Source organism: Spirosoma flavus, from assembly GCF_054778555.1.
Map to the genome: position 1 here is coordinate 519,045 of NZ_BAAGZL010000001.1, position 57,671 is coordinate 576,715.

At 48.8% G+C, this 57,671-nt stretch carries 34 protein-coding genes (1 of these 34 only partly in view); 14 read left to right on the plus strand and 20 right to left on the minus strand.

Features of this window, described 5'->3' with window-relative positions; translation table 11 throughout:
• The first annotated feature begins 113 nt into the window (after nucleotides 1–113).
• The 7 genes from ACYVF1_RS02025 (at nucleotide 114) to ACYVF1_RS02055 (ending at nucleotide 12,612) form a co-directional block, all read left to right on the plus strand.
• The gene (locus ACYVF1_RS02025) at nucleotides 114–500 is read left to right on the plus strand and encodes a hypothetical protein (RefSeq protein WP_461075096.1); all 387 of its coding nucleotides are present in this window, start codon (nucleotides 114–116) and stop codon (nucleotides 498–500) included.
• A gap of 275 nt (nucleotides 501–775) precedes the next feature.
• Nucleotides 776–1,726 (plus strand): glycoside hydrolase family 43 protein, encoded by a 951-nt coding sequence (locus tag ACYVF1_RS02030; RefSeq protein WP_461075098.1) that lies wholly within the window; start codon nucleotides 776–778, stop codon nucleotides 1,724–1,726.
• 61 nt (nucleotides 1,727–1,787) lie between these two features.
• Nucleotides 1,788–4,577: a glycoside hydrolase family 2 protein gene (locus ACYVF1_RS02035; RefSeq protein WP_461075100.1), complete on the plus strand. Its 2,790-nt coding sequence runs from the start codon at nucleotides 1,788–1,790 to the stop codon at nucleotides 4,575–4,577.
• Between the two features lie 6 nt (nucleotides 4,578–4,583).
• A complete protein-coding gene (locus ACYVF1_RS02040; protein WP_461075102.1) occupies nucleotides 4,584–7,088 on the plus strand; it encodes an L-rhamnose mutarotase in 2,505 nt (834 codons plus the stop codon).
• A gap of 10 nt (nucleotides 7,089–7,098) precedes the next feature.
• Complete coding sequence (locus ACYVF1_RS02045) at nucleotides 7,099–8,160, plus strand: Gfo/Idh/MocA family protein (protein WP_461075104.1); 1,062 nt, start codon at nucleotides 7,099–7,101, stop codon at nucleotides 8,158–8,160.
• A complete protein-coding gene (locus ACYVF1_RS02050) occupies nucleotides 8,157–9,740 on the plus strand; it encodes a sodium:solute symporter family transporter (RefSeq protein ID WP_461075106.1) in 1,584 nt (527 codons plus the stop codon). The genes ACYVF1_RS02045 and ACYVF1_RS02050 overlap by 4 nt, the downstream gene beginning before the upstream one ends.
• A 22-nt stretch (nucleotides 9,741–9,762) precedes the next feature.
• Nucleotides 9,763–12,612, plus strand: coding sequence for a glycoside hydrolase family 95 protein (locus ACYVF1_RS02055; protein WP_461075108.1), 2,850 nt, complete (start codon nucleotides 9,763–9,765; stop codon nucleotides 12,610–12,612).
• Nucleotides 12,613–12,948: 336 nt separating this feature from the next.
• Here the strand turns inward: ACYVF1_RS02055 and ACYVF1_RS02060 are convergent, their stop codons facing one another.
• From ACYVF1_RS02060 to ACYVF1_RS02070, 3 genes are all read right to left on the minus strand, one after another.
• Entirely contained in the window at nucleotides 12,949–14,724 is a 1,776-nt protein-coding gene (locus tag ACYVF1_RS02060) for a RagB/SusD family nutrient uptake outer membrane protein (protein WP_461075110.1), read from the minus strand.
• A 17-nt stretch (nucleotides 14,725–14,741) separates the two neighbouring features.
• Complete coding sequence (locus tag ACYVF1_RS02065; RefSeq protein ID WP_461075112.1) at nucleotides 14,742–17,963, minus strand: SusC/RagA family TonB-linked outer membrane protein; 3,222 nt, start codon at nucleotides 17,961–17,963, stop codon at nucleotides 14,742–14,744.
• 69 nt (nucleotides 17,964–18,032) lie between these two features.
• On the minus strand, nucleotides 18,033–18,686 hold the full coding sequence (locus ACYVF1_RS02070) for a DUF3826 domain-containing protein (protein WP_461075114.1): 654 nt from the start codon (nucleotides 18,684–18,686) through the stop codon (nucleotides 18,033–18,035).
• A gap of 329 nt (nucleotides 18,687–19,015) precedes the next feature.
• On the opposite strand from ACYVF1_RS02070, the gene ACYVF1_RS02075 reads away from it, so the two are divergent.
• Nucleotides 19,016–19,903: an AraC family transcriptional regulator gene (locus ACYVF1_RS02075; protein WP_461075116.1), complete on the plus strand. Its 888-nt coding sequence runs from the start codon at nucleotides 19,016–19,018 to the stop codon at nucleotides 19,901–19,903.
• A gap of 24 nt (nucleotides 19,904–19,927) precedes the next feature.
• Here the strand turns inward: ACYVF1_RS02075 and ACYVF1_RS02080 are convergent, their stop codons facing one another.
• Nucleotides 19,928–21,478: an MGH1-like glycoside hydrolase domain-containing protein gene (locus ACYVF1_RS02080; RefSeq protein ID WP_461075118.1), complete on the minus strand. Its 1,551-nt coding sequence runs from the start codon at nucleotides 21,476–21,478 to the stop codon at nucleotides 19,928–19,930.
• A 136-nt stretch (nucleotides 21,479–21,614) separates the two neighbouring features.
• Between ACYVF1_RS02080 and ACYVF1_RS02085 the strand changes: the two genes are divergently transcribed.
• The 3 genes from ACYVF1_RS02085 (at nucleotide 21,615) to ACYVF1_RS02095 (ending at nucleotide 24,997) form a co-directional block, all read left to right on the plus strand.
• The gene (locus tag ACYVF1_RS02085) at nucleotides 21,615–23,969 is read left to right on the plus strand and encodes a DUF5703 domain-containing protein (protein WP_461075120.1); all 2,355 of its coding nucleotides are present in this window, start codon (nucleotides 21,615–21,617) and stop codon (nucleotides 23,967–23,969) included.
• A gap of 172 nt (nucleotides 23,970–24,141) precedes the next feature.
• Nucleotides 24,142–24,513 carry a hypothetical protein gene (locus ACYVF1_RS02090; protein ID WP_461075122.1) on the plus strand — a complete coding sequence of 124 codons (372 nt, stop codon included), beginning with the start codon at nucleotides 24,142–24,144 and terminating at the stop codon, nucleotides 24,511–24,513.
• A 34-nt stretch (nucleotides 24,514–24,547) separates the two neighbouring features.
• Entirely contained in the window at nucleotides 24,548–24,997 is a 450-nt protein-coding gene (locus ACYVF1_RS02095) for a hypothetical protein (protein WP_461075124.1), read from the plus strand.
• A gap of 70 nt (nucleotides 24,998–25,067) precedes the next feature.
• Here the strand turns inward: ACYVF1_RS02095 and ACYVF1_RS02100 are convergent, their stop codons facing one another.
• From ACYVF1_RS02100 to ACYVF1_RS02155, 12 genes are all read right to left on the minus strand, one after another.
• Nucleotides 25,068–27,113 carry an aceric acid hydrolase gene (locus ACYVF1_RS02100; RefSeq protein WP_461075126.1) on the minus strand — a complete coding sequence of 682 codons (2,046 nt, stop codon included), beginning with the start codon at nucleotides 27,111–27,113 and terminating at the stop codon, nucleotides 25,068–25,070.
• A gap of 143 nt (nucleotides 27,114–27,256) precedes the next feature.
• A complete protein-coding gene (locus tag ACYVF1_RS02105; RefSeq protein WP_461075128.1) occupies nucleotides 27,257–28,153 on the minus strand; it encodes a sugar phosphate isomerase/epimerase family protein in 897 nt (298 codons plus the stop codon).
• A 114-nt stretch (nucleotides 28,154–28,267) separates the two neighbouring features.
• Nucleotides 28,268–29,890 carry a sodium:solute symporter family protein gene (locus ACYVF1_RS02110; protein ID WP_461075130.1) on the minus strand — a complete coding sequence of 541 codons (1,623 nt, stop codon included), beginning with the start codon at nucleotides 29,888–29,890 and terminating at the stop codon, nucleotides 28,268–28,270.
• Between the two features lie 16 nt (nucleotides 29,891–29,906).
• A complete protein-coding gene (locus ACYVF1_RS02115) occupies nucleotides 29,907–31,046 on the minus strand; it encodes a four-carbon acid sugar kinase family protein (RefSeq protein ID WP_461075132.1) in 1,140 nt (379 codons plus the stop codon).
• Nucleotides 31,047–31,087: 41 nt separating this feature from the next.
• Nucleotides 31,088–32,182, minus strand: a complete 1,095-nt coding sequence (gene pdxA / locus ACYVF1_RS02120; protein WP_461075134.1) for a 4-hydroxythreonine-4-phosphate dehydrogenase PdxA — start codon at nucleotides 32,180–32,182, stop codon at nucleotides 31,088–31,090.
• A gap of 90 nt (nucleotides 32,183–32,272) precedes the next feature.
• The gene (locus tag ACYVF1_RS02125; RefSeq protein WP_461075136.1) at nucleotides 32,273–33,202 is read right to left on the minus strand and encodes a dihydrodipicolinate synthase family protein; all 930 of its coding nucleotides are present in this window, start codon (nucleotides 33,200–33,202) and stop codon (nucleotides 32,273–32,275) included.
• A 9-nt stretch (nucleotides 33,203–33,211) separates the two neighbouring features.
• Nucleotides 33,212–34,360: an iron-containing alcohol dehydrogenase gene (locus ACYVF1_RS02130; RefSeq protein WP_461075138.1), complete on the minus strand. Its 1,149-nt coding sequence runs from the start codon at nucleotides 34,358–34,360 to the stop codon at nucleotides 33,212–33,214.
• 134 nt (nucleotides 34,361–34,494) lie between these two features.
• Nucleotides 34,495–35,628, minus strand: coding sequence for a sialidase family protein (locus tag ACYVF1_RS02135; protein WP_461075140.1), 1,134 nt, complete (start codon nucleotides 35,626–35,628; stop codon nucleotides 34,495–34,497).
• Between the two features lie 124 nt (nucleotides 35,629–35,752).
• Nucleotides 35,753–37,672 (minus strand): exo-alpha-sialidase, encoded by a 1,920-nt coding sequence (locus ACYVF1_RS02140; protein ID WP_461075142.1) that lies wholly within the window; start codon nucleotides 37,670–37,672, stop codon nucleotides 35,753–35,755.
• Entirely contained in the window at nucleotides 37,669–40,815 is a 3,147-nt protein-coding gene (locus ACYVF1_RS02145; protein ID WP_461075144.1) for a DUF6298 domain-containing protein, read from the minus strand. Before ACYVF1_RS02145 ends, ACYVF1_RS02140 begins: the two co-directional genes overlap by 4 nt.
• A gap of 109 nt (nucleotides 40,816–40,924) precedes the next feature.
• Nucleotides 40,925–42,568 (minus strand): pectate lyase family protein, encoded by a 1,644-nt coding sequence (locus ACYVF1_RS02150; RefSeq protein WP_461075146.1) that lies wholly within the window; start codon nucleotides 42,566–42,568, stop codon nucleotides 40,925–40,927.
• A gap of 558 nt (nucleotides 42,569–43,126) precedes the next feature.
• The gene (locus ACYVF1_RS02155) at nucleotides 43,127–44,284 is read right to left on the minus strand and encodes an endonuclease/exonuclease/phosphatase family protein (RefSeq protein WP_461075148.1); all 1,158 of its coding nucleotides are present in this window, start codon (nucleotides 44,282–44,284) and stop codon (nucleotides 43,127–43,129) included.
• Nucleotides 44,285–44,594: 310 nt separating this feature from the next.
• On the opposite strand from ACYVF1_RS02155, the gene ACYVF1_RS02160 reads away from it, so the two are divergent.
• The 3 genes from ACYVF1_RS02160 (at nucleotide 44,595) to ACYVF1_RS02170 (ending at nucleotide 52,254) form a co-directional block, all read left to right on the plus strand.
• On the plus strand, nucleotides 44,595–47,660 hold the full coding sequence (locus tag ACYVF1_RS02160; protein WP_461075150.1) for a SusC/RagA family TonB-linked outer membrane protein: 3,066 nt from the start codon (nucleotides 44,595–44,597) through the stop codon (nucleotides 47,658–47,660).
• A gap of 116 nt (nucleotides 47,661–47,776) precedes the next feature.
• Complete coding sequence (locus ACYVF1_RS02165) at nucleotides 47,777–49,417, plus strand: RagB/SusD family nutrient uptake outer membrane protein (protein WP_461075152.1); 1,641 nt, start codon at nucleotides 47,777–47,779, stop codon at nucleotides 49,415–49,417.
• A gap of 104 nt (nucleotides 49,418–49,521) precedes the next feature.
• Nucleotides 49,522–52,254 (plus strand): alpha-d-galacturonidase, encoded by a 2,733-nt coding sequence (locus ACYVF1_RS02170; protein ID WP_461075154.1) that lies wholly within the window; start codon nucleotides 49,522–49,524, stop codon nucleotides 52,252–52,254.
• A 163-nt stretch (nucleotides 52,255–52,417) separates the two neighbouring features.
• Here the strand turns inward: ACYVF1_RS02170 and ACYVF1_RS02175 are convergent, their stop codons facing one another.
• From ACYVF1_RS02175 to uvrA, 4 genes are all read right to left on the minus strand, one after another.
• A complete protein-coding gene (locus tag ACYVF1_RS02175) occupies nucleotides 52,418–53,704 on the minus strand; it encodes a citrate synthase (protein WP_461075156.1) in 1,287 nt (428 codons plus the stop codon).
• A 245-nt stretch (nucleotides 53,705–53,949) separates the two neighbouring features.
• Nucleotides 53,950–55,197, minus strand: coding sequence for a metal-dependent hydrolase family protein (locus tag ACYVF1_RS02180; RefSeq protein ID WP_461075158.1), 1,248 nt, complete (start codon nucleotides 55,195–55,197; stop codon nucleotides 53,950–53,952).
• A 90-nt stretch (nucleotides 55,198–55,287) separates the two neighbouring features.
• Nucleotides 55,288–55,695 carry a hypothetical protein gene (locus ACYVF1_RS02185; RefSeq protein WP_461075160.1) on the minus strand — a complete coding sequence of 136 codons (408 nt, stop codon included), beginning with the start codon at nucleotides 55,693–55,695 and terminating at the stop codon, nucleotides 55,288–55,290.
• A gap of 56 nt (nucleotides 55,696–55,751) precedes the next feature.
• Nucleotides 55,752–57,671 carry the 3' portion of an excinuclease ABC subunit UvrA gene (gene uvrA, locus ACYVF1_RS02190; RefSeq protein WP_461075162.1) on the minus strand. It continues 954 nt past the right edge of the window, so only the last 1,920 of its 2,874 coding nucleotides appear in the window; its start codon lies off the right edge, out of view; it ends in the stop codon at nucleotides 55,752–55,754.

Consider the following 57,671-nt stretch of genomic DNA (forward strand, 5'->3'; position numbering starts at 1 on the left):
CAAAATTCTTATGACCAGAATTCAGTTTTCGACGAGCCGATTTATTAAATACAAATCGTTTTTACGTAGCAAATCGTTACACATACGTAACAACTGATCAGGTTATTTGCTGTATGAACCGACGTATTCGATTTGACGATCTGGAAAGCGCACCTTTTAAAGAACTGATTCAGGGATTAGCTCTGCAATGGGTCCGTGCTGAACTGCCATCTCAGGTACTTTCTTATGAAGATTACCTCACGAATATTCGAATTTTATTACTTACCACGCAGGATACAGAGCGGACTTCCCTGATTGTAAATGCTGTTCTTGATCAGGCTGTTACGCTTCGTAAAACCTCGGAGTGGGTTGAGCAGGAACTTAAATTTGAGGGAATGATCGAAGGGGCAGACCGGGCCGATTTTCTTGCTTTTGATCTTCACCAATCGGTTACGATCGACGATCAGCTGCTAGACCGCTACAATGAACGAATAAATCGTTTTGCTACTAAATCCGAGTAAATTCTTTTTTCATAGGGACTAACGCCTATCTAAGAAGCACATTCTAACCGTGCCTTAGCAGGTAAAAAATTGCCATTTCTACCAACGGTATTTAGAGGCATATTCGAAAGGGTATGATTGATAAAATCATACAAACCGCCGAAAAAATCATACACAGAATCGCAACGAAAATCTACATTCTTTGTGGTGGCTAAACCTACGTATCGGTACGTAGGAAAGTAGCTTGCCCGGCGAGCCTAAAAAGGGGGAGATTGGGTTTCAGTCATTTAAATAAGATGAAGATTCACCTCAATGCGTTGGCCGCGGTCACTACGTTATCGAAGCTCAGATTGTTCTCCTGCATTCTGATTGCTCTGTGCCTCAGCTCCTGCTCGAAAGACGTATTCATGTTCACCTCTTTTCATGAACCCGCCAACGAAGGCCTACGCTTTCTGTATAGTTACGACGGCTATAAATGGACGGACCTGAATCGCACATTTCTAAAGCCTGAAATTGGTAATCAGAAAGTTATGCGCGATCCGTCCATCGCCCAGGGTAAAGACGGTACGTTCCATTTGGTATGGACGAGTAGCTGGAAAGACGATAAAGGATTCGGATACGCCAGTTCCGAAGACCTGATCCACTGGTCGCGAGAGCGATTCATTCCGGTGATGGAGCACGAACCGACGACGGTAAATGTGTGGGCGCCAGAATTGTTCTACGACGACGAAACCGACCAGTTTGTTATCATCTGGGCGTCGACAATTCCAGATCGATTTGAGCGGGGTGTAGAAGAGGAAAAGAATAACCACCGGATGTATTATACCACGACGAAGGATTTCACTACGTTCGCGCCCACCAAACTCTTTCTTGATCCAAAGTTCAGTGTCATCGACGCTGTCATTGTAAAGCGAAAACCGGCTGACTACGTATTAGTGTTGAAGGACAACACTCGCCCCGAACGTAACATCAAAGTAGCGTTCGGGACGAATGTTACAGGTCCGTACAATAACGTATCAGCACCGTTTACCAAGAAATTCACCGAAGGCCCATCCGTAGCGAAAGTCGGCGATGATTGGCTCATCTATTTCGATTCGTATCAGGATAAAAGCTACGATGCCGTCCGCACCCGCGATTTCAAAACGTTCACCGATGTAAAATCAGAAATCTCCGTTCCCGAAGGCCACAAACACGGAACGATTTTCAAGGTGAAGAAGCGGATTCTGAAAGGGTTGTTGAAGCAATAAACAAGTGTTTTTGTCATGCTGACCGGTCAGCATGACAAAAACGTTGAAGTGCAATCGTTAAATGAACTATCAAATTTTAATACTTTTCCTTCTTTCTCTCTGCCGTTTCGCCACTGCCCAGCAGACCGAAAAATATTACCTGTCGGGAGCGGGGAATGATCATGCCGTGAACTGGCAATTTTACTGCACAGCCGGACAGAATTCGGGTAAGTGGACGACCATTCCTGTCCCCTCGAACTGGGAATTGCAGGGCTTTGGTAAATACAATTACGGGTTTGCTAAAGACAGCGCACGGGGTAAGGAACAGGGGCTGTACAAATATGAATTTCAAGTGCCGGCTTCATGGAAAGGCAAGCATATAAACCTTGTTTTTGAGGGCGTTATGACCGATGCTGATGTAAAAATCAACGGCAAGTCAGCCGGGCCGATTCATCAGGGCGCCTACTACGCTTTTCGATACGACGTAACGAATTCACTAAACTATGGTAGCGCTAACCTTCTCGAAGTCAACGTATCGAAACACTCGGCCAATATGTCTGTAAATGAGGCCGAGCGCAAAGGCGATTTCTGGATTTTCGGCGGTATTTTTCGACCTGTTTATCTGGAAATTCTTCCCAGCGAACATATCGCGAACGTAGCAATTGATGCCAAAGCAAACGGTACGTTCACGGCTCAACTTCAACTGGCCACAAAAGGCAAATCCACCGACGTATCGGCGCAGATTTTCACCCTATCCGGCCAAAAAGTAGGTACGCCATTCACGTCCAGAATCAGTTCCGGAAGCAGCGTTACGTTGACAAAAACGATTCAAAATCCATTGCTGTGGACGTCCGAAACACCAAATCGCTATAAAGTTGAATTCCGATTGCTACAGGCAGGTAAGCCAATTCATGTGCTGACGAAAACGTTTGGTTTTCGGACGGTTGAAGTGAAGCAACGCGACGGTATTTACGTCAACGGCACGAAAATCAAACTGAAAGGCGTGAACCGCCATTCGTTCTGGCCAACGTCGGGCCGGACGTTGAGCAAAAAGATTAGCGTTCTTGACGTCAATTTGATGAAAGACATGAACATGAACGCCGTTCGCATGTCGCATTACCCACCCGACGATCATTTCCTGGACGTTTGTGATTCGCTAGGCTTGTTTGTGTTCGATGAACTAGCGGGCTGGCACGGCCATTACGATACGCCAACCGGCACCAAACTCCTGTACGAACTCATCACGCACGATGTCAATCACCCGTCGGTCATCATGTGGATCAATGGAAACGAAGGTGGCCATAACCGCGAGCTTGACGCACTTTTTGCCAAAGAAGATATTCAGAAACGGCACATACTGCATGCTTGGGAGGATTTCAACGGCTTCGATACGCAGCACTACCGCGAATACAACTACGGCATTGGCAATTACAATCTTGGTCATTCCATTACGTTACCCACTGAGTTTCTACATGGTGTGTACGATGGCGGTCACGGCGCCGGCCTCGATGATTATTGGGAAGCCATGTGGCATGAACCATTAGCGTCCGGCGGTTTTCTGTGGGATTTCGCCGATCAGGGCGTAGTACGTACCGACCGAAACAACGGTAAAGGTCCACTCGATACTGACGGTAGCCGTGGTGCAGATGGCATTGTAGGCCCGTATCGCGAGAAGGAGGGAAGCTTTTTCACAATCAAAGAAGTATGGTCGCCCATTAAACTCGAACGCCGGGAAATTACGCCTAGTTTCGACGGTACGTTCCCAATTGAAAATCGCTACCATTTCACCAATTCGTCGCAGTGTTCATTTACCGGAAAATTGGTGAAAGTGAGCGGTCCCTACGACGTAGTGAAACCCATTGAAAAGACGTTTTCCGTTACGTCGCCGAACGTAAAACCGCTGGAGAAAGGCGTACTAAAAGCCGTACTTCCTCCTGATTGGAAGAATTACGATTTTCTATACATCACCGCGAAAGACCCGTTCAAGCGAGAGTTATTTACCTGGAGTTTCGCCATTTCATTACCAGACAACGTAGTGTCGTCATTGGTGAAAATGGAAGGCGCAGGCAACGTAGCACTTAGTGAAACCGATTCGCTATTTAACGTAACGGCCAACGGTATTCAGTTATCGATTAGTAAACGTAACGGTACGCTACGTCAGGTTTCGAATAACAAAGGAAACGTTTTGCTGACCAACGGACCAATCTTGCAGGAAGCCGTTAATAACTTCAAAAACTTCACACAACGTAGCGATGGCAAAAATCTCATCATCGAATCGACCTTCGACCGAAAAACGGGCTACAATACGTTGCAGTGGACAATCTATCCGTCGGGGTGGGTGAAAATGCGGGTGCGCTATTTCCCAAATAACTACTTCACCTTTATGAACGGCGTCAATTTCTCGTTTCCCGAAGCGGATATGAAAGCCGTTACGTGGATGGGAAAAGGTCCGTACCGCGTCTGGAAAAACCGGCTGAAAGGTGGTACGTTTGGTGTATGGCACAAAGACTACAACAACACCGAAACCGGCGAACAGCCGCTAGTTTACCCCGAATTCAAAGGGTATCACGCCAATATGTACTGGTGCAGATTTGAAGCGGCTGGCAATCCATTTACGGTATTGACGGAGAATGAAGACGTCTTTTTCAGGCTTTTCACGCCCGCCTGGAAAACCGATCAATGGCACAACTACGAACCTATTTTTCCGGCGGGTGATATCTCGTTCATGCAGGGAATTAGTAGCATCGGTACCAAAACTCAACGTAACGAAACTACCGGCCCGATGGGCCAGAAATACGCCTTTTACGATTACGAAAAAGAACCCGCCCGCGCTATCGAAATGACCTTGTATTTCGATTTTTCGGGTAGATAGAACCTTATGAAAGGTGTTTTTACTATACTATATCTACTTCCTTCGCTCCTCTTCGCACAGGCCGAAATCTGGGTGGCTCCGGATGGCTTGGATGCGAGTGTGGGAACGAAAGAAAAACCATTGGCAAGCCTGCAACTGGCGTTACGTAAGGTACGTGAACTACGTCGGCTGAACGACCCGAGCGTAGCGCAGGGAGCGCATATTTACCTACGTAATGGCTTGTACGCACTAAGCGAACCGGTTTTTATTCGCCCGGAAGATTCTGGTACGTTTGCCAGCCCAACAATCATTGAAGCAGCGCCGAATGAGCAACCTGTTTTGAGTGGAGGAGTGCCTGTTACGCACTGGCAAAAGCTGAAAGGCAACGTAGCCGGTTTGCCAAGAGAAGTGGCTGGAAAAGTGTGGGTGGCCGACGCGCCAAAAATCGGTGGACGATTGCAGGAGTTTCGGCAATTGTGGGTGAACGGCGAAAAAGCGATACGTGCCAAAGACACGCCTTATCCAATCATGAACCGGATTTTGTCATGGAATAAACAGGAGCAAACCTGCTGGATTCCGGTCCCTAAATTTGGCGATTTGTCGAAAGCAGACGGGCTGGAAATGCTCATTCATCAATGGTGGGCGATTGCCAATCTACGTATCAAACGGATTGACGTACAGGGCGATAGTGCAAAGCTCTGGTTTCATCAGCCCGAAAGCCGGATTCAGTCGGAGCATCCGTGGCCCGCGCCCTGGATTTCCAAAGAAACGGGTAATTCGGCCTTTTATCTGACCAACGCCATTCAATTTCTAAACCAACCCGGCGAGTGGTTTCTGGATACCAGAGCCGAAAAAATTTACTACATCCCGCGGTCAAACGAAGATCTCACAACCGCTCAAGTTATTGCGCCTTCGCTCGAAACGCTGGTACGTATCGCCGGAACGATTGACCAACCCGTAACCAACGTAGCGTTTAAAGGCATTACGTTTCAGCATACGGGCTGGCTACGTCCGTCGCAGCAGGGGCATGTACCGCATCAGGCGGGGCTGTATATGCTCGATGCCTACAAGCTGAAAATCCCCGGTACGCCCGATAAAAAATCGTTGGAAAACCAGGCATGGGTAGGACGCCCGGCATCGGCTGTGGACGTGAATTTCGCACAACATACTACGTTCGAAAACTGCCGGTTCGAGCATCTGGCCGCCACAGGATTAGACTATAACAAAGGCGTCCAGAATAATCTGATACGTGGCAATCTGTTCAAAGACATTGGTGGTACAGGCATTATGGCGGGCGTTTTCGCCGACGAAGCGATAGAAATTCACCGGCCTTACAACCCGACAGACGAACGAGAAGTTTGTAGTAATCTGACCATCAGTAACAATTTAATTACCAACGTAACAAACGAAGATTGGGGTGCGGTAGGGATTGGCGCTGGTTACGTTCGGGGCATTACTATCGAGCACAACGACATCAGCGAAGTTGGCTACAGCGGAATCAGCATGGGCTGGGGCTGGACACGTACCATCAACGCCATGCGCAACAATCGAGTGGTAGCAAACAGAATTCATCGCTACGCCAAACACATGTATGATGCAGCTGCCATCTATACGTTGTCGGCGCAGCCGGGCTCACTAATTGCCGAAAATTACATTGACAGTGTCTACAAAGCTCCGTATGCACATCTTCCGGCACACTGGTTTTATCTCTATACCGATGAAGGTTCGTCGTATTTTACGATCAAGGACAACTGGACGCCGTCGGAAAAATACCTGCAAAACGCCAACGGCCCGAACAACGTCTGGGAACGTAACGGTCCGAACGTAGCAGATAGCATTCGAGCCAAGGCGGGGCTTCAGCCAACGTATCAATATTTGCTTCAGGAGAAATCTCCCGCCGACCCATTGTGGCGTATCAATAAGGAAAATCCGGTTATTGTTGAACTGACGACTAGCGATGACCAACCGCTCGATGAACAGAAACTAAACGCGGTTCTGGCTAGAAATAAGGTTAGCCCAAACTCACTGTATCAGTGGCAAAATCACTACGTCATTTTCGACAAAGTTCAGGACGTTTATGTACTGGGCGAACGCTTAAAATCGGCGTTTCCAAATGCGAAAGTGAAAACGTATTACGACCTGTTTTACGAATTCAACCGCAGCCGATGCGAAACTGGTCCTGTTTCGGGTGAGTGGGAGCACACGATTTTGACGGCTAATCTAGTAGCTGATACGTCGCTCCAGAATCAATATTTAACGCATCACGCTACGCAGTTCGAGAAATGGCCAGAGGTATCGAAAGGGTTTTGCAACGCTCAGTTTCAGCAATTGCTTTTGTATCGAAATGGTCGGCAACTGATGCTGGTTATCAGCGTTCCCAAAGGCGAAAGTTTAGACAAGCTCAACTCGAAAACCACTGAAAATAATCCGCGTGTCGATGAGTGGAACGCGCTTATGAAAAAGTATCAGGAAGGAATTCCGGGTACGAAGCCGGGTGAGGTTTGGGTGGAACTGAAGAGGGAGAGACAATAAAAACAAATCGATGTTACGATTAGGCATTTTAGGATTGGGCGAAGGACGTAGTACGATGTCAGCGGCATTGTCGAGCCCGAATTATGAACTGGTCAAAGTTTGTGATCAAAAACTGGAACTGTGCCAGCAGCGCGAAAAAGAGTTTGATTTTCACAGCTATACGACCAATTATCAGGAATTGCTCGACGATCCGACGATTGATGTCATTGCGATCTACACCCCCGATCACCTCCACGCGGAGCACACCAGACAGGCAATGCTTCACGGCAAGCACGTGGTGTGCACCAAGCCATTTATTGATGATCTGTCGAAGGCGAAAGAGCTAATTGAGGTCAGCGAGAAAACGGGTAAAAAGGTATTTGTAGGCCAAAGCTCCCGCTTTTTCGAGCCGATGAAAAAGCAGCGTAGCGATTTTGAAGCAGGCCTAATTGGTGAATTAATCACGATCGAAGGATATTACCACGCCGATCATCGCTGGTTTCTCGCAAAAGGTTGGTCGCTGGAAAACGCATTCAAATGGCTTTATGGCGGGCTGAGTCATCCGGTCGATTTTATACGCTGGTATCTGCCAAATATCGAAGAAGTGATGGGCTATGGCATGTTAAGCTCAAATGGACGAAAAGGAGGACTGAAAAACGCCGATACGATGCATTTCATTTTCAAAGCTACCGACGGACGTATTGCCCGCGTAAGTGGCGCCTACACGGGGCCCGTGCAGCCGGTTGTGCGCGACTCTGAAATGAGCTGTATTCTACGTGGTACAGAGGGCTGTAGTCAAGCCGATTACATGGATTTGCGCTACTCCATCACGACCAACACAGGCGAAGAAATTGTGCAGACCTGGGAGCACAAACTGAAGCATTATTTCCGGTTCGAAGGCAAAAGCCATCACGCAGGCGAGTACCAGAATTACCTCGATTATTTCGCTACGTGTCTCGAAACCGGTCAAACGGCCTATCCCGACATTCGTGAAGGTATCGGCACCGTAGCGCTGCTTCAGGCAATGGATAAATCGCTGCAAACCGGTCAGCCGGTGAAAGTGCAGGACGTATTGAGCGAGCATGGGCTATGAACAACATCACCGACCGCTTAACTGCTTTAGATTATGACATTGTGCTGGCCTATCTGGTCATTCTGGCTATAATCGGATACCGGGCCAGCCGACCGAAAAAAGGGCAGACCGACGATACGTTGTTTCTGGCGAATAAATCGCTGGGGTGGGCGAGTATTGGGTTTAATATGTGGGGTACCAATGTTGGTCCGTCGATGTTGCTGGCGTTTGCGAGTATCGGTTATAGTACCGGGATTGTTGCTATTAATTTCGACTGGTACGCGTTCGTATTTCTGTTTTTGCTGGCCATTGTTTTTGCGCCAAAATACTTGGCTGCCAACGTAATGACCATGCCTGAGTTCATGGGGAAACGCTACGGTGAATCAACACAAACCATTCTGGCCTGGTATGCGCTGATCAAAATTCTGATTTCCTGGTTGTCGCTGGGGCTGTTTGCGGGCGGGTTTCTGGTACGTCAGATTTTGGGAATTCCAATGTGGCAATCGGTGATTGTGCTGGTGCTGTTTGCCGGATTGTTCGCGTATACGGGCGGACTGAAAGCGATTGCTCGCGTCAATGTGTTTCAGATGCTTTTGCTCATTGGCGTGTCACTGACACTTACGATTATTGGCATTAATAAAGTTGGGGGACTGGAAGCTGTCTTCCAGAAAGCGCCAACTGACTACTGGAGTCTGATTCATTCAGCCAGCGATACCAAATATCCGTGGCCGGCCATTTTACTGGGCTATCCGGTGGCTGCCATTGCATTCTTCTGCACCGATCAGGCGATGGTGCAATCGGTGTTGGGAGCCAGGAATTTAGAGCAGGGACAATTGGGTGTCAACTTTATTGGATGGCTCAAAATCCTGTCGTTGCCGCTGTTTATTCTTCCGGGAATTCTGTGTTTTATTCTGTTTCCGAATCTCAAAAATCCCGACGAAGCGTATATGACGATGGTTACGAACCTGTTTCCGCCGGGTATGAACGGGCTGGTGATTGTGGTGCTGATTGCGGTATTGGTCGGTACAATTGGTTCGTCGTTGAATTCGCTTAGTACCGTATTTACGATGGATGTATACGCGCAGAAAATCAATCCAAAAGCCAGTAATCAGGATTTGATTCGCATCGGGCGAATGACCGTTTTGGCTGGCTGCGTGTTTGCGGTTGGTATGGCGCTGGCAATCGATAGCATTAAAGGGCTGAATCTATTCGATGTATTTCAGTCAGTCTTAGGGTTCATTGCTCCACCTTTGTCCGTCGTTTTTTTGCTAACTGTTTTCTGGAAACGTACCACACGTAGCGCTGTGAACACGGTTCTGTCTTTCGGCTCAGCGTTTAGTCTTGGCGTTGGCATTTTGTATTTGTGGGTCTTCCCCGCCGATCAATACAGTTTCTGGCCGCACTATCTGCTCCTGTCATTTTCTATTTTCGCGGTGTTACTTATCAAGGCCATTCTAATCTCGCTACTCGATAAAAATCCGACCACTTACGTAGTGGATGAAACGGAACGTAGTACGATTGCCAAACCCACCCAAACCGTCTGGATTGCGTGGATTTCGCTGGCTGTTGTGATGGTCGCCTTGTACGTAGCGTTTCACTAACCCACTTTTTAGGTATATTCCTATGACTCGCCTTGCTTTACTTTTACTGACTTTTCTTCCCTGTCTGATACGTAGCGCACAGGGGCAACCACCGGCCAAACAATCCCTTATGCTCTGGTATAAACAGCCAGCAAACCAATGGGTTGAGGCTTTGCCGATTGGCAATGGTCGATTGGGCGGAATGGTGTTTGGTGGTGTCGAAACCGATCATATTCAGTTCAACGAAGAAACCCTTTGGACGGGCGGGCCACGTGATTATCACCGAGAAGGTGCGAGCAAATACCTTCCGCAGATTCGCCAGTTACTGGCCGAAGGGAAACAAGCTGAAGCCGAAAAGCTGGCGCAGGAAAAATTCATGGGTCGGCAGAGTAACGAAGACGGTTACGCACAGAAAAAAACGGCTTGGTTTGAACGTGTTCGGAATGTGAGCAACGGGAAAGGAAATCCGGCTTCTGCTACGTTCGATGACCGTTCCTGGAAAACCATGACCGTTCCGACTGCGGAGGGTTGGGAGAAAGCAGGACTGGAAGGGCTTGACGGAGCGATCTGGTTTCATACTACGTTCGATTTACCCGCAACCTGGGCAGGAAAGGACGTAGTGCTCGACATGGGGCGTATTCGCGATCAGGATTTTACGTACCTGAATGGCGAACTGGTTGGCTCTGATGAAGGTATCGCCAAAAACCGGCGTTATAAGATTCCGGCAGCCAAATTACGCGCGGGCAAAAATCAATTGACGATTCAGGTCATTAATCTGTTCGATAAAGGCGGTTTCATCGGTGTTAAAACCAGCCAGCCGACATTTGTAGTTTATCCCGAAGGCAGTAAACCCACAGAAGGCGTACCGCTGAGTCAGCCATTCAAATACTGGATTCAGGATGACAACCCACCAGCTTCTCCTCGCTATCAGGCCGATTATCAACCGTTTGGCGACCTTTGGCTGAATGTCAAAGGGCAGAGTAACGTAGCAAATTATCGTCGCGAACTGGATATAACGACAGCGACTTCCCGTGTTACGTATTTGGCTAATGGTGTGAATTTCACCCGCGAATATCTGGTTAGTGCGCCTGATCAGGTAATGACCATTCATCTAACTGCCAGTCAGCCGGGAAAAATTAGTTTTGACGCTACGTTCACGAGTCCGCATAGAGGTTTTTCGGTTCGGAAAATTGATGGTCAGACGATTGCGTTGTCTGTACAGGTGCGTAACGGAGCGCTGCGGGGAGAGAGTTTGCTACGTATTCAAACTCAAAAAGGCCAGATCAGTGTTTCGGGAAATAAGCTTATCGTTTCGGGTGCCGACGTAGCAACCTTGTACGTAACGGCAGGAACCAATTTTAAAAACTACAAGAACGTATCGGGCGACCCAGCCATGATGAACCAGCAGCCTATGCAGGCGCTACGTTCTAAAACGTTCGAGGTTGTCAAAGCGGCTCATGTGCGCGATTACCAATCCTATTTCAATACGTTGTCGCTGGATTTAGGCCACTCGCCAAACGAGCAATTGCCGACTGATGAACGACTGAAGCGTTTCGAACAATCATCGGACCCCGCGCTGGCGGCTTTGTATGTTCAATATGGCCGCTATTTATTGATTTCGAGTTCGCGACCGGGGAATCAACCGGCTAATTTGCAGGGTATCTGGAACGATTTGCTGACACCGCCCTGGGGTAGTAAATACACCACGAATATCAATCTGGAAATGAATTACTGGCCAGCCGAAATGCTCAATCTGGCGGCCTGCCACGAGCCATTATTTAAAGCGATTGAGGAAATGGTTGAAACAGGACGTGAAACGGCGAAGGCGCATTACAATGCGCGTGGCTGGGTGCTCCATCATAACACCGATTTATGGCGTGGAACGGCTCCAATCAATGCGTCGAATCACGGTATTTGGGTGACGGGCGGGGCCTGGGTTGCGCATCATTTGTGGGAGCATTATCGCTATTCACAAGACAAGGAATTTCTGCAAAAACGGGCTTATCCAGTCATGAAAGAAGCGGCTCAGTTCTTCGTGGATTTTCTGGTAAAAGATCCAAAAACGGGCTGGCTCATCAGTACGCCATCCAACTCCCCTGAACACGGCGGATTGGTGGCTGGACCAACAATGGACCATCAAATCATCCGTGATTTGTTCAAGAATTGCATGGCCGCCAGCGAAGTCCTGAACACGGATGCTACGTTCCGGGATACGTTGAAAACGATGTATGCTCAGATTGCGCCAAATCAAATTGGTAAGCATGGCCAGTTGCAGGAATGGATTCAGGACGTCGACGACCCTAAGGATCATCACCGGCACGTATCACATCTCTGGGGCGTCCACCCCGGCACCGATATTACGTTTGACGAAACACCTGATTTGATGAAAGCTGCCAAACAATCGCTGCTGGAACGGGGAGACGAAGGAACAGGCTGGAGTCTGGCCTGGAAAATCAATTTCTGGGCGCGGTTTCGCGATGGAAATCATGCGTATAACATGCTCAAACTGCTTTTTCGCCCCGCTATCTTACCTGAAGGCACTGTAGGCGGAGGTTCGTATCCCAACCTGTTCGATGCGCACCCACCGTTCCAGATTGACGGTAATTTTGGTGGCTCTAGCGGTATTGCCGAAATGATTCTACAAAGTCAGGGTAAAACGATTGATTTGCTGCCTGCGCTACCTTCTGAGTTGCCAACTGGCCACATCAACGGCATTTGTGCCCAAGGCGGTTTTGTGATGAATATCCGCTGGCAAAATGGGCAACTAACAGGCGTTGACGTTACGTCGAAAGCGGGGCAACCCTGCGTGCTACGTTATGGCGGTAAGCAAGTGAGTCTGAGGACCGAAAAAGGGAAAACGTATAAGTTGGATGGGGCGTTGAAAGTGTTGTAAATTCTGCGATGCTGTTCTCTTCAATGTTATTCGTGCTAACGAATCGTCGCGTAGCGACCTAATGTTTATAGCAAAAGTGCCCTGCCCCATTAACCTCCGTCGCGTAGCGACCAAACCCATGAGTGCCGTTTTGTTAGGTCACTACGCGACGGAACGTGGCTTTTGATCGTTTTTTCTACAAACATTTGGTCGCTACGCGACGAGTTGTTAACGCAAGCAACTTCTTAACGGGGCAAACAGCAGTTCATAAATTCTACAAAAAATCAACCCTGCCTACCCGGTAGAAACTACACAAGGTAAGCAGGGTGAAAGCAATCGGTTTACTCTTACTCTGTTCTATTTCAAGGGGTCAAATGCACCGCCCCAGGTCGTATTCTGAATCAGTTTGGGGTTGTTGTCGATGGCGCTCTGCGGGATCGGGAAGTAGTAATATTCCGGCTTCCAGTTGATTGCGTATTTCGTGTCTAGTTGCTTGAATACCAGCGTAAAATAATCGGTATAAGCCACATCCAGATTCACATTATCCCGGTTCGTCGCGAAATCAGCGGGAACGCCCGTCGTTTTCAGATTGATTGTTACGCCCGTCCGGCGGGTACCGTTCAGCGTTTTTTCGATCAGTTTCCAGCGACGCAAATCCCAGAAACGCTTGCCTTCGAACGCAAATTCAATTTGCCGCTCGTACAGAATCGCATCGAATAGTTCGGCGCGGGTCATGTTGGCTTTCAGGCCATACAGACCGTCGGTTCCGGCTTCGATACCGGCCCGTTTGCGAACGGCTTTCAATTGCGTGTAGGCTTCGTCTAGTTTGTTGATACCCGTAGCACTTTCGGCCAGATTCAGCAACACTTCGGCAAACCGAATTTCGATCCAGTCGGTACCCGAATATTGCGCATCGCCGATTGATACGGTCGGATTAATCGCTTTGCGCGTATAAAATCCGGTGTTCGAGGCTTTGGCTTCTACGGTTTTACCCCCTACGTAGTACGTCCATACTTTATTAGCCGTGTTGCCATTCAGAGGCCAGTTTACGCCATTGTACGCAATCGTTTTGTCGAAACGGGGATCGCGGTTTTTGTAGAATAGCTGATCTTTGTACGTGTATTTCGTCGATTCGCCGGGTTTCTTGCCGTCCAACATCGGGAAGGCTTTCACCATCTCCCAGGAAGGTTGGTTCGACCCTCCGCCAGTGCCCGCGTACGAAGGCCGCGTTGCGTTATCGTAGCCGTTGTTTTTCCGAGTCTGATCGCCTGTAGCGGTGTTGTAGCCAGTAATCAGCACGGCTTCGGGGTTGTTAACTTCCTGAAACCAAAGTTGGTCGAACGACGCGTGCAGCCCGAAGCCGTTGGTCGTCAGTAAATCGTATGCCTGTTTATTGGCATCGTACGAAGCCTGCCATTTTGCTACGTCATCGCTTGGATTAAACTGCGGGCTGGCAGCAGTTAATAATACTCTGCCTTTGAAAGCAGCAGCAGCCCCTTTTGTGATACGTCCCCAATCGCTCGCCGAAGTCCAGCGGCCCGGTACCGAAGCAATGGTCGAATCAAGGTCTTTTATAATCTGGGCAAAGGTTTCGGCCGTCGTATTTCTGGGTATAAACGCGGCTTCACGCGCTTCGACACCTACAGCCGCCAGCGGAGTCAGCACGAGCGGAACACCACCATAAAGACGTACCAGATCGAAGTAGCGCCACGCCCGGAAAAACTGCGCCTGAGAACGGAGTTTATTCTTCGTAAACTGAGGTAATGTACCATTCTTTACATCGCTCAGGAACATGTTGATTACCCGGATCTTACCATAGTTATTGGTGGGATCGAGCTTGGTACCAAAATCGCCAACTTCATTCACCAGCAACGAGCCTTCCAGCAGTTTACTTTCGCCAAACGATTCATCGGTCAGGGTGGTAATGCTTGGCGTATTGGGGCCAAGCGTCGGAATACCGGCTGGCAGATTCTGATCGTAGATGTAATCGAGATTCATCTGCGTAAGCGTCGAATCTTTGAAAATCAGATCGCCACTCGTTGAATTCAAATCGGTTTTATCGAGCACTTTCATGCAACCGGTCAAAGCAAGCGGTGCGCAAAAGGTGAGGAGAAATTTATGAGTTACTTTCATGAGTATCAGTCGGATTTTCAAAGGCCAAGATTTAAACCGATCGAATAGGAACGTAGTACCGGATACGCATCATAGCTACCTGAATACGCTTTGTAATCGTAAGGATTATACAAATTGAGCGGGTTGGTAGCTACCAGATACACCCGAACAGTGCTCAATCTCAGCTTACTGGCAATCGTGGCGGGCAGACCATACGAAATGTTGAAATTACGTACCGCCACCTGTGTCGAAGAGCGAAACCAGTAATCGGATGTTACCTGATACGTGTCTTTGTAATAGGGGCTCGGATACGTAGCGTTCGGATTCTCCGGCGTCCAGTGATCGGCCCAGAAAATAGGCCGGTTAGCGGTTGACGTCCCCTGATTGCGGGCCGTTGATTCCACTACGTCCTGCCCGCCAAACGAACCACTGATCACAGCTGCCACCGACAGGTTTCTGTAGGAGGTACTGAAATTGAAACCGAACCCGTAGTGATTGCTGGCTTTTCTGGTCAGGAACTGCATGTCGGCGTCGGTGATTTTACCATCGGGCGCGGTATACTGGCCAGATGCATCTTTCGGGCCGCGAACGTCTTCATAGTAAAGCATACCGGGTTTGGGTGCAGCACCGAAAAGCGTGTAGCCCGGATGGGTGGCCAGATACGCTTCTACGTCCTGTTGCGTGCGGAACATGCCCGCATACTTATAGCCTTGCACGCCCATATCCGACGATTTGCCGATTGGGTCTTCGTAAGTGCCGATTTTGCCTTTGTCGACGTCAATTTTGATCTGCTTGTTATCGCTCCAGCTCAGGAATGCATTCACTTTATACGACCAGTCATTGTTGATTTTATCGTTCCAGCCCAGCGAAATTTCCGTTCCGAAACCATCGACAATGGCGTAGTTTTCAGAAGGCAAATTCGCGCCAACGATGAGTGGAACCGACGAGGTCAGGGCGGTTAGCATGTTGTACCGATGGTCGTAAAACCAGTCCATGGTGAACGACAGGCGGTTTTTCAGGAATTGCGCATCCAGACCGATGTTATACTTCGTGTTGTCATCCCAACGAGCCTGACGGTTTGCCATCGCATTGTTCGGCGTGACTACCAGCGGGCGATCTGCATTACCGCCAAACACGGCTCCTTTACCGGTCTGGATGGAATAGCTGGTCAGCCAGTTATAGGCTTTGGTTGCATCACCCCCCAGAAAACCCAGTGAACCACGCAGTTTCAGGAAATCAATACCGCGAACATTGTTGCGGAAAAAAGGCTCTTCGGAAACAACCCAGCCCGCAGAAAATGACGGGAAAAGTCCCCAGCGGTATTCAGGCGCAAATTTGGTCGAGGCATCGTAGCGGATGGCCGTTTCAAACAGGTACTTATTCGCGTAGCTATAATTGATACGTCCGGCATACGACAGGAAACCCACTTCCGTTTCTGTTTCCGAGGTCGTCTGCGTACCGATTGCGTACCGCATGTTATCCAGCCCGCCGATGATAACACCCTCAGCCATAGCCGCTACGTTGTCAGCGTGCGTTTCCGATTGCTCGAAGAAAGCGATGGCCGACAACTGGTGTTTGCCAAACTGGCGATCATAATTCAGATAGCCATTCAACTGATACGTATCGATATAACCGGGGTTGACCCGCACCCGATCACCATTGTTCAGCGTGACCGGTTTCAATACGTCTCCGCCGTAGATGTGTTTGTGATCGCCAAGCATCGAGAAACTGTATACATTGTATTTAGTGCCGTATTGTTTACCGAAGCTATTGTCGAACGTACGGCTATAGAGCACTCTAGCTTTCAGTCCTTTCACGCCAGGAATCTCGTAGTCCAGGTTGGCCGTTACGTTGAGGCCGGTGCTACGTGTCTGCGTATAGTTGTCCGAATTTTGTACCTCAAAGAAGTGGAAAGCATCAACGGTATTTGTGTTGCTGTTATTCGACAAGAGCACTGGCAATCCATTAACGTAAGGCGGGTTAAATTGGGGCGTGTAGAGCAGACTTTTCATGTCATTGTCCGCGTTTTCACCGCCCTGTTTCAGGTAATACATGCGCTTGTTACCGATGTAGCTGCTCACCGAGAGAGCCGCTTTCAGCCCTCGGGTCACCTGCATGTCGGCGCTGGCACGGAATGTCCATTTATCGAAATTGATGTTATCGAAGTTGGCATTCTGCCCGTTATAGGAAACACCAGCGAAATACGTAGCCTTTTCGTTGCCACCGCTTACGTTCAGCGCATGACGCTGCACCGTCGATGGTTTCCAGGCTGTCCGTAGCCAGTCGGTGTTGTTGTTCTGAAAATAGGCCAGTTCGTCGGGCGTGTAGATAAGTGGGTCGGTAGCTGTTTTTCCCGATGCGTAGTTCAGATCGTTCATATATGTCGCCTGCTGAACCCCGTTCATCATTTTGGGTAACGTAGCACTGGAGATCCCCGTTGAACCGCTATAACTAAACTTAGGCGCACCAACTTTCCCACGTTTGGTCGTAATAACCACTACACCTTGGTTGGAACGAGCCCCATAAATAGCAGCCGCGGCATCTTTCAGTACCGAAATAGCTTCGACTTCCGATACGTCGAGCGTATTGAAATCATCTTCCGAACGTATCACATTATCAATGACATACAACGGACGTAACGTTCCCCCATCCTTCGATAAGATGATTGGGTTACGTACCGTAATCTGCGCATTATCGCCCGGACGGCTGGTTCCTCCCGAAACGCCAACGCCGGGCAATTGACCCGTCAGTACCGCCGACAAATTGTTCACGGGCAAATCCTGAACCGACTTCATATCAACGGTGGCAACGGCCCCGGTGAGACTTACTTTCTTCTGCGTACCATAACCCACAACCACCACTTCGCCAAGGGCGGCCGCGTCTTCTTCCAACTGAATCGTCAGCGAGGTTTTGCCAGCTACCGGAACTTCCTGTGTTTTAAAGCCGATGTAGCTGAAAATCAGGGTTTCGTTGCCGGTTGGGAGATTCAGTCGGAACATACCTTTTATGTCCGAAACCGTTCCGGTTTTGGTCCCTTTTATTAGTACGTTCACCCCTGGCAGCGGCTCGCCTTTGGCATCTTTTACCGTTCCGGTAATATTCTCCAATGGTGCCCCTTTCGCCGACGACTTAATGGTGACCAGGCTCCCTGTTTCAGCGAAACACATATCTTCCGTGAGTCCGGCCAAAATCAGCGCGCAAACCAGCTTTACCGTACTGGTTAAAAGTTTTTGTTTCTGCGTGTGCAAAGCCAACGTCATGGCGTGTCCAATTAAAAGTTAAGACAAAGAGAAATCGTTATTGAACAATGGATAATGAGGTAGTTAAAATTACTTTTTCGCTTCTCGGGCAATACGTTCTTCCCATTCTTTGCTGGCCTTTTTCATATCGATGCCAGCCGCCGACAGGTAGTTATTTATACGTCCTTTATACTTGCCAAACATGGCGTGCTTTTCTTTCGACGTACCTTCGTCCATAGCCCGTTCGCGCGCTTCGGTCAGCCAGGTTAAAATCTGCGTTTTTTGCGCATCGGTAAGGTCGGGTAACATAGCCTGATAGCCTTTATACGTGATGGGCACTACGCCGTAGGTCATCCCGTCTTTTACCTGCTCAATTTGCTGCGGACTTAAGACACGCTCCATATCCGCAAGGTAATTGCTGTGCAAAGCCGTCAACTTCGCCTGAGCTTCTGTTTCGACAGCCTCTTTTCCGGTTTTGTCGGTCAGATTAGCCAGAGCAGATTTCCGGCTCTCGTGAATGTTATTCAGGTTCCGGTATTGTTGCGCGATTAGCTCCTGAACCTTATCGGCCTTTGCGGCATCGGTTATTCCGAGCGTCGTTACAATCTTACTTGCCCGCTCGTTGACGACCCGCGTATAGGTCGCGTCTTTATCTTCTTTGGGCTGCTCCTGCCCGAACGAAAACCCCATTCCGAAAAGGATCAGAAGGAGGCTAAACAGGTAACTTTTCAGGGTACGATTCATCGATACGATAAGGTTAAAACCACGTTTTTAACTAGAGCGTAAATGGGCGGTGGGGTGTGGGCTGGTTATGTCAAGAAGCTTCAGTCAATACCGGTTAAAAGCAGACAAAACCGAGATTAAACAATACTTTTCTATAACACCATACAAAAATATGGTACATTTTGGGGCAACAACTGCATTTTTTTGTCAATTTATTATAGGAAATTAGCATGGCCTAAATAGGAGTAATCAATGATATTTCGTTTAGATTTGTAGATTGAAGAGTATTTTGAGTTTCAGTTGGGCTAGTGGCCCGTCTGGAACGTGAGACTTTGAATCTGAAACCCGTTATGAAGCCCTTATTCCGAAGAGTAACTGCTAACCTGGAAACCTCCTACACAGCACGACACGACATCCTGCCGCATTTTAAGAATATCTGGCATTACCATCCAGAGCTTGAATTGCACTATATTATCAAGGGGGAAGGCGTTCGGTTTATTGGCGATAAGATCAGCAATTTTTCCCCCGGCGAGATTGTACTGGTGGGCGAGAATTTACCGCATACCTGGCGTAGTGCGGACGAATATTTTAAGAATGATCCCGATCTAAACATCGAAATCATTGTCCTTCATTTTCTGCCCGGTTGTTTAGGCGATCATTTGCTGAAACTGCCCGATGCGTATCTGTTACCGAGGCTTTTTGAAAAGGCCAAAAGCGGCATGGTGATTAACGGTGAAGCGAATCAAAAATTAGCCGAACTGATGCGTCGGGCCATTGAGGCAACCAACCTGGATAAAATTCTTATTCTGCTTTCGATTCTGAAAACGCTGGCCGAAACCGACGAATACGAATCCATTGTGAATGGACAGGCGGCTTTTTACCAGTCGAATGAGTCGGACACGCTACGTTTAAATAAGGTTTGTAACTACACGCTGACGAATTATAAACAGGATATTACGTTAGAAGACATTTCGGCAATCAGTAACCTGAGTGTTACGTCGTTTTGTCGCTATTTTAAATTAATGACCAATAAGACGTATTACGATTTCCTGATTGAGATACGTATTAGTCACGCCTGCCGCGCGCTGATTGAAGATAAGATACCAACCGAGGTAATTTGTTTCGATTGCGGTTTTAACAACGTATCGAATTTCTACCGCCATTTCAAAAAAGTGACGGGCCTCACGCCGTTGGAATACAAGCGGCAGTATTTGAAGAAAGGGCGAGTGTTGGCGTAATGGATTGCGCTCTACGTAACAGCCCTATAACTGCGCTATTACAGGTTCTAGCTTACTACGTTTAACAACCTGCTTACCATTGGCCAGGACGATAAATCCTTTTCCTTTTCTGTACTTTTTTCCGGTTTTGTCGTACAAAATGGTCAGGGTTTTTCCGTGATACAGTACGTTGTCCAGACAAAACCAATCCCACTGATCTACAGGAATGAGCGGATGGATTTCCAGTACGTTATCGGCACGGGGTTTTAGACCGACGAGGTCGTTGATGATCAAATCCGCGAAACCGGAGTGGTTGTAGAATTTGCTTCTCGGGTTATCGCCTTTCAGCCATTCGCCTGTTTTTTCATCCTGATACTCACCCAAATAAATCGTTCCATTCATGGTATGCGACCGGGCGTATTTCAGTAGTTCGTTGTAAAAAACCGTTTTGGTCATCCGGCCCTGGTTTTTGTAATCAGTCAGCAAATTGGAAAGACCTTTCAACGTTTGGGTGGTGGCAAATGGCCAGACAGCGCCGTCCCATTCGCAGCTGTGCCCGGACCCATGGGTGCGGAACTGCGGGTGCCGACGTTCTGCGGTAGTAATGCCCCAAGGGGCGTCGAAACCGGTGGTATCGGTTAACTGATTCCATTGTTGTGCGTACTCTGGCGTGTCGTTGGGCAGGTTGAAATACCAGGGAATAAATCCAATAGCTTCGCGGACGTTGGCGAAGGCGCCATTTGGGTGTTTGACTTCAAAAAATTGGTTCTCTTTGTTCCACAAACTATCCAGCGTTAGCTTTTTCAGTTCGGTCGCCTGCTGCTGGTATCGGCGCTGGAGGGTATCGTTTCCGACCAAAGCCGCCATGGCCGCTAACGCTTTTGCATTACCGTACATATAGCTGTTGATGGTGGGGCGTCGGTTTTTCTCTTTCCGCGAGCCACTGATCGATTCTTCCATCGCATCCTTCACGTCAAACTGCCAGAACAAACCAGAGGGCAACTGTTTTTCCTGCTGCCATTTGCGGTAATCGGCGTCCAGAGCGGATAGATTTTTCTGAATAAATGACTTGTCAAGATTAACGAGGTAGCGATTATACACCGCATCGTCGACCCAACTGCTGAAGCCGTGAAAACGCTGAACTGTATGCTTTGGATCGACGTAGAGCCAGAACGTAATGTAATCGGCCATATACGTTTGGTTGTGCAGCCAGCGACCCTCGTAAATGTGATGCCCCAGGGCACTACTGACCGCGTTATACTTGCCCGCATGGTTCACCTTCGTGATGAATTCGGTGAAAATAAACCCCTCGGGCGTTTCTTTCAGGTGCTTCCGAAACGCCCACCAACGGTAGTAATACACTTTGTTCAGTAACGTATCGGGGCAGTCGAACAGGGGAATGTTTTTAGCCAGCCAGTCAGCCGATTGATCGTTTGGTACGTAGTTTTTTACGGCTTCTTCGTCGACGGAGTTAAAGTAGCTAACGTAGTTTTTTAACTTATCGGTTGACAGGACTTTCGCCGTCTGAGCGGGGCAAATTGTCGCTTGTAAAAGACTAGCGGTTAGTATTAAAAAGAAGAAAAATCGGGCGTTCATTGACTAGTGCTACGTTCCAAAAGGTCAGAACTTTCGGGAGATTGACGAAAAGTAAACAAGTCCAGCTTCACAAATTTACTCTCTAAATTTGCTCACTTGCTCTACTATTTTCTCTCTTAATTATACCATTTTAGCCTTGCTACGTTCCATCTTTCATCGTTTATCAGGCCACTTCTGGAATAGTTTATTGCTTGTCAATATTCTAGTTGTCAGTAGTATACGTAGTGGTTCTGCTCAATCGGCAGCTATAGATCAATATAACGTAGTATGGACGAGTCAAAGTAAAAATTCAGCAGAATCGATGCCCTGTGGTGGGGGTGATATTGGCCTGAACGTGTGGGTTGAGAAAGGTGATTTACTGATATACGTATCACGAAGCGGTACGTTCGACCACAATAATACGTTACTGAAACTCGGGCGCATTCGGCTCAAATTATCTCCCAATCCATTCGATGAAGGCGTTACGTTCCGGCAGGAGTTGGTGCTTAACAAAGGGCACGTTTCAATTAATGGCACCAAATCAGGGCTTTCGGCGCAGATTACGGTTTGGGTTGATGTGTTCAGGCCGGTCGTTCACGTCGACATATCGAGTGATAAAGCGCTACGTGCCGAAGCCTCTTTTGAAAGCTGGCGCTACGTTGATCGTGTGACGAAAGGCAAGGAAAACAACGCGAATTCGTATAAGTGGGCCCCGCCGGGCGAAGTCAAAACGCTGAAGGATGCGATTCAATTTAATGGTGATGATGTGGTTTTTTACCATAGAAATGGCCCGGAACGTAGCGCTTTCGACGAAACGGTGCAGCAGCAGGGCTTGGATAGGGTCAAATCGCAACTGTTCAATCCGCTAGCTGACCTGACGTTTGGAGGAAGGCTATCAGGCCGAAATATGAAACCGGCCGGTACGTATCAGGGGCGTTATTTAGATACTGATTTTCAGGGCTGGAAACTGGTCAGTACGAAAGCTGCCCGTTCGCATTCGCTTCTCGTTCACCTGCATGCAGCCAAAGCCGCCCAGTTGGAAGATTGGCAACGGGGGTTGGAAAACGTACAGAAAGAAGCTGATAAGGTAGCAAAAACGGCGCAGCAAAAAACGCAGGGCTGGTGGAATGACTTCTGGACGAAAAGCTTTGTCTGCATCACAAATCCACCAAATTCGCCTGAGTGGCAAGTCGCTCGCAACTATCAATTGTTCCGGTACATGCTGGGCTGTAATGCCTTCGGTAAATATCCGACTAAATTCAACGGTGGCCTGTTTACGTTTGATCCCTCGCTGACGGATTCGACAATGAGGTATACGCCCGACTTCCGCAATTGGGGTGGGGGTATCCACACGGCGCAAAACCAGCGATTGGTTTACTGGCCGATGCTGAAAAGTGGCGACTGGTCTCTGATGAAACCGCAATTCGATTTTTACCTGAATGTCCTCAAAAATGCAGAGTTGCGAACGGCGGTTTACTGGCAGCACAAAGGAGCCAGTTTCACGGAACAGATCGAGAATTTTGGTCTACCCAACTTCGCGGAATACGGCACCAAACGTCCGGCTGGCTACGATAAAGGCATGGAATACAACGCCTGGCTGGAATATGAATGGGATACGGTGCTGGAGTTTTGCCTGATGATGCTGGAAACGGAACGATACGCAGGTCAGGATATTTCGGGCTATATTCCGTTCATGGAAAGCTGTTTAACTTTCTTTGACGAACACTATCAGTATCTGGCCAAAAAGCGAGGCAGTAAAGCGCTGGACGGCGATAAAAAACTGATTTTGTATCCGGGTTCGGCCGCCGAAACGTACAAGATGGCCTATAATTCGACGTCAACCATTTCGGCGCTACGTACCGTGCTGATACGTCTGCTGGAGCTGCCTGGTACGTATTTGACAACCGAAAAGCGGGAATCTTGGAAAGCCATGTTGAGCCGGATTCCGCCGATAAGTTTTCGGTCGTTTGACGGTCATCCGACAATTGCCCCGGCCAAACTCTGGGAGCGTATCAACAACGTAGAAACACCCCAGCTCTATCCGGTTTATCCATGGGGAGTTTATGGTTTGGGCAAAGCCGGGCTGGATACGGCTATCAATACGTATCGGTACGATACCGACGCCTTGAAATTCCGCAGTCATGTAGGCTGGAAGCAGGACAATATTTTCGCGGCTCGGCTAGGCCTGACTGATGAAGCGGCTCGCCTTACGTTACTGAAGTTGAGTGACTCCGATCGTCGGTTCCCAGCTTTCTGGGGGCCGGGCTATGACTGGACGCCGGATCATAATTGGGGAGGGTCGGGGATGATTGGTTTGCAGGAAATGCTGTTGCAAGCCGATGGCCGAAAAATTTATCTGTTTCCGGCCTGGCCCAAAAACTGGGACGTCCATGTTAAGCTTCACGCGCCCTACAACACTACCGTCGAAGCTGTCCTGAAAAACGGCAAAGTTGAATCGCTGCTGGTAACTCCCGAGTCCCGGCGGAGTGATGTTGTAACTATGCTTAAATAGCTTTTAGGAATTTTTTACAGTTCCATCGTATATAGCGTACGGTAGTTAGGCAATAAGCGGATTGCATACTAATTAACTTCTTGTCACCTTTGACGTAAATATGATAGCATAGGTATTATCTTTGTTTAACTTTTAATCGCGTAAGCAGCTAGAATCTTAAACAAAAGCTTTTATGGAAGGTCAGCGTAAAGGTGATGAAGAGACTGATCTTAACTTAAAGTTAAAGGAAGTCCTGATTAACTGGTCAGCAGCGGCTACCGAATTATATCGTCAGTATAATCAAATTAGCCTTTACCTGGACTCAATTCACCAGGCGCCCCGCCATGAAACGAATTGGATAGGGCAGTGCCATGTTCCTCAACTGATGAGTTTGCAGATTACCATGCGAAGTGAACTGGAAAAATTATTGCTTGACCTTGATCAAATTGATAACCAATCGGTCATCAACCGATTAGAACAGCTGGATAATCATACACAATCTTTAAGGCAGCTTAACCAGCAGGCCCACAGACTTCTCGAATTAGCGTTATTATCTGCCAGCTAGGTCTTTATCCAACCTATTCAATTTAGACCATATCATGAATCACGTTGGTAAATCTTTCAGTCAAGTTTTCGAGCGGTATTTGTATAAAGTGGCTAATCAGACGATTGATCTTGCTTATCCTGCTACGCAAACGGAGATGATCAATCTGTTAACAGAGGTGAGTAGAGTGGCTGAAACTACTGAACAGGGGATAATTCAGTCAGAGCTATCCGAGTGGGGACAGATATTACTGAAGCCTGTTGATTGGCGTTCAGTTCATCAACAATGGTTGCTGGAGATTCATCGGGCAAGGCAGGAGCGGACCATGCGCTACATCCAGCGACTTGAAGGAGTAATTGCGACTACTTACCTGCGCTATCAACAGGTAAAAATGAGTTTCTTAAGTGAGCCCCGCCGGTCCAGGCTCGTATCTTACTATGAAGAGGCATTAGCCGGTTATAAACAGCACTTGGTTCAGGTATTAGCTACTAATAAAGCAAATTGACTGATGGTTAAAGTCAGCTTTGTTTAGTGGTTTCTGGATAAAGAATTAAGCAGATGATGATATTGTAGACTCACCGTACTAACGGAATCCAGACGGTCATTTCAGAGCGTCCTCGGTTGCTCCAGGCGTAGTAGGGAATCAGTCGAACCGGTGTTGACGCAGGCGATTTGTCCGACACTTCCCGATAAAGCTGATTTGTCCACGTAGTGTTGTCGATACGTTGCGCATCACCTTCCAGCGCCATCAGTTCGCTATTTTCGATGGTTACGAGTTTGGGTCTGAGGTTGTTTTTCGTCGACAGTCCTAACGTAGTGATTTTCTCCTTGGTGTTGTCAACCGATTCCAGACAGTAAACAACAGGGCCGCGTTTTACCGCTACCTGATTACGTACTTCTTCAACCAGCGGATTTGCTTCGATTAGTTTAACCGGCATCGGCAAGTTGATTTCGACTTTATCACCCGCTTTCCAGCTTCGGTTCAGTTCGGCATATTCCCCCGATTGAATTTTAGCGGACGTAGCGACTCCATTCACTTTAATTGTAGCCCCCTGGCACCAGCCCGGAACACGCACAAAGAGTGAAAACGGTTTGGTTGGTACTTGCGCCAGACTGATCGTTACGGCACCATCCCACGGATAGGCTGTTTCCTGCGTTAGTCGGATTGGCGAGCCGTCTTTTAACGTAGTAGTCAGTTGATTAGCCCCAAACAGATTCAGCCATAAACCTTTGTCGGATACGCTATACGCATAATTACTAACCTCAGCCACGGTACGTACTGTATTCGGCGGGCAGCAATTCGACAGGCGAATGTAAGGCTGCCGGCCGCCCATCCAGCGCATATGATACGGATAATCATCTGACGCACTTAACGGATTGGTATAGAAGAATTTATTTCCGTCCAGACTAATTCCCGACAGGATGCTGTTGTACAGCGCCAGTTCCATAACATCCGCATATTTGGCTTTGCCCGTAATTTGTAGCATCCGGTAGTTCCAGAGCAAATTGCCAATGTTGGCGCAGGTTTCGTTATGGGCAGAATGGTTTGGTAATTGATACGCCTTCCCGTACGCCTGATGAATTTTCTGCACGGAGTCAGGTTTATAGGAAGTTCCTTCCGGCGAAACGCCATCATAAAGTGCTCCACAGCCGCCCGTTACGTACATTTTACGATGAATTACATCATCCCACATTAAATCTAACGTAGCGAGCAGCGTACTATCACCCGTTTCGGCAAATACGTCGGCAGCACCTGCAAACAGGTAATTAGCCCGAACCGCGTGTCCAATTACCTTAGTCATCTTTCGAAACGGAACCCGGTCGGAGTTGTCGTCGGTACCGTCCGTCTGGCCGCGAATGTCGATAAGCTTCTGAGCCAGAGCCAGATACTTTGGCTCCTGCGTGGTGCGGTACATCTCGATAATGCCCATGTAGTGCGATGGGCAAATGGCGTTACGTGCCTGTTCGGGACTAGCGTTGTTGTAAAAACCGATCAGGAAATCAGTCGCTTTTTTCGCGATGTTCAGCAATGAGGTTTTGCCCGTAGCGCGGTAATGCACGCAGGCTGCCGTCATCAGATGCCCGAAGTTGTAAGCCTCGAAACTGAGCTTATCACGGAAGGCCGCCCCATCAAACATCTTCTTCTCACCGGTCTTTTTCTGCTGAATAATGGTCTTCGTATAAATGTAGCCGTCAGGCATTTGGGCTTTGCCAATAACGGCGATGGCATCATCCATCAGGGCGTCCAGTTTTTTATCGTGCGTCAACGCATACATACCCGCCAGCGATTCCAGCGTTTTGTAGAAATCGCCGTCGTGAAATGAAGGGCCTTTGGCATTTCCTGATGCCAGTCCAGCCGCAATTTTAAAATTCTCGAACGAGTGACTGACTTTCGCGTTGGTGTACGTATCCCAGAGGTGCGGCACCATCGAGTCCCGGCAAACTTTGAAGCGATCTGCCCAGAATCCCGTTGTCCACGTAACGTCACTCATATTGACGCCCTGCAACCGAACGAACTTGCTTTGCGACGTATTGACCAGGCCTTTTTGCTGAGCATGGCTGGTTATACTGCCAACTAAGAACCAACTGATACAGAATATATAAAGCGATTTACGTAGCATAGTTGGGCGATTGCGCTGAGGTAATGTAACGGTTTGGAATGTGTCAGCGCATCAATCAAAATTAATAGGAATAAACCGCTATAGAATATGCTATTTTCACAACCCGTTGTAGGATATTATCGTACTACGTCTCCAATCTGGCCTTAACCCGCCTGAAAAATGGATTTTAGATACGTAGTGTTGGCACCAAAATTCTTCTTGACGTTACGTGGATCGGCCGCATCGCGCGAGCGTTCGACGACCAGCCAGCCTTTCCAGCCCATATCATCCAGCGTTTGTTTTACTTTTTTCAGGTCAAGCCGGGTGTTGTTCTGAAGCCACACGCCATCTTCGTCGGTGCAGTGAATCTGGCAAATTCGCTTTTTGCCCAGAATGCGTAACTCATCGTGCAAATCGCGTCCGGCTTTGAGTGGATTAGAGAAATTGAAGTAAATCTGGATGTTTTTTGAGCCAATTTCATCCAAGAGTTTTACTTCCCCCGCAGCGTCCAACGACGTTTCGATACCGACCACAACGCCTGCTTTCTTCGCCATCTTACCAACCACTTTCAATCGCTCGACAATGACCGGTCGCAGTTCGGGATTTTTTACCAAGTCGCCCTGTGTGCCCAGCGGCAGAAACGCTACGTTGACATTCATCGCCTTCATCGTGTCGAAGCAATCCTGAATCATGCGCTGATACGTTGGTCGAGTCGCAAACGACTGCGCGTAGAAACCCGACATGGCCAGCGAACAGATTTCCAGATTGAGTTCCTTCGCTTTATCCAGAAACTGCTGCCGTATTTCGGGATTAGCCAGTTGATTATCAAACGTATCACGCTGGCCCAATCCGCCCATATCGACTTCCAGACCGTCGGCACCAATGTCTTTGGTGAGCTGAAAAGCACCCAATTTCTGCCGCTTCAGAATCATTAAATCGACTACAGCAATTTTATAGGTTTGTTTTTCAGAAGGTTTTGCCCAGGCCCATGCGTCGGGCAAGCATAATCCGGCGGCCATGAGCGAACTAGACGTAATGAATTGTCGACGAGAGAGTTGCATACGTAGTTGAGTTGTATGGCGTTTTTGTCATGCTGACCGGTCCGCCGGTGCGGCAGGAAGCATTTTAACGTATCATTACTTGCAGGCAAGGATGCCTCAGCATGACAAAAACGTTTATTTTGGGCTTGTGGCTGAGAGTTTAAGCTGTGCAGCCGTCGTGGAATCTGTCGAATCTTCATCTGCGTCAGATGACAGAGATTTCTTGCGCCAGCCGCTGTACAAAAGGTTTTGATCCAGCTTTGGTTTTGGAAAGAAGAGACTTGCTACGTAGCCAACGCCAATAACAACCAGATGGCTGTATACGCCCAACATCAGTTTATGATGCGTGAAATTGTAATTACCAAGGTCTAATAAAAGCCGTTTATTGTCGCCGTAGCCGATTTTGGTAGAGGTCAGGAAGGCATAAGCCGTGAACAGAATACACGTAACAATGGCAATATTTACCCCCTGCCAATTAGCCCGCGCACTGAAAATGCCCAGCAGGAAAATCCCGACAATACCACCCGAAAAGATGGCGTATAATGTAAAGACAATACCCAAAACGCCCTCATTACCAGCTTGCAAGTAAATGGCGCCAATCCCAATTGCAATGAGGCCGGAGATGATAACAATCGTTTTACTGACCGTCAGATATTCTTTATCGGTACGTGCCGGACGGGCTTTTTTATAGAAATCTTCCAGTCCAACAGCCGCCAGTGAATTCAAATCCGCACTGAGGCTGCAAATAGCCGCCGAAATCATAGCTGCGAGAATGAACCCAACCACGCCCGTCGGAAATTTCGTCATGATGAAATACGGGAAAACCGCATCCGGTCGCAGATTTTGGGGGAGGGGATTCTGCTTATAGTAGACAAACAGCGCGGTTCCGATAAACATAAACAGCGCCCAAACCGGCACGGTTAGCGAAATGCCCAGAATCGACGCTTTGATAGCCGCTCTGTCGGTTTTGGCAGTCAGATAGCGCTGGACAACGGTCTGGTCAGTGCCGTATTTCTGGATGGCGTAGAACATGCCGTTAATGACCATCACGACAAATGTGAGCTTCGTAAAATTCAGATCATAAGGCCCAAAACCGGTTCGCCCATTCTCCGAAGCCGTATGAATGACCTCGGAAAAACCGCCGTTGACAGAAAAAAGAATGACCATTACGCAGAGAAGTCCGCTGGCAAATAGCATAAACCCCTGAAAAACATCCAGCCAGATGACCGCTTCAATACCCCCCAGTAAATTGACCGTAATGATAATCAGCCCAACCACGATGATGATGTAGAACGTATCAGCGCCAGTCATATTCGTCAGCGCTACAGACAGCAGAAAGAAAACCGTTCCCATCGATGAGAACTGCCTGAGTACAAAAGCGATAGAGCTATAATAACGAGCAAACGAACCGAAGCGCTTCTCGAAATATTCATACGTACTGAGGCCAATAACTTTGCGATACAATGGCACAATGAACCAAATGGTACCTAGCAAAATAATTGGCACCATTAACCCCTGTACCAGCAGCAGCCAGTTCGAGGAATAGCCCTCACTTGGATAGCCCAGGAATGTAACGCTGCTGATTAGCGTAGCCAGAAGCGACATACCAATTGCCCAGGCGGGCACCCGACCTCTGGCGGCAAAATACGTTTCGGTGGTACGTTGATTTTTCGCGTACCGCAACCCGAAATACAGGTTGATAATCAGCACCGCAACGATTATAAGGTAATCAATTAGGCTAAGGGTTGGGATCGACATTCGGTTTAGGAATTAATCAAAATGTCCATAATTCCGTAGGCCAGCGATAGCTTCCGGGTTTCATCGTAATGTATAATGGCTCGTGGCCGATAGCCAGACTTCGAACCACACCAGTTGCCAGTTCATGTGTCGGAGCAAGTTGCGTAACGCCAATTTCACGTAGCACCGCCGACGCCGTTGAGCCGCCTTCGATAATTAATTCATCTACGGAAATCTGATCAAGCACCTGCTTCACGGTTTTTGCCATGGCGCTTCGTAGCTGGACCGCCTGTCCGGTAGTATTCGCGTCTATCGCAATAATTACCTGTTCATGTCGCTCAAAATACGTAACGATTTGGTCGGCCCAATTGGTTAGTTCATCGTCTTCCTGATCAACGGACTGCGCCAGATTATCGGGCATGTAGCAGACACAATTTGCGACCAAAGCCGCCTTTTTCACCAGTTCCGCGCTACGTTCAAAGGCTGTTCCACACACATAAAACCTGCGGTTGCCCAAGGTGATTTCTGGACTTGGTTCGCGTTTGGGAACGTAGTGTGTGCTAAGAATTGCTTCAAAGAAACCCGCACCCCCGCCCGGCAACGTCTGCTCATCGATACGTCCGGCCCATGTTTTTAGATCGCCCTGCGTTCCGGCCTCCCCAATAATAATGCCCGGCTGAAGCGAGGTCGTTGTGGGAGGCAGAACCGATAACGCTACGTTGTCTACCGATAACCGCTTCAGTATGTTCGACTCGGTTATCGGAAACTCCGGATCTTGCGAAAAATTAGTCTGGTGAATCAGTTCGCCCTGAACGTAATAATGACCATCGATCAGCATTCTACCCAACGCAGGATTCGCCGGAACAATGAGTGCTTTGTCTAAATTCAGTACGTTCAGTTGCGCGCTGACTTCTGCAATTACATACCCACGTAGCACCGAATCCGTCTTTTTGTAGATCAGTTGTGGCTTCATAGTACGTAACATAGCGCTCACCTGGGTCATTTCCTGCACAGCTTCCGACTCAGAAACAGACCGCGCATCGGTGGCAATGACGAGCAAATCCGCCGTTGATTGTGGGTTAACTGACATCGCCAGCTCAACCGTCAAACCAAAGGTTCGGCCAATGCCTGCCAGTTCCGCTGCTCCCGTTAAATCATCCGCAATGACAGCAATCATAATTAAAGAGCGAAAGTGTGAAAGAGTGAAAGTGCGAAAAACTAAAAGAGTGAATACTGACGCAAGTTTTTGTCGCTCTTTTGCTCTTTCGCTCTTTCGCTCTTTTTATTCCTCGCTAACTGCACTGCCGATTCGATGGCCAGAATCATCGCATCGGGGCTGGCTACGCCTTTTCCGGCGATTTCAAACGCGGTTCCGTGATCGACGGAGGTACGGATAATCGGTAAACCCATCGTGATGTTAACGCCTTTCACACTATCCATCTGCTTTTTTTCGGCGTTCCATTTGAAACCCGTTAGTTTAAACGGAATGTGGCCCTGATCGTGATACATGGCCACGACACCACCGTAATAACCCGTAGCCGCTTTAGAGAACAACGTATCAGCCGGAACTGGGCCTTCTACGTCAAATCCACGTCGTTTAGCTTCTGCCACGGCGGGTGCGATTTCTTCATCGTCTTCCGTACCAAACAGACCCGAATCGCCAGCGTGTGGGTTTAAGCCCGCTACGCCAATTTTCAGATTCGTTTCACCTAATGAAATCAGTCCGTTATGCAGTAATTCGATCACTTCAAGGATACGGTCTTTTTTTACCAGATCACAGGCTTGCCGAAGCGATACGTGCGTCGATACGTGAATCACTTTTAGCTGATCCTCAACCAGTAGCATTCCGTATTTCTTCGTGTTGGTGTAATGCGCGTAGATTTCGGTATGCCCGGCGAAATGATGACCGGCTTCGTTGATGGATTTTTTGTTGATCGGCCCCGTTACAGTGGCGTCAATTTCGTCAGCCAGCGCCAGATCGATGACTTTTTTCACGGATGCAAACGCGGCTTCGCCCGCCATTGCTGAGATTTCACCGAATTGTAAATTGTCAAGCGCTACGTTGTCGAGGTCATACACGTCAATCGTGCCGAACTGGAACGTAGCGTTTTGAATGGAGTGGATAGGATGGATTGCTACGTTCAGGTTCAATCGTTTCGAAATATCCGCAAACACACCCGCATCACCTACCAGAACCGGATTGCAGATTTCGTATATAATTGGATTCAATAGTGCCTTCACGGCTATTTCGGGACCAATACTGGCCGGATCACCCATCGTAATCCCGATGATTGGTTTCTCTACGTTGTTCATTATTAGTCAGTTTTCTGTTTACGGTTTTCTGTTTCCAGTTGGCTGACGCATAGTTCACTAACTGAAAACAGAAGACTGAAAACTGTGAACTTAAATTTGTATTTCCTCCTTCGCCAGTAATTCAGCAAGTTCGGTTTTTAGTTTATTTTCTTCCTGTACAGACTGGGGTTGCAGAGGGGGCATCATGGTTGTTCCGCAGAGGCCATATTCCTGCATGAGCACTTTCAGCGCCCATAACGATTCGCCCAGCGTTCGGCCCGACTGGTATAAATGACCGAATACATCCGACTGATTCTGACAGGAAAAAGCTTTTTCTTCGTCACCCGTCTGAATCGCTTTCATCATGTCGCGATAGATGCCTGGAAACAGGTTTCCGGTGCTGGGCACCAGACCATCACTACCTGCCAGTATAGCATGAGCTGACCGGGCGGCCCAGCCCATAAAATGGCTGAAATCAGGCCGATTTGCCCAAAGCGCTACCGACTGCGTCAGCCTATCCATGCTACGTTCTGAATCTTTGACACCAACAATATTCGGGTGATGGCTTAGCTCATCAATCACAGAAATTGGAATCGACATTCGGGTTGTAGCGAAGATATTGTAGATGATCATCGGGCCATTTAGCTGATCGGCTAACTGCTCGAAATACCGCTTCATCTGGTCTTCCGACAAGGCGTAATAACAGGGAAGGGTAGCCGCCACCGCATCGACACCCGCATCGAAACAGTAATTCGCGAACTCCGCCGACTCCTCCAGACAATTCGCGGAGATGCCTGCGTACAGAACCGTGTCTGTGGATTGCCGCCCAGCCGATTTTAGTCGGGCGGCTTCTTTCACGTAAGCCTTTTTCACCGACATCGGGAGTGACGTCGCTTCACCGGTTGTCCCGAGAACAAACGGCATGGCTTCACTGGCCTGAATGGTAGACACGATTTTCTCAACGGCCGCCACATCCAATCGATACGTTTGGGTCAGTGGCGTAACCAGCGGAACCACAACACCCTGGTATTTCTTTTTCATAGTCATAGCCTAATAAGCGGCTGAATAAATAGCGATAGCATCATCACGAGTAATTTCCCGCGGATTATTCTTCAATAAACGAGTGATTTTCAGGGCATCGTCAGCCATTTGCGGAATCGCGTCTTTCGGAATCCCTACGTCGCGTAAACGTTTCGGTATACCACATTCCCGGATCAATTCCTTGATTTTCTGTACACCCCTTGCGGCTGTTTCAGCGCAATCCTGCCCCCGCTCGCAGCCAAGCGCCGTGGCTACCTGAGCGTATCGACACGTTGCTGCCGGAATGTTAAATTCCATGACATACGGCAGCAGCAACGCATTGGAAAGTCCGTGTGCCAGATGGAACATGCTCCCCAGCGGATACGACAGCGCATGAACCCCTGCCGTATTGACCGGCCCCAAACAGAACCCACCTAACAAACTTCCCATCGCCACCTCCGAGCGAGCATTTTCATCTGCTCCGTTACGTACTGCCTGCACGATGTTGTTGGCAATCAGGCGCATGCCTTCGTATGCGTACATGTCGATGAAAGGCTGAGCGAATTTGTTAGTGTAAGCCTCCAGACAATGTGTCAGCGCATCTATACCGGTAGCGGCTGTAATCGATGGTGGAACGCTCATCGTCAGTAGTGGGTCAACATATACAATGTCGGGCACCAGAAACGGGCTGATAATTCCTTTCTTCTGATTGTCAGCATCATCGACCAAAATGGCGTTCGGCGATGCCTCACTACCCGTTCCCGACGTAGCAGGTACGCAGATGAGTTTTTTGCTACGCCCGCTCAGGTTGCCGATACCCAGCATATCGGTGAGCGTCTGATCGTTTTCGAGTTGCGCGGCTACAAGTTTCGCTACGTCGAGTACGCTGCCGCCACCAATGCCCAGCACTACGTCGGGGTTGAATGGCGTTACGGATTTCATCAACGTAGTGAAGTCGGCAAACGACGGCTCCTGCACGATGCTGGTATCAGTCTGAACCTGTATTCCGTTGGTTTCCAACGTATCAACTAGATTCTTCAGCGCAGCCAGCAACGGACTGATCGTAACCAGCAGCACACCCTTTGGCGCTAACTGAATCATCTCATCAGCCAGTTTCGCCAACGACCCTTTGCCGAAGACCAGTTTACCGGGGAATTGTATGGTTAAAAATTGACTCATTATTTCGAATCTCTGTCTGAGCTCTTTTGTCATTCCGACGCAGGAGGAATCTTAAACTTTCCTAACACTCAGGTGAGGGTACTTTAACCGGGCCGCCGGAGCGGATTCCTCCTTCGTCGGAATGACAAAAAAGTTTAATCCTTCGTAATCTCTTTGGCAATCGGTGCAGAGTACCCATCCAATGTCGGCCAGATACCGTTTTCAATTGGCTTTAACTTCAGTTTCTTCGGATCGATAACCGCATGTTTGATCTTCTGCCGACGCCACGTATAAATCACGTGGACCATTCCGTCACTTGTCTGAATCACAGACGGATATGAATACTGACTAATGGGTGAATCTTCCAGAATCATAGCGGCTGACCAGTCCTTCCCATCGTTCGAAATTGCCAGATTCAATGGCGTGCGAGGCCCTTTTGCCAAATCGCCCGGCGGTAATACGTGGTTATACACTAATACCTGCCGACCATCTTTCAGCGTGACTGCGTCGGTGCCGGAGTTGTTATTGGGTAAGTTTGTTTTGGCCAATGGCGACCAGGTTTCGCCGTTATCCGTCGACCAGGACTCTTCAATAGCGCGATCTTTGCTACGTGCCAGAATCTGAAGTTTACCATTGCCGTAAGACAAAATGCTGGGTTGAATGGCGTTCAACGATTTCCCGTCGTTGATCGGGCCGATTTTGCGCCAGGTTTTGCCAAAATCAGAGGTTATCTCGAAATGCAGTTTCCAGCCATCACCTTCCGTGCTGGAAGGGCAAACCAGATTTCCGTTAGCGAGTAAAACCGGTTTGTTTTTGACCGGACCGATGTAGCCATCGGGCAGTTTCTTAGCCGCCGACCATGTACGCCCTCCATCCGCCGACGTTTTCAGTAAGCCCCACCACTTCGACGGACTTGGCCCAACTTTGTAAAACAGCATCAAATCGCCTTTGGGAATCTGATATAAAACAGGATTCCAGCAAGCGTATCGCAACGTATCGTTGACGATGCCATTCGCTACGTTCTGCGGAGCCAGCCACTTACCCTTTTCTTGTCGACTGATCCAGATACACACGTCCGGATTTCGTTCTTTGGTGCCTCCAAACCAGGCCGAAACCAGTCCGGTTGGCGTTTCAGCAATAGTAGCTGCATGGCTTTCCGGGAAAGGCGGATTTTCAACCACAAACTCATCCGTTACCAACCCCGATTGCCATTTGGCTAACTGAGCGAACGTAGCACTGGAAAAAACCAGCGTGACGAGTAAGGTTATATAGTGTATTTTATTGACCATCTCATTATCAGGATTTTTTTATCATGCTGACGAAGGAAGCATCTTAAGGTTTCCTTATTTGTAAGTCAGGAGGCTTTAAGATGCCGCTTCGGCGGTCCGATTCCTTCGCCAGCATGACAAAAAACTATTCAGCTCTATTCTGCAATGCGCTTGTTTTGAAAGACTTAATCACGAAAACGGCTTCAGGCTCCAGTTCACCACCTTTTGGTAGATCATAATTCTGGTCCGTGGGCGTATCGGCATCCGGGAAACGGCGTACCTTACCCGTTCGGAAAACGACCCGCCGGAATGAAGCCACAGGCGCGAAAAACAACCGCGCCCCTTTAGACTGACCATTGACGAACGTAGTAAACATGCGCTTGTCGCGGTCCAATTCGATACGTACTTCGTATTGTTTTCCTGCTTCGTATTTCTGAATGTTCGAATCGCGATAACCCACTTTAGCTTTAAATAAACTGTCGGCGTCGAACATCAGACGTACTGCTGGATCGCCTTTCGCATCCTGGAACTCAATGTGTAACGTACCTTTGTTTGTCTGTTGTGGTGCTATCGAAAATTCAACAGCCAGCTTTTTAGAATCTGGAATAACGCGCTCAGCTTTGGCGTAATCAAAGGGATCTTTATCACGTAGCACCAGTGATTTCACTCCGTCTACCGATTCGATTTTGGCCGATGCGTAGATTGGGCTGTAGATATTCCAGCGTTTCAATTCCTCACCCGCGGGCAACGTAGCGAAGGTTTCGTTTGGGTGCGTAGTGACTTCGTCGGTGATGGGAACCGGAATCTTGGAAACCCAGATATCTTCCTTATTCACACTGTACGTCACCCACAAATTGCCATCAGGAGGTGTGCCGTTACCTTCTTCGATGCCCCGAACGTATTGCGGTCCGTAAGACTTGTAAGCGCCACCGTAGCGCATGGACGTAATCTCGCCGTTAACCAGCAGTAGATTCGTGTAATTCAGTCCGTCTTTGCTGGTCGACAAGGCTAACGGCCAACGAAATTCCGACGGATTATAAACCGTAACGTACTGCCCATCTGACATTCGCTGACCCCAGATTTTGGCATTGCTGTTTACAAATCCCGGCGCCCGAAGCGGGTTGTAAAGCCAGGTTTTACCATCGTCTTTGCTAATCGTCGTGAGCGCGTGCTTCCAGAGACCAACCACCCGATTATCAGGTAAATGGTAATAGCTGAACGCCTTAACATCTTTCTTCAATGAAATCAGCGGATCGTTCCGGTCGGCTTCTTCAATCCACTGCTGCATCATCAGATTGTTGCCCAATAGTTCGTTGCAGGCTTCCACAAATCCCTTGTCTTTCGACGTCGTATAGAACGGATACGCTGACTTCGTTTTATCCCAGGACGTATTGTTTCGAATGAAGTAGATCGGGCCAAACTTGCCATCGGGATAGATCTCGCGAACGACCCGCCCGATGCCGTTACCGTCATTGGGGTCATCTTTCGGTCCCATCACGATGCCGTAAAACCCAAGCGTCAGCAGCCTTTTGTTTTTCGCTACGTAGAAACCCATACGCTGGTGCATCACCGCGTACAAATCCTTGGCTACCTCTGGTCGGCCTTCCTTTTTCCACCCATCCGGAATTTTGTACGGCGGAAAAACGACCGTCGGCTTCGACCAGCTTTGGCCATCTTTCGAGGTTAGAAGTAGAGTCTGACCTGGTGGTACGTGTTCACCAACCGGATTGCTCAAAAATTGAACGTAGTACGTGTTGTTCCAATACGTCAGCATGGGCGCGTGGTTGTACGTCCAATTCAAGCCACCCGCTAACTCTGGATGTTCGCGATTCGCCCGAAAAACCTGAATGTTATGTACGCCCACTGCCGGACTTAGTTGCCCGTGGTGATAATCGACATTCGACAACGTAGTACCGACGTAACGAACGGTGTCTTGGGCGTGGAGTTGGGTGATGCAGAGTAAAAGCAGTATTACCCATACCCCTAAATCCCCTAAAGGGGACTTTGTCCATACATAAGCCAAGTCCCCTTTAGGGGATTTAGGGGTAAAACGAAACCTTCTCATAACCCTTTACTTTTTTTAACCCAAATCACTTCAGCACCTTCACTCTGCTTCTTCAGACTAACGACACCGCCACCTTTCACTACGTCGTTCAACTTGGTGATCTGCCCCGTTTTCGGATTTACGTAATGCACTGTGAACGTACCAGCCGCTTTCGTCAAATCAAGTTGAACCGCATTCAATGATTCATTGTAGAAAATATAGCCCGTTTTTTCGACACCTAATGCCCATTGACTGGTAGAGTTCTGTGATAACTCAACCGGCTGCATTTGCGTGGCATCGGCCAGAAATTGCGGGTCGGACAAAGGTGGTACGTTCGGCATGGAGCCTCCAGCCATCAGTACTGCCCAGCCCATTGAATCATAGCTGTCGGCAGAATACGTAACAGCCTTCTCCGGGAATTTCTGCCGATATTCTTTTACGGCTCGATACACTTGCTCAAACGAACTTTTCTTCGGCGGAGTCAGGCGGGCGTGCTGGCGTGGAGCCAGATTCTGACCACCGGCGGGCGCATAGGTAGTGCCGTTAGCCTGATAATGCCAGTACCGAATGTCGATCAGATTGACAACCGAGGCCCGTTTGGTATCGGCCAAAATTGCATCCTGAACATCCTTTGTTGTGCTTAGGCCAACAATCACTTTTTTGCCGGTTTCCTTTTCCCATTCACTGATCGTATCCAGCCAGAATTGCACGAATGACAAGGGGCCAGTGTACTCAGCACTAATGAGTTGAATTACGCCCGTGTTGCCCACGAAATTATTCAGACACTGCTGAATGTAGGCCCGATGCAGCGCCCGCCGAACCGGATTCGATACGTCGTAAAACTGCTCGGCCATGAAAATCCGTTTGTCGCCCGCGTAAGGTACAGGTTCAGGAAAACCCGTGTTATTGATGTTGTTGACAGGTCGCCAGGGGAAATCGGCGTAATGCGCACCGGCTTCGATAATGTTGTGCTGGAAATAATTTTCGTGAATCAACGTAAGCCCTTTCTGGTCAGCCAGATCGGCATATTGTTTCAGTCGATTCCAATACCAGTGATTGTATTTGATTAAATCATACTTGCTCAGGCCATCCCAGGCGGTTTCTTTGCCACTGCGGGCAAACGGCAACTCATAAAACGGTGGCCAGACATCCCCATCCATCCGACGAATCCGTTCGTGATCGTCGCGCCGACGATCGTACCAGAGACCGTAGTTATGATCAATGGCCAGTACGTTATCAGCCTTAAGCGAATCGGTCATTACGTCCAGATCGTCGGTCAATCCTCGGCCCGTCATCCCCGGTACGTAGCGCGTAATGTGTGGTTTCGCTCCGGCTATTCCGTGAGGCCGTGCGCTGCCGTTCCACCAGGTTATTTCCTGCCGCCGACCAGTCAGCAACGTACTACCGCGAACCAGTTTCCCCTGCTGAATCTGCATCGGTTCTGCCTTTTTGACAAGTTGCTCTTTGGGAAGCCCGATACCATCAATTGACCTCGCTGTCGACGTAGCAGGAATGGGTTGGCGTTGAGATGCGGCTGTGATAAAATCGTATAACGTCGGCGCTGGATTAACGGCCTGTTTCGTAAGCGCAGCCGCTACGTCAATCCTCGGACTACTTGACGCTTCCGAATCAACCGGCAACAGAATGGTCCGGGACGTAACACTTTCACCCAAACGGTCTTTTAATTGAGCATAATATAAGCTCCGGGGCCGGATGTGCTCATTCGACATATCCCAATAGCCATCTCCCGAAAACTGCGCCCACGTACCGAACGCCCAGTTTTGCGCTGTTGGAGGGTGATAACAATCAATGCGGGAAGCAGTACATTGCCAGAAAACACTGTTGGCCGCATTCCAGCCTGCGCCCTGCTCATCCTGTCCGCGATTAGCGAAACGTAGCGCGTTGCCATCCACATTCACTACGTCGAACAAAACGCCCGACGCCCAACTGTCGATACTACCGCTGAAACTGAACGGAAGATGCGACTCACACTGCACAAAGGCATTTGGTCCGGCACTACAAAAACCAACGGCAAAATCGTGAATGCCCGATTCGGCGTAGAGTCTCTGACAAAGAACTTGTTGCCCTTTGACAAAGAACGTATTACGTCGTTCGCCCCCAATTTCAGAAATCGGCTCCAGCGACTGGCAATCTTCAATGGTGATACGTTTAGCTGACTCCTGAACAAATACAGCCGAACCAGCAAAATGCCGAAACATAACCTGCCGAACCCAAGCGTCCTGTACGTTTTCGAGAACGATAGCCATCCAGCGATGGTCTTCGTCTTTAGGATTGGTTTTATCGAATGTCGAGGCAAGTTGCAGATTTTCAATCCCGGTATGCGTGATACGTCCCGGCCAGGTATAGCGGGCGATTGTTCCGCCACCGTAAGTAGAATCTAACGCCGTTGTGAGGGGGGCATCCAGTGTGATTTCAGTGCCATTGATGCCGGTGATTTGCCGATCCCAGAACACGTCACGTTGTCCCGGTTTCCAGCCTAGTGCCGAAAGCCCTCCGCCGAACGTATCAGTCCCCAGCTTCTGAATCCATTCTTTGGTTGATGGACGACGAACCTGAACATAATCACCAACCTTAAAATCTGCTACGTTGCTAACTCGGATTTTGGTCGCATTAACAGGGACGTAACGGTCTGAAATTGAGATAGAAGCCGATAAATGGCGGTCATTTTTACCCGCAATTGTTATGAGGTTTTCGCGACTGAAGCCGGTTCCGAGAAGGGTAGTTACTCCCGTACCGCTACCACGTAACACTACGCCCGAAGCCGTTATAGTGAGGCTACCTGCTACTTCATGAACCCCTTTTTCCAGCAGAACCGCACCCCGAAAACCGTCTTTATTCATCGGCAGCGATGCTACGTAGTCGATGGCCGCCTGAATTCGGCGAGTGGCATCTCCTTTACGTGACGGCACTACAACCTGTATCGCTACGTTCGGAATAGCCTGTTCGCCAGCCTGATAGCCGCAGTACGAAAAATCGAGAATGCGGTTGCCCAATTCATCAGGCGTGTACACCAAATGCCCATCGCTCCCCAGTGCTACCGGTTTGGGCGGAGCGGGCTTCTTCCCTTGCGCACGTACTTCGCCCAACTGCCCGAAAGTGAGCAGAAGCGAAAGAGTAGCGGCAAAGAGGTTGAGTTTGAGCACGGTTTAAGAGAGTTGCATTAGGCTCCGACAGGCTCCGGCTGTCGGATTCGCGATAGCGAATAATTACGTAACTACAACCGACAGCCGGAGCCTGTCGGGGCCTATGCAACTACGTTCTGGGGCGAACCTGCGCAACAGATACTACGCTGTTCAGATACTCTTCGATGTTGGTATAACCATCCTTGTTCTTATCCTGGCTTGCATCAGACGCGTCTTTCGGGTTTAGGCCATTCTTGATTTCCCAGGCATCGGGCATGCCATCTTTGTCCGAATCGGTGTAAGGTGCGCCTTTATATTCAGGGTAACCACCTACCTGTATCGGGTCGGTGATGATACCGTTTTTATACGAATCGATGGGTAAACGACGGTGTTTGAACTGCGTTTCCGGCAATTTAACTCCTTCTTTATAAGCAATCTTTCCCGTACGTACCTGCTCAACGATGCGTGAATCAACAGGGTCGCGTTTGGGTAACGTAGCACCGGCATTTTCCAGCACAAAGTCGTGCGCCTGCTTAGCCGTTACGATGGTCAGTTTGGGCATAGGCAGCGGCTCTTTCCATTTGATATTAGCCGTGTATTCACCTGCATTCGCCTGATCTTCAACCTGAACACCACCGTCCCAATTGTCTTTCGTAACCTTATCGTTTCCTTCAACGATGTTACCTGCTACGTATGCCCGTCCGTATACACGATAGGGTAGTTTGCTACGTCCTGATTCGGGTTTTAAAATACGGTAGGCGAGGGGCGAATTTTTGGGTGTTTCGGGGCCAGGCTTGTAGTAGTTGTTGATAATATTGTACATAGCCGTATAATCGCCCCCGTCCATCGACCGGTGTACCCAGTTGAAGATAACGTTGTTGGTAAAGTTGAAAATACCGTTCCAGCCAATCGACGGATTACGGCCCGCGTTGTCGGCCCAGAGGTTGCGCATGAACGTACAATTTTCGCCACCTAACGTACTGCCGAAAGCGTGATTCCACGTATCGAGCGCTTCCGAGAAAATAGAATTCTGAATCGTGATATTGACCGTGGGTAGTTTTTCCTCTACCGTCTTACCCGTGCTGTCGTTATACATATGGCGGTACATCGACATGTTTTCGTCGAGGCCCCAGCTTGCCGATACGTGATCGATCATGATGTTGCCGATTGGGTTTCCGCCAATCGAATCGTCGCGACGACCCACGCCTGTTTCGCCCCGCCGGAACCGCATAAACCGAACCAATACGTCGTGCGTATTGATCCAAACCGATTCGCCCGCTACGCATATGCCGTCGCCCGGAGCCGTTTGTCCAGCGATAGTAATGTAAGGGGCTCTGATAATCAGTGGACTTTTTAGCTTGATGATCCCTGCTACGTTGAACACGACGGTACGTGCGCCCCCTTGTTCGCAGGCTTCCCGCAACGTACCGGGACCGCTATCGGCCAAGCTCGTAACGACAATAACTTTGCCACCGCGACCGCCAAACGTATAGGCACCACCACCTTCCGCACCCGGAAAAGCTGGAATACTTGCCTGCGGCAGATCGACCGGACGGGCTGCCCAGGGGATATACGGTTTTCCCTCCTTCGCTTCTTTCGCAATAATTGGCTTCGCTTTTTCCCAGGCAATATCGGACTGACGCCAGGACTCTTTGAGAAGGTCATCGCTTGCCTTCTGAACATCAGCCGGAATGGTCGGATACTGCGCCAAAGCACTCGGCTGTCTGCCTAAAAGGATGGCGGTAAGCACTACGGGAGCAATCAGTTTTTTCATTGTCGGAAATTTCTGTTGAGCGAATTGCCGGTAAGGTTATGATTCGGGTTGTATTATACCCTCAAAATAAGCCTATAAAATGCGGCAATATCTATATCATTTTTTCGGCAATGTATAGGATATTATCATTCCCTCTTAAAGTGCTATTAAACACCCCCAAAACAGACGTTTTTGAGAAGTTAACGTATAATTATTGATTGAATATTATTTTGGAATACCTGGTGGGATTGCCGGAAACCGTGATTACGTCGCTGGGAGTATGCCTTCTTACTGTTGAACCTATTTAAGCTTATGTATAGAGAACTTTTTGTCATTCTGATGTACGAAGAATCTTCAAGGTTCACAATGCTCAGGTGAGGAACCTTTGAGATTCTTCGTACATCAGAATGACAAAAACGCTGTTTTTTGACCTATCTTAGAAAGTTTAAACAAGTTCATTGTGATACTATTCTACACTTTCTGTGGATCTACAGGGCACAAAACATTACAGGCATGCGAGCTGCCCGTTGCTGAGTCTTCACAGGAAGAACTGATCCGCGAAATTGCTACGACTTCTCTTTAGCTTTTCGCTTCGTTTATTTTTTCGTGCGCTTCTTCCAGATCGTCGCCTTCCGGGCGAGGAATTTCTACGTCCTTGTGCGCCTGATCACTTACATACGTCAGTGCAACCAGCATCGGAAAGTGATCCGAGCCGCAGTTGGGTAAACGCTGGATGGTCTGCAACTGAAAATGATTGGAAACGAAAATGTGGTCCAACGGCCAGCGCAGAAAAAAGTAACGCGCGTGAAACGTATTATAAAGCCCGCGGCCAATCCGCGGATCAAGCAATCCACTAACCCGCTGAAACAAACGCGTCGTGTGCGACCAGGCTACGTCGTTCAGATCACCCGCTACAATGACCGGGCCGGTTTTAGTCCGTGCTTCTTTCCCCACCAGAATCAACTCGGCATCCCGTTCTGTAGATCGGTAATGTTCCGTAGGGCTTGGCGGCATCGGGTGGACGCCATAAAAATGAATCAGCTGGCCTGAGGGTAATTCAAGCTGCGCGTAAATCGACGGAATATCATCCTGAATCAGAAACCGTAGTTCGTGCGAACGTATCGGAAAACGGGAATAGAACAGCATGCCATACGTATTTTCCAGCGGATACAGGATTCTATGCGGGTAAAATTCCTCCAGATCGGTCAACGCATCCTGCCATTTCTGATTTGCTTCCAGCACGAGTAGGATATCCGGTTTATGTTTCTCCGCTAGCGCTTTAACCTCAGGCATCTGAGTATTTTCCATGAAAACATTCGCTGTCAGAAGCCGGATTGTGTTGCCTTTTTCTGAACCATTTCGTTTCGACGCTGAGAATGAGACGACTTGCTGCTTGTGTAAGGGCGTAAAGGGGTAAATCAGCCAGGACTGATACAGCAACGTTGCCAGTAAACCGATAGGAACAATCAGCAGAAAACCATCCATATGATGCCCAACTACCAGCCAGCCCATCAGACCAATTGCTGCCAATACGGTAAGTTGTAAATGCGGAAAGTCCCAAACGCGAATCCACCAATAGTCGAGCCGGATCAGGTTAATAAATGAAGCAATGGTAATGCAAATTGAATAGATAAGTAGCACTAAATCAGGAGCAGGCATGGTCATGTTTGGAATGGCATCTGATAAGCAAACTTCAAAACCCTTCCGAAGTTTTTGCCATACTTCCTTTAGCCGCATTTAGGACATGGTCTTAGTAAATACATATTACTATTTGAATTCACACAGTTAAATAGGCTCCAATGAAAAATCCTACATTTTCAAAAAGTTGTACCATGATAATATTGTACAATTTTTAGAAAAAATGATGGAGATTAAGGTTAAGCTAATCAAGTAAGTTTGTCAATCATTTTTTATTACTCGAAGAATCGAACCGTTAAGGAAGTGAAATGACAGCTTCCCTGATTTTTCTATTTAAGGGCATTAATCCGCTGAACGTCAACGTGGTAAAACAAGCTATTCCTCCGTTAAACTCCTTAACCATATGAATATGAAATACATATGTACCTGGTTTTTGAGCCTTTTCTGGCTATTCCAAGTAGGCTTTTCGACTATAGCTTCCTCGCAACCGGTTGCCAGCCTTCAACAGCGACCGGCTTTGGCCTCAGTAAAGATATCCACTACGTCACTCATCCCCGCTGTGTCCGCACAGACAACAGCCGACCGACCCATTCGCGGAACTGTGAAAGATGAAAACGGACAGGGTTTGCCGGGCGTGAGCGTCGTTATCAAAAACACGAGTCAGGGAACGACAACCGACCAAAATGGTACGTACCAGCTGACTATTCCAGAAGCGGCTACTACGTTGGTGTTCAGTTTCGTAGGCTATCTTTCACAGGAGGTAGCTATTGGAACTCAATCGGAAGTGAACGTAACGCTGGCTACCGATAGCAAGCAATTAAACGAAGTGGTTGTTGTGGGTTACGGTACGCAGCGCAAGCGCGATTTGACCGGTTCAGTCGTATCGATCAAAGGTGACGAGACTGTTAAATTGCCGGTAACATCGCCAGTGGAAGCGCTTCAGGGGAAAATTCCGGGGGCTGACATCACACGCAACAGTGGGTACGCTGGCGCCAATGCCTCCATCCGTATTCGTGGGAACCGCTCGATTGCCAATCCGAGCAGCTCGAACAACGTACTGTATATTGTCGATGGCGTCCAGGGCGTCAACGCGAACGACATTAACCCAAACGATATTGCTTCCATCGACGTATTGAAAGACGCTTCTTCAACCGCGATTTACGGGTCTCGGGGAGCTAATGGCGTTATTATTATTACGACCAAACGCGGCAGCAGTGGCAAAGCCAAATTGAGCTACAACGGGTACGCGGGTATCTCGGAAGTTGCGGGTTATGGTCAGTTTATGACTGGTCCTGAATACATTGCGTTCCGGCGTGAAGCGTACCGGGCATCGGGTACGTGGAGTAGTCCGGCCGACGATTCAAAGATTTTTAACGCGCTTCAACTGGATGCCATTCAGAAACAGCAGTTTCCGGATTGGCCCAAACTGTTGCTGAAACCTGGGTTTCAGCAGGATCATCAGCTTGGCATTACCGCCGGTACGGATAAGACCAAAATCTATTTCTCGGTTGGGTATTACAACGAAAAGGGAATCCTTCGACTGGATGAATTCAAGCGGTATTCGGCACGTATCAACGTCGATCAGACCATTAATAACTGGGTTACCGCCGGTATTCAGGCCCAGCTCGCTTATATCGACAACGATGTTCGTCGGGACCCATTCAACCGTGCGTCGAACATTCCACCACTAGGCACTCCTTACGACGAAAACGGCAATTTTATTCCGTTTCCATTGGGTGGAACCGTCATCAACCCGCTGGCCGACGAGCAACCGAACGCTTATAAACGGAACAATAAAATCAATCGCGGTACGCTGTCGACCTACCTCGAACTGCGTCCTTTTGAAGGGTTTACGCTACGCTCGACGCTGGGCGCCATTTTCTCGACCAACGAATTAGGAAGTTACTACGGACGAAATACCATCGACGGAGCGGGTACCAAGTCGCAAGCGTCGGTTACCAGTAACCAGAGCCGCAACCTGAGCTGGGAGAACGTATTGACTTATAAACGCGCCATTCAGGATCATTCGTTCACAATTACGGGCGTAACCAGTTACCTGACGTTTACCAATACATCGAGTTTCGCGGGCGGCAACAACCAGTTGATACCGGCGCAGTATTTTTATAACCTGGCTGCGGCCAATCAGAACCCATTTTACGGAAGCACGTACAGCCAGAACAAGTTGATTTCATTTACGGGTCGCGTCAATTATAGCTTCAAGGATAAATATTTGCTGACCGTTACGGGACGTAGCGATGGTTCGTCCAAACTGGGCGAGGGACATAAATGGGCTTTCTTCCCTTCGGTAGGACTGGGCTGGCGTATCAGCGACGAATCGTTCATGCAGCAGCAGAAATTCGTAACCGATCTGAAACTGCGGGCCAGTTATGGCGTTTCGGGTAACGACGTAATTAACCCGTACGCTACGCAAAATTCACTCGCCACGGTTTCGTTTGCCTACAACGACGCGAATGCGGCCAACGCTTACCTGATTAACCAAACCATTGGCAATCAGGATCTAAAGTGGGAGCTGACTACTACGGCCGACGTCGGTCTGGACATAGGGCTGCTCGACAACCGCATTACGGCCAACATCGACTATTACGACGCGCGTACCAACGATCTTATTTTCCCGTATACGCTGCCGCTGCTCACGGGCGTAACGACGGTGAACCGCAACATTGGCAAGACTCGAAACCGGGGGATTGAGATTGGTATCACGACGCAGACGATGCGCCGGAAAGATTATAGCTGGTCGACCAACCTGACGTTTGCCCGCAACCAGGAACGTATCGTTACGTTGCCCCAAGGCGACGTAATAGCCGACGACTACCGCAACTCGCTTATCCAGGGGCAGCCCTCACAGATTTATTATGACTATAAAAAGTTGGGTATCTGGCAGTTGGGTGAAGAATCAGAAGCGGCTAAATACGGCGCAATTCCCGGCGATATAAAGATTGCCGACCTGAACAACGATGGTAAAATCAGTGGTCTGGATCGAACGATTATCGGTTCGCGCGTACCATCGTGGACGGGCGGTTTGGGCAACGACATTCGGTTCAAAGGCTTCGATCTGAACGTATTGTTTATCGCTCGCGTGGGACAGTGGATCAGTTCGGACTACTACGCCAAGTATAACCGGAACGGGGGCAACAACGGCGCCAGCATCGATTACTGGACACCTGAAAATCCTACCAACGATTACCCTCGTCCCAACGCAACCCGGAGCTCCACCTACGTAACGACGCTGACCGAACGGCAGGCTTCGTTCGCCAAACTTCGGAACGTAACATTAGGCTACACGTTCCCGAAAACGATAACGAACAAATTTAAAGTCGACAACCTGCGGCTATACGTATCAGGCCGAAACCTCGCCTGGTTCTCAAACCTGAAAGATTTCGATCCTGAAAACGAGGGTGTTATCGATCAGCCGTTGACGAAACTATACGTATTTGGCTTAAACCTTGGTTTTTAAAGAGCAATTTTAAAGAGCGAAAGAATGAAAGAGTGAAAGAGCGATAGTGCTGAAAATACACTCATTCACTCATTCACTCTTTCGCTCTTTGAAATTGCTCATTCACTCTTTAAAACATGAAAACATTCATAAAATACATCCCCTTGCTAGCCCTCGCTGCTACGTTGCTGTCCTGCACCGAAGATTTGCAGGAATACAACCCGGCGGGATCAACCGCTCAGAGTCTGTTTACGACATCCGAAGGCATCGAAGCTGGTGTCAACGGAATCTATACGTACAACCGCTATTTCTACGGGAAAGAGGAAGGTCACGGCCTCATGGAAATGGGCACCGATATCTGGACCAATGCGGCCAACAACAACACCTCTGGCGCGAACGGTATTTTTCCTCAGTTATCGCTCACAACGTATCAGGGCCTGACAACCGACAACGTCTGGGTAAAAAGCCGGATGTGGCAGCAGTGCTACGCGGCTATCAACCTGGCGAACAACGTAATGAAATACCTGCCAACGGCGGGCGTAAACGCAGCGCGTCAGAAGGAACTGGAAGGCGAAACCCGGTTTCTGCGTGCCTGGTATTACTACATGCTGGTAGAAAGTTTTGGTCCGGTACCGCTTCGGTTAGAACCCACCGAAAGTATTGAAACAACGGCGACTCGTGCGTCGGTCGATGCGGTTTACGACCAGATTCTTCAAGACCTTCAGTTTGCCGTTACAGCCATTCCAACAACTACTACGGAATATGGACGTATCACGCGTCCGGCATCCGAAGCGTTTCTGGCGAAGGTATACCTGACGCGGGGTAAAAATCAGGAAGCGAGCAACTACGCCAAAAAGGTTATTACAGGCTATAACTACAAACTGTTGCCCACCTACGCCAATCTGTGGACGTTTACGAATCAGCAAAATACGGAAGTACTCTGGGCAGTCAATTACTCGACAAATCTGGCGTTTAATGCGGGTAGTAATGTGAGCCACACGCTGTATTTAATGGAGTACAACACCCAACCCGGTATGAAACGTGACGTAGCGAACGGCTTTCCAAACGTGCGCTATATGCCGACGAAATTTCTCCTCAATCTGTTCGATGATGCCAACGATTCGCGCTACAACGCTACGTTCAAATCAGCATGGAAGGCAAATGAAACGGATGCAACGAAACGTCCGGCGGGCATTAACGTAGGCGATACGGCCATCCTGACGACGAAATATCCGGTGACGACCGCGTTCCGGCAGTCGAAAAAATACAAGATTTACGACATAAACGATGTGTACAAAGCGGATGGAACGCCAAACGACCGGTTCCACTACGTATCACTTCAGAAATTTGACGATCCGACCCGGGCCACGGATGCCACCATCGAAAGTGCACGGGATGCCTATATTTTACGATTAGGTGAAGTGTACCTGTTAGCGGCTGAAGCTCAGTTGAATCTGGGCAAAAAGGATTCGGCGGCTTACTACGTTAATGAGATTCGGACGCGGGCCGCCGTTCCCGGCAAGCAGGCGAACATGCGTGTAGCGGCCGCCGACGTAACGCTCGATTTCATTCTTGACGAACGCGCCCGCGAATTGGCTGGCGAACAGGTACGTTGGTTTGATCTGAAACGGACGAATAAACTGGTAGAACGGGTGAAAAAATACAACCCCGATGCCGCTCCCAATATCCAGACATACCACGTAGTACGTCCTATTCCACAAAGCGAGGTCGATGCGGTAACGAACAAGGGTGAATTTGCGCAGAATCCGGGCTATTAGCCAGCAAACATTGTACAATTTTCAGAGAAAATGATGGAGGTTAGGGTAGGGGCAAACGCGTAAGTTTGTACCTACCATAACCTCCTAATCTTTTGGTAGCCAGCATGAACCGTCTGTCTTATTGCTTTCTGCTTCTATTCACCTATGCAAGCCTATCCGTGTTGCCTGTCCTAGCGCAGTCCAACACGAAAAAGGGCCAACGCGTCGTCATTTCCCTTCCGTCGGCTAGCCATGTTCGCGTAACGTACGGTGTTGAAAAGCTTAAACGGGCCGTTCAGGAAGCAGGATATTCAGTTATAGTTAATCCGCAAATCCCAAAAAAAACTAATGATTATCAAATCTATGTTAGCCTGAGTTCGGGGAAAGATTTGAAAAAAGAGGGATTTTCGATCCGGAAAGATGGCCAACAGCCGATGCTGCTGAATGGCAACGATCCGTCGGGTGTGCTGTATGGCTGTCTGGAGTTAGCTGAACAGGTGAAAAATGCGGGCAAACTTCCTCAAACAATCAACCTGACCGACAGTCCTGAAATGGTGCTGCGTGGTACGTGTATAGGCGTGCAAAAACCGACGTATTTGCCCGGTCGCGATGTGTATGAGTACCCGTATACGCCCGAAACGTTTCCGTGGCTGTATGATAAAGCATTGTGGATCAGGTATCTGGACATGATGGTTGAGAATCGGTTCAATTCGCTGTATTTGTGGAATGGGCACCCGTTTGCGTCGCTGGTTCGTCTGAAAGAGTATCCGTATGCGGTGGAGGTCGATGATGCTACGTTCAAAAAGAACGAAGAAATGTTTCGGTTTCTGACCGAAGAGGCTGACAAACGTGGCATTTGGGTTATCCAGATGTTCTACAATATTATCGTCTCGAAACCTTTCGCCGAACACCACAAAATCAAAACGCAGGACCGAAACCGTCCAATCGTTCCGCTCATTGCCGATTATACCCGCAAGTCGATTGCGGCCTTCGTTGAGAAGTATCCAAATGTTGGTTTACTGATTGCGCTGGGTGAAGCGATGGAAGGCGTTGGCCAGGACGATGTAGATTGGTTTACGCAAACAATTATTCCGGGTGTGAAAGATGGCCTGAAAGCGCTGGGTAAAACGTCGGAGCCGCCAATTGTGCTTCGTGCCCATGATACCGATGCGCCCCGCGTGATGAAAGCGGCTCTGCCGTTGTACAAAAATCTATATACCGAAGCCAAGTTCAACGGCGAAGCTCTCACTACGTATGAGCCGCGCGGAAAATGGGCCGAACTGCATCGAACCTTGAGTAGTATTGGTACGGTACAAATAGAAAATGTGCACATTCTGGCCAATCTGGAGCCCTTTCGCTATGGTTCTGCTGATTTTATTCAGAAGTCTGTGCAGGCTATGCACAACATATACGGAGCCAACGGATTGCATCTCTATCCGCAGGCATCCTATTGGGATTGGCCGTACACCGCCGATAAAACAAGTCCGCGATTGCTTCAACTAGATCGCGACTGGATCTGGTATAAAAACTGGGCACGCTACGCCTGGAAAGCAAATCGTAACCGCAACGAAGAACTAACGTATTGGGGTAAGCAACTGGCTGACAAATACGGTTTTTCCCTGGAAAAAGGCAAAGACGTACTGGAGGCCTACGAACAAGCCGGCGAGATTGAACCCAAATTGCTACGTCGCTACGGCATCACCGATGGGAACCGACAAACGCTGACGCTGGGCATGCTCATGACGCAACTCATCAATCCATTTCGCTATGGACTATTCACGCTGATGTACGAATCGGAGGCTCCTGAAGGTGAGATGATTATTGATTACGCCGAAAAGGATTGGAACAAGCAAAGTCACATTGGCGAAACACCTCCGAAAGTTGCCGACGAAGTAATCGAACATGGTAAAAAAGCAGTAGCGGCTATTGATAAAGCAACTGGTTCGGTGACGAAAGAGAAGGCGGAGTTTGACCGGTTGAAAAACGATGTGTATTGCCAGAATGAACTAGCCAATTTCTACGCCCAGAAAGCCCGCGCTGCGGTGGCCGTGCTACGTTATAAATATTCCAACGACGTTCGCGATCTGGAAAAAGCCGTACCCTTGCTTGAAAGTAGCGTGAAGCATTTCACGGAATTAACAAACCTGACGCGCGATACGTATCTGTATGCCAATAGTATGCAGACCAAACAGCGCAAAATTCCGATGCGGGGTGTGGATGGTACGTATAAAACCTGGGAGGAAATGCTGCCGGTATATCAGAAAGAACTGAGTCGTTTTAAGCACGTAATCGATTCGCTGAAAACGACCAGCAACAGTAACGACGGACCGGCCGTTGCCAAAGAGCCCGTTACGTTGAAATCCGCCACTGTTACGTTGCAAAGTCCTCAGGTTGATACGTATTCGCTCGAAAAAGGCCAGCGTGTTTTTGCTGATACGTCGGTCACTATTCGTGACGTAGCACCTGAACTGAAGCAGTTGAAAGGATTGAAATTGTCGAAAGCCAAACTCCAGTCGGAACGTACCAGTTTGACGTTTTCGACCACGCAACCGGTGAAACTCCTGGTCGGCTTTTTCAACGAGAAGAATCCAAAATACCTGCCCGCTCCCGAACTCGAAACCGACGCCAGCGCCAACGATTACGGCCAGTCGGAAATCAAAATTTCAAACGCCATTCTGGTTGATGGATTACCGCCCGTCAATGTTCATGCGTATTCGTTCAAACCCGGCCAGCATACGCTAAATCTGGGTAAGGGAGCTTGTCTGTTGCTCGGCTTTATGGACGGAACTCAGGAAATCCCCATTTACGACGCTGGCCTGGCAGGTAGCAAGAAGAATATTGACTGGCTGTTCGAGTAAAATCAAAGGTTAATAAAATAGGTTGGATTGTAGGATAGCTGACTGATCACTGATAGTCAGCTATTTTAGTTTAAAACGCAGACGGTAAGCGTAATACAAAACAACGCCAACCGGAATTCCCGATTGGCGTTGCAAACATGGTTAGTTAGATTGGGTAATGTAATTATCGCTCAGAGAGCGGGGTAAATTCTCGTAACGTAGCACCTGTGTAAATCTGACGCGGACGGCCAATCGGCTCTTTCTGTTCACGCATTTCTTTCCATTGCGCAATCCAGCCCGGTAAGCGGCCAATTGCGAACATCACAGTGAACATGTTCGTCGGAATACCCAGAGCTCGGTAAATGATACCTGAATAGAAATCGACGTTTGGATACAGTTTGCGAGAGATGAAATACTCGTCGTGCAAGGCGGCTTCTTCGAGACCTTTGGCAATTTCCAGAACCGGGTCGTTTACACCAAGCTTGCTCAATACGTCGTCGGCGGCTTTTTTGATGATTTTGGCGCGAGGGTCGAAATTTTTATAAACGCGGTGACCAAAACCAAACAGGCGGAAACCGGTTGTTTTCGCGTTTTTCGCCATGTCAACGTATTTGCTTACATCACCTCCGTCGGCGCGGATAGCTTCAAGCATCTCAATTACTTCCTGGTTCGCACCACCGTGTAGTGGGCCCCATAAAGCACTGATACCCGCCGAAATAGACGAATAAATATTGGCCTGCGACGAACCTACCAGACGTACCGTCGACGTCGAACAGTTTTGCTCGTGATCGGCGTGAAGAATGAGCAGTACATTTAATGCTTCTACAACAACCGGGTCGATTTGGTAATCTTCGACCGGCAGCGAGAACATCATGTTCAGGAAATTCGGAATGTAATCGAGCTGGTTTTTGGGGTAATTCATCGGGTGGCCCAGCGAACGCTTATACGACCACGTAGCAATCGTAGGTAATTTGGCCAGCAACCGGATGATGTGCTGGTCGGTTTTATCTTCTTCGGAACTACCTTCAATATCGGGATAAAAGGCACTCATGGCGCTAACCAGCGACGCCAGCACGCCCATAGGATGCGCTTTTACGGGAAAACCATCGAATATTTTCCGCATGTCTTCATTCACCAGCGTGTGCCGACGAACAGCGGTTTCAAAAGTTGTATATTGCTCTTTACTAGGCAGTTCGCCGTAAATGAGTAGGTATGCTACTTCCAGAAATGACGCTTTGGCCGCTAAATCTTCAATGGCATACCCCCTATACTGTAAAATACCCTCTTCTCCATCCAGGAACGTAATGGCGCTTTTAGTGGCACCAGTATTTTTATAACCCCGGTCTAACGTTACGTAGCCGGTCTGATCACGCAGATTCGAGATGTCGAAAGCTTTTTCGTGTTCGGTTCCCTCCAAGGTCGGGAATGAATAGGACTTACCATCGACAGTTAACTCAGCGGTATTTGCCATAAAAAACAGGGTATAGTTAATCAGAGGTAATAAACGGGTGATTGGTTACGTACTAAGATAATTTCCAGCAGGTGAGCTAACGTATTAACTCAAAAGACCCTGATGAAGTTATCCGACAAATTTACCGGCGTACCGGTCCGGCGAAATTAGCCCAAAATTCCAAACGACGAATGAAAACCCCATAAAAAAGCCACATTACATTTATATTAAGCTGTAACAGTGACGTTCGTCCATAAGATTTGCGTCTACCGTTTGAAAAAAACGCCACCTTTCATTACTGATTTAACACGATATAAGTCGGATATGGTTCGGGTAGGATCACCTTCTATCGCAACTAAATCGGCCAGCAGTCCTGCTTTAATACGTCCCCGGTCGGTGGTGTGGAACGTATCGGCATTAACGGACGTAGCGGAACGTAGTACGTCGAGGGGTTTCATGCCGTAGTCGACCATCATGATTAATTCGCGAGCGTTATCGCCGTGGCTGAACACGCCCACATCGCCCCCGGCACAAATAGTTACGCCAGCATCGAGCGCCTGCCGGAACGTAACACGTTTCTTTTTGATACGTTCCGGCTCGGCTTCCTGTCCTTTTTTCCAACCGCGATACTGACTAACCGCATCGCCAGCCGCGAGGGTAGGGCAGAGGGACGTACCGTGTTGCTTCATCAGCGCAAAAATTTCAGGCGTACCGGCATCGCCATGTTCAACGGTTTCGCAGCCTCCCAGAATGGCTCGGCGCATCCCTTCGGCCGTACCAGCATGCGCAACCACCGGTCGCCCGCTGCTTTTGGCGACCTCAACAATAAGTTTGATTTCATCGACGGTATAGGTTGGCTGTGCATCTGCCATGAGCCCCCATCGGTAATCGGCGTAGATTTTGATGGCATCGGCGCCCTTGCCAATCTGCCGACGGACCGCCTGAATCAACGCATCGTGTCCATCGGCTTCTTCGGCGCCTTGTGGTACGTTCACATCGGGGCTAAACCCTTTAGGTGCGTAACTTCCAGTTGCGATAAGCGCCCGCGTCACCACAATCATCCTTGGACCCGGAATAATGCCCTGATTAATCGCCTGTTTTAGGCCAACATCGTCGTAATCAGCGCCTTCAGTGCCTAAGTCACGTACCGTTGTGAAGCCAGCCATCAGGGTTTTCTGGGCGTGTATCGTAGCGCGGGCCACACGTAACGAACGGGCTTCTTTCAATACCTGATCATCCCAGGTCGTCTCGTTGTAGGGATGTAGGAGTAGGTGCGAATGGCCTTCGATTAAGCCGGGGAGCAACGTAGTGCCTTTCAGTTCAATAAGTTCCGCCCCGCTTCCCGAAACCGACGTAGCAGGACCAACCGCTTCAATTTTATCACCCCTCACACGGACCACCCAGCCCTCGTGAACAGCTTCACCATCGAAAACGCGGTCGGGTTTTAGGAGGTATGTTGTCTGGGCAAAAAGTGATATTGGTAGGAAAAGCAGAAATGTGTACAGTTGTTTCATGGATGAAGTGCAAAGAGCCAAAAATACGTAAAAAGTTATAGCCCGGACGTTCACCGCCGAGCTACAATTAGAAATTAGAAGGATGTATAACTAACTGCTACGTCTATTTAGTACGGCATCCCAAACCCCTTTGCCAAACACCAGCACTAGCAAGCCCGGTAGCAAAATAGCCCCGGCCCGAAAACCAGCCCCTGTTAGTTTATAAATTCCCGTATTGTATTGGGTGAAACTCTGGAATAAGTAGTAGGCAGAGAAGGCCAGTATAGCGACTGTGGCTCCAATGGCTACCGGTTGACTCAACCGACCCAATAACCAACTAATTAACAGAGACACACCCACTACAGCAGAAACGGTGCCTAAAGCTTTCGGAAAGGTTTCGATAGCGGTGTACTCAAAAAAGAAAACCCCAGCCTGACCAATCAGATTGGGGTGAGCCAGTAGCCAGCCGTCCAGAACGACCAGTACCAGCAGTAAAACATAAAAAAATGGGTTACGCATACGTCAATTTCGCAGGTTGTTTTAAGACCAACGAAAACAGGACACGTAACGTTTGTCTACCCCGCTAACTCCATCTTCAAAAAATGGCCTGTATAGCTTCCTTTTACGGATGCGACCTTTTCGGGAGTCCCTTCAGCGATGATGTTACCACCTTTGTTACCACCTTCTGGACCAAGGTCAATAAGGTGATCGGAGACTTTAATCACGTCTAGATTGTGCTCGATAATTAACACGGTATTACCCTTGTCAGCTAGCTTGTTCAATACGTCCAGCAGGTGCGCAATGTCCTGAAAATGAAGACCAGTCGTCGGTTCATCAAGGATGTACATCGTCTTGCCCGTGTCTTTTTTCGACAATTCTTCGGCAAGTTTTACGCGTTGCGCTTCACCACCCGACAACGTAGTGGCGTGTTGACCGAGCGTAATGTAGCCGAGCCCTACATCGTTCAGCGTCTGAACTTTACGTAGTATTTTAGGTTGACTGGCGAAGAAATCCAGCGCTTGCTCAACGGTCATATCCAGTACGTCGGCAATGGATTTTCCTTTGAAACGTACCTCCAGCGTTTCGCGGTTGAAGCGCTTGCCTTTGCAGGTTTCGCACATGACATGTACGTCGGGAAGGAACTCCATTTCGATTTTCTTCATGCCCGCTCCCTCACAATCTTCGCAACGACCACCTTTTACGTTAAACGAGAACCGCCCCGGTTTATAACCCCGGATTTTAGCTTCGGGCAGTTCGGCAAACAAGGTACGGATCTCCGAAAACATCCCCGTATACGTAGCGGGATTCGAGCGGGGCGTCCGGCCAATGGGCGACTGATCCACTTCAATTACTTTATCGAGATGTTCCAGACCTTCTACCGTTTTAAACGGCAGTGGTTCGCGCTTCGATTTATAGAAGTGGCGATTTAATACCGGAAACAGTGTTTCGTGAATCAGTGACGATTTGCCGCTTCCCGATACGCCCGTAATTGTAACCATGCGGCCGAGCGGCAACTTGAGCGTTACGTTCTTCAGGTTATGGCCCGTTGCGTTTTTGATAATCAGGAATTTACCATTGCCTTTACGTCGTTCGGTGGGAACCGCAATGGTACGTCGGCCACTCAGATAATCGGCGGTGGTACTCCCATTTCTCAGGAATTCTTCGGGTGTGCCGATGCCCACCACCTGCCCACCGTGTCGACCGGCGCCGGGACCAATGTCGAGAATAAAATCCGATTCGAGCATCATGTCTTTGTCGTGCTCGACGACCAGAACCGTATTGCCCAAATCACGCAGGTTTTTCAGCGAATCAATCAGTTTAACGTTATCACGCTGGTGTAGACCGATGCTTGGTTCATCCATAATATACAGAACGCCAACCAGTTGCGTACCGATCTGCGTAGCGAGTCTGATACGTTGCGCTTCGCCACCCGATAAAGTACGTAGCGGACGGTCGAGTGTAAGATACTCAAGGCCGATGTTAAGCAGGAAACCGATACGTTTGCGAATTTCTTTCAGAATTTCCTTCGCTATTACGTTCTGGCGGTCGCTCAGTCGTGTTTCGAGGCCATCAAACCAGGTTGTTAATTCCGAAATGTCCATGCGAGCCAGTTCGGAAATGTTTTTGTGGTCGATGCGGAAATACAACGATTCCTTTTTCAACCGGGCTCCGTTGCATTCAGGGCAGGTTTTCACCACCATAAAGTCTTTCAACCACTCCTGAATTTTCTCGGTGCTGTTTTCCTGCTGACGCTTCAGAAAGTTGACAATTCCTTCGAATTTGAAGCTGTAATAATCTTCTCCCGGGTATTTTTTCGATGGTACCGTCGCTTCATCTTCCGTTCCGTACATGAGCGCGTGTAACAGATCGTCAGGAAATTTTGCGACGGGCGTAGTGAGGTTCAGCTTGTACTTTTTCAGGATGGCTTCGATTTCCTTGAAAATCCACAACTCGCGGTATTCGCCTAAGGGGGCAATCGCTCCCCGGCTGATACT

Coding starts and splice junctions, on each gene's coding strand:
- ACYVF1_RS02025 (WP_461075096.1), top strand. CDS start 114: ATGAACCGACGTATTCGATTTGACGATCTGGAAAGCGCACCTTTTAAA.
- ACYVF1_RS02030 (WP_461075098.1), top strand. CDS start 776: ATGAAGATTCACCTCAATGCGTTGGCCGCGGTCACTACGTTATCGAAG.
- ACYVF1_RS02035 (WP_461075100.1), top strand. CDS start 1,788: ATGAACTATCAAATTTTAATACTTTTCCTTCTTTCTCTCTGCCGTTTC.
- ACYVF1_RS02040 (WP_461075102.1), top strand. CDS start 4,584: ATGAAAGGTGTTTTTACTATACTATATCTACTTCCTTCGCTCCTCTTC.
- ACYVF1_RS02045 (WP_461075104.1), top strand. CDS start 7,099: ATGTTACGATTAGGCATTTTAGGATTGGGCGAAGGACGTAGTACGATG.
- ACYVF1_RS02050 (WP_461075106.1), top strand. CDS start 8,157: ATGAACAACATCACCGACCGCTTAACTGCTTTAGATTATGACATTGTG.
- ACYVF1_RS02055 (WP_461075108.1), top strand. CDS start 9,763: ATGACTCGCCTTGCTTTACTTTTACTGACTTTTCTTCCCTGTCTGATA.
- ACYVF1_RS02060 (WP_461075110.1), bottom strand. CDS start 14,724: ATGAAAGTAACTCATAAATTTCTCCTCACCTTTTGCGCACCGCTTGCT.
- ACYVF1_RS02065 (WP_461075112.1), bottom strand. CDS start 17,963: ATGACGTTGGCTTTGCACACGCAGAAACAAAAACTTTTAACCAGTACG.
- ACYVF1_RS02070 (WP_461075114.1), bottom strand. CDS start 18,686: ATGAATCGTACCCTGAAAAGTTACCTGTTTAGCCTCCTTCTGATCCTT.
- ACYVF1_RS02075 (WP_461075116.1), top strand. CDS start 19,016: ATGAAGCCCTTATTCCGAAGAGTAACTGCTAACCTGGAAACCTCCTAC.
- ACYVF1_RS02080 (WP_461075118.1), bottom strand. CDS start 21,478: ATGAACGCCCGATTTTTCTTCTTTTTAATACTAACCGCTAGTCTTTTA.
- ACYVF1_RS02090 (WP_461075122.1), top strand. CDS start 24,142: ATGGAAGGTCAGCGTAAAGGTGATGAAGAGACTGATCTTAACTTAAAG.
- ACYVF1_RS02095 (WP_461075124.1), top strand. CDS start 24,548: ATGAATCACGTTGGTAAATCTTTCAGTCAAGTTTTCGAGCGGTATTTG.
- ACYVF1_RS02100 (WP_461075126.1), bottom strand. CDS start 27,113: ATGCTACGTAAATCGCTTTATATATTCTGTATCAGTTGGTTCTTAGTT.
- ACYVF1_RS02105 (WP_461075128.1), bottom strand. CDS start 28,153: ATGCAACTCTCTCGTCGACAATTCATTACGTCTAGTTCGCTCATGGCC.
- ACYVF1_RS02110 (WP_461075130.1), bottom strand. CDS start 29,890: ATGTCGATCCCAACCCTTAGCCTAATTGATTACCTTATAATCGTTGCG.
- ACYVF1_RS02115 (WP_461075132.1), bottom strand. CDS start 31,046: ATGATTGCTGTCATTGCGGATGATTTAACGGGAGCAGCGGAACTGGCA.
- pdxA (WP_461075134.1), bottom strand. CDS start 32,182: ATGAACAACGTAGAGAAACCAATCATCGGGATTACGATGGGTGATCCG.
- ACYVF1_RS02125 (WP_461075136.1), bottom strand. CDS start 33,202: ATGAAAAAGAAATACCAGGGTGTTGTGGTTCCGCTGGTTACGCCACTG.
- ACYVF1_RS02130 (WP_461075138.1), bottom strand. CDS start 34,360: ATGAGTCAATTTTTAACCATACAATTCCCCGGTAAACTGGTCTTCGGC.
- ACYVF1_RS02135 (WP_461075140.1), bottom strand. CDS start 35,628: ATGGTCAATAAAATACACTATATAACCTTACTCGTCACGCTGGTTTTT.
- ACYVF1_RS02140 (WP_461075142.1), bottom strand. CDS start 37,672: ATGAGAAGGTTTCGTTTTACCCCTAAATCCCCTAAAGGGGACTTGGCT.
- ACYVF1_RS02150 (WP_461075146.1), bottom strand. CDS start 42,568: ATGAAAAAACTGATTGCTCCCGTAGTGCTTACCGCCATCCTTTTAGGC.
- ACYVF1_RS02155 (WP_461075148.1), bottom strand. CDS start 44,284: ATGCGGCTAAAGGAAGTATGGCAAAAACTTCGGAAGGGTTTTGAAGTT.
- ACYVF1_RS02160 (WP_461075150.1), top strand. CDS start 44,595: ATGAAATACATATGTACCTGGTTTTTGAGCCTTTTCTGGCTATTCCAA.
- ACYVF1_RS02165 (WP_461075152.1), top strand. CDS start 47,777: ATGAAAACATTCATAAAATACATCCCCTTGCTAGCCCTCGCTGCTACG.
- ACYVF1_RS02170 (WP_461075154.1), top strand. CDS start 49,522: ATGAACCGTCTGTCTTATTGCTTTCTGCTTCTATTCACCTATGCAAGC.
- ACYVF1_RS02175 (WP_461075156.1), bottom strand. CDS start 53,704: ATGGCAAATACCGCTGAGTTAACTGTCGATGGTAAGTCCTATTCATTC.
- ACYVF1_RS02180 (WP_461075158.1), bottom strand. CDS start 55,197: ATGAAACAACTGTACACATTTCTGCTTTTCCTACCAATATCACTTTTT.
- ACYVF1_RS02185 (WP_461075160.1), bottom strand. CDS start 55,695: ATGCGTAACCCATTTTTTTATGTTTTACTGCTGGTACTGGTCGTTCTG.